Origin of the sequence: Palleronia rufa (assembly GCF_000743715.1) — a bacterium.
Taxonomy (GTDB): Bacteria; Pseudomonadota; Alphaproteobacteria; order Rhodobacterales; family Rhodobacteraceae; genus Palleronia; species Palleronia rufa.
The window spans coordinates 282,345-339,332 of record NZ_JQEY01000003.1 but is presented as its reverse complement, the minus strand read 5'-3'; the positions used below and the strand labels follow the sequence as shown (position 1 = coordinate 339,332).

Sequence of the window (56,988 nt, the reverse complement as noted above, 5' to 3'; positions counted from 1 at the left end):
TTCTTTGGTCGCTTGTTTCGAATCTGCAAGCCTTCCTCGAGATATAGCCGGTAGACGCGCTTGGCATTCACTTCCCAGCCTTCCCGTCTCAACAGGATGTGGATCCGACGATAGCAATAGCGCACACGCGTCTCGGCAATCTCCCGGATCCGTTTTCTCAGTGCCGCCTGCGATGGCCGCCGCGCCTTGTAGACGTAGGTCGACTTCTGCAAGCCCAGCACCGTGCAGCCTCGCCGGATCGAGACCTGGAACACGCCCCGAACATAGTCGACCAATCGCCGGGCCTTCGCAGGCGCTACACCCTTTTTGGCAGCACATCCTGCAGCATGGCTTTGTCGAGCGAGAGGTCCGCGACCATCCGCTTCAGACGTCCGTTCTCCTCCTCGGGCAGCTTCAGTCGCCGCGCTTCCGACGGCATCAGCCCACCGTACTTCTTACGCCACCTGTAATAGGTCTGTTGCGAAATTCCGGCCTTCCGACAGACATCTTCAACGCTGAGCCCGTCATCAGCCTGCTTCAGAATGAACGCAATCTGCTGTTCGCTGAACCTCGATTTCTTCATCGATCTTCCTCGTTCTGCCTGCCGGCGACACTACGAGAATTTTCCCAGGTTTGGCCTGCTGCCGGTTTCGTGGACACCGGGTTAGGTTTGCATAGCGCGGTCCTCGAACGCCATGGGGCTGAGATAGCCCAGCTTGGAATGACGTCGTCTCGGATTGTAGAAGCACTCAATGTAGTCGAACACGTCGGCGCGTGCCGCGTCGCGGGTCCGGTAGACCTTGCGGGCCGTGCGCTCGGTCTTCAGCGACGAGAAGAAGCTCTCCATCGCCGAGGTGTCCCAGACATTGCCCGCCCGGCTCATGGAGCAGATGATGCCGTTGTCGAGCAGCAGGCGTTGGAACTGCTCGCTGGTATATTGCGATCCCTGGTTGGAATGGTGGAGCAGAGCGTCGGCCTTGCCGCGCCGCCAAACCGCCATCATCAGGGCATCCATGACCAGYGWGGCRTCCCRGTCCGCCTTCATSGACCAGCCGACGACGCGCCGGGAGAAGAGGTCSAGCACGACCGAGACRTARAGCCAGCCCTCTGCGGTCCAGATGTAGGTGAAGTCGGCCAGCCATTTCTGGTTCGGCCGGTCGGCTTGGAAGTCGCGGTCGAGGATGTTGCCGGCGATGACCGAGCGTTCGCCATCATCCTTCGGATTCCCGCGCCGCTTTGGTCGCGCTCTCATAGCGTTCTGCCGCATGAGGCGCTCGATCCGGTGCAGCCCGCAGGCCAACCCTTCCTCGAGCACGTCGCGCCAGACCCGACGTGCGCCATAGGTGCGGTCGCTGGCCTTGAAGCTCTTGTCGATCTCCAAGACGAGCTTCGCATCGTAGATCGCCCGGGCGCTGATCGGTCGCTTGAGCCAGGCGTGGAAGCCAGACCGAGAGACGCCCAGCACCGCGCACATCCAGCTGACGGGCCAGATATGCCGGTGCTTCGCAACGAACGCGAACGTCATGTCGCTTCCCGCGCGAAGAAGGCCGCGGCCTTTTTTAGGATGTCACGCTCCGCCCTGAGCTTGGCGACCTCTTTCTTCAGGGCCGCGATCTCGGCCAGCTCGGCGCGCTGCTGGCCATTGCCGGGGAAGGCASTGGCAGACGCCACCGTCGCTTCACGCATCCACCGCCGCAGAACACTCTCCGCCAGGTCCAGATCTCGGCACGCCTGGGCCACCGTCACGCCCCGCTCGGTCACCAGCTTCACCGCCTCGATTTTGAACTCGCGGCTGAACTTCCGTCTCGTCATATCCAATCTCCAGTTCCATGGTCACGATCTTATCTTCGTGTCCACGAAACCGGCAGCAGGCCACGTGATCGATTTTCGCAGATGCATGAAGGACAGGCAAAAATCGGAAACCGACCCGGAAAGACGGTGCTTGGCTCGAAACTGACGACGTATGCCAGGGCTGCCGCCCGGAGCATGGTTCCAATCTCTCCCGACACCGACGTTTCCGTCTGATTTGAGCTGAAACCTCCGATCGCCAACCGGGCCTTTTCTGTTGCCGTGAGTCGGCGACGGGGAAAGCGCCGGTCTGCAATCGCCTGTCAATCCATGAGTGGGGCCGAACACATGAACGATACAAACGAATTGGTGGTTGACGTCGTTGTCATTGGCGGCGGTCAGGCTGGCCTGTCCGCCAGCTACTATCTTCGCAAAAGCGATCTCGATTTTGTTATTCTCGATGCGCAGCGTAATCCCGGTGGCGCCTGGCAGCGAGGCTGGAATTCGTTGCGGCTTTTCTCTCCCGCTGAGTACAGTTCTCTGCCGGGACGGCAAATGCCACCTTCGAAAGGTGATGGGTTTCCAACACGCATCGAAGTGCTCAACTATCTGGAAGATTACGAAAACCGCTATCGACTGCCGATCGAAAGACCGGTTCGCGTGCAAAATATCGAGAAACAGCCCAACGCGCTGCGCGTTCAAACCGACAACGGTACGTGGCTCGCAAAGGCGGTGATCAGCGCGACCGGCACGTGGAGTAAGCCGTACATTCCGCACTATGACGGGGCTGAAACCTTCCGTGGGCAACAGCTGCATTCTGCCGAATACGTTTCGCCAGAAGGACTGACGGGCAAAAGTATCCTGATCATCGGCGGTGGAAACTCCGGTGCCCAGATCTACGCGGAACTTTCGAGGGTTGCCGGTACGATCTGGGCGACGCTCCACCCCCCGAAATTCCTGCCAGACGATGTGGACGGACGGGTTTTGTTCGACCGGGCTTCCGCGCGTTACGGTGAAGGGAGCCCTCAGGGCGGTGCTCCTCTATCCGATCTGGGAGATATCGTAATGGTCCCTTCGGTGCTCGAAGCCAGGGATCGCGGCATCCTTCGGAGCGTGCGCCCTCCTGTCCGCTTTACGGAAGACCGCGTTGTCTGGGAGGACGGAACAACGACCGCCGTCGACGCGGTTATCTGGTGCACGGGCTTTCATCCCGCTCTGGATCATCTCGATGGCCTGGGCATCAAGCAAACCGATGGCAAGATCGCGGTGACTGGAACGCGTTCGATCGATGAACCGCGTCTCTGGCTTCTGGGTTATGGAGACTGGACCGGATTTGCCTCGGCAACTCTTGTCGGTTCGGCACGCACCGCTCGAGATACTGTTCGTGAGATAGAGCGATGCGTTGAGAGCAACGAAACTGCCCACAAATCTGTAACTGGACAGCCAGACCACATATGAAAAGTGGATCAAATCGATGACAGAAAGAGCGAACTGAAACGGATTGAGAGAATTACTGTGCCTCCATTCTTCGGATCGGGCGCCCTTCAGAACCACAGGAAGCTTCATTTCGAGCTGGATAGTGGATTGGCTCGACGCTCATTCCGGAACGCGGACATAGCCCGTCGGACGATCGTGCCGCTCTTTGCTGCGCCAGTGTCGCCATGATGATGTCGAGCCATCCCGTTCCGGTGCCGAAAAAGCCGAACCCGGCCGCCATACAGCGAGATTGGCAATCACATCGTTGCCCGAGCAGATCCAGACAGAGCGCATGTTCGCATTTTCCTTCCCGTTAGGCGTAGAGGAGAGCAAGGCAAGCGGCATTGCAGCGAAGGCGATAAGGCCAACAACGCCCATGGTGCCCCACCCTGGAACAGTTCCGTTGAGAGCATCCCAGGTGACGCTTCCTGGTCCATCATCGTGAATCTCGACGGTATCGAAGCGACCATAGTCGCGGGGCAGGCGCCGCTTCGCCGGACCATCTCTCCGCTGTTGCCCTGGCTGCCGATAAGTCGTTGAACTTCGGATTGCCGTGAGCGCTCCGGTCAAAACAATTTTCCTCGCATCGAACAAAGGAGCGCTGTGTTATTCCCGAACCGCCACTACGTGTGCGACGTTCTCGTTGGAGTTTGATCCCGTCACAATCCGAGACCCCTCTGTCGCCCCAATTGCCACGACACCGATCCGCCCTGCACGACGCCCATAACTTCGCGACCGAGCTGGCGGTCGATGACCGGCCGCCAAGGGACAAGCGTGAACTCGTGCGCCTTCTCGACGATGGCGAACTTGCCGCTGGATAGCTGCACGGTTCCGGTGAATTTGCCGCTGACGTTCTCGCCGTCCGTGGTGGCGCGGAACGGCAGCGCCTTTCTTTCAGCCATCTCCACGCCGACGCGGGAAACCTCCCGCTCGCGCAGAATGGCGAGAAGGTTGCGCCGATAGAGCACGCGGCCGTCGCGTGCGCGGGTAGCATCGCCCTGTTCGACATGATGCTCGCGGCGGCGGTCGATGGCCTCGCGCACCTGCTGGCCGAAACCGGTCGGTGCAAGATCGGCCGTCTCGCCATGGATCAGTCGCCGGTCCAGCCAGGACGCGCCGTCCGATCCGATCTGCCTGTCCAGATTCACGGGAGAAAGGACGCGAACGCTGGCCTGTCTGTCGCGACCGGCGTCATAGGCGGCGGCGCGGTTCTCGAAGTCGGGGGGGATGCGCCATTGGTCAGCGTCGATCCGCTCGACGATCCGGGTGCGGCGTAGCGCCTCAAGTCGGCGCACATGGGCATCGACATAGCCTTCATAGTCTCCGCCCGGAACATGTCCCTCGAACTTCGCCTGCTCCAAATGACGGCTCGGGCGATAGATGCCGCCCTCGGCGATTGTCGCAATGGTGCGGTCGGACGGCCGGGCCGTCGCCTCGGTGCGACCGATCTCGATGACGCTGCCGATCCGGGCATCCTCCAACTGCATGGGGTCGATGTTGGCGATGTGGTGCATCCGTCCGTCGATCCCGTCCACGACGACGGTGAGATTGTCGCCCAGCTCGTTGGCGAGATATTTGTCGAGGACGCGGCCGGTGACGGGTGCAGCGGGTGCGCCCTCATGGATGCGGAAGGTCATGGGATCGCGCTCAAGCCCATCGGCGGCGAGCGATCTTTGCATGGTGCGGATGATGTCCCCGCGTTCGCCCAACTCGCGCAGGGTCGATTCAAGCCGCTCGTTCAATTCCCAGACGCCGGGCGCGTGTTCGGTGGCGAGGCCCATCCGCCCCAGCTTGGACAGCCGGCGCAGGCGAAGCGTGTGCTCGAACTGCCGCTTTGGCTCCCCCGGTTCGTGGCGCAGGTCGAGGAACCGTCGGTCGGCTTCCTCGACCATGGCCCTGTCGATGCGGGTAAAACGATCCTGGTCGATCTCGGCGGTGAGCTTGCGGGTCTGCTCGATCTCCCGAACGGGACCGAGTTCCAGCGTCGCCAACTCGCTGGCCCGTTCGCGGACACCATGAACGATGTAGTCGCCGTTGATGACCAGATCCTGCCCCAGATCGTCCTTGCCCCGGACGATGACATGCACATGGGGATGGCCGGTGTTGTAGTGATTGATCGCCACCCAATCGAGCTGGGTGCCGAGGTCGGCTTCCATCCGGCCCATGAGGTCGCGGGTATAGGCCGTAAGGTCCGACAGCTCCGCGCCGTCCTCGGGCGAGACGATGAACCGGAACTGGTGGCGGTCATCCTGGCCGCGTTCCAGGAAGGCGTCGCCATCCGCGCGGTCCTCGGTGCGCGAATAAAGCTGGCCGCGCTCGCCGTCGCGCGAGGTGCCGTCGCGCTGGATATAGCGCAGATGGGAGTGCGCCTTCCGGCCCTTTCCAGGGTGAAGGATGTAGCGCTGCTGAACCATGACGCGACGCGCGCCCGGCTGCCGATGATGCCAGCCGCCGCCGAGATTGCGGGTGCGGACGAAGACCGCGCCGCGCCCGCGCTTCACGCCCTTGCCGCTCGACAGGACCGTATGCGAACCGGCCGGGGTTGCGGATGTGAACGCCGCCGTTCCGAAACCGCCTCGGGGCGAGGTGCGGCGCTGCTGCCGGGCGATCTTCTTCGCCTGCGTGAGGAAGCTCTTGGTCTTGCCCGCGCGTGGGGTGTCCGAGCGGATGCGGCCGGGCCTTGGCCGGAAGCGGTTTTCGTCATCGGCGCTCATGGATGCGCCTCCGGCCGAAATCGCGGAAAATCGGGCAATCGGCGGCCATGGTGCCGAACAAAAGCCTGCAAGGCCAGGGCGTTGCACGGAATCGCGGCACTCCGCCGCTCAAGATCATGGTGCCGGAAACGGCGGCCTAACCAGTGTGCAGACAACAACAATTTCGGAAACCGGCCCGACATGGTGCCGGTTCCTTCAATCTTGCCCTCCCTTCTTATCGCCCTTTCCGTCCTTCCCACCGGGATTCCAGCCAGGCGCAAACCTGCCTGACTGGACACCGGAACGGGTCGCGCCGTGCGCCGGATCGCCGTCCTCATGGCGTTCCCTCGTCGTCGGCGCGGGCCACGAAAATGCTGCCGGTTTCCGGCTCCGCATCGGCAGGATCGCGCACCGGAATGGTTGCGCGGCCGTCGCCGGATTGCGCCCCGGATGGCGGCGCGGCGGCAGTCCGCGCGTCGGCCGGGCGCGTGACGAAGAGCGGGGCTTCGCGCCAGTCGGGCGGTGGCGGCGCTGCATCGGGAGAAGCCTCGCCGCCGAGGATCGGCGCTAGCGCGGCGACATAGGCGCGGGTCTCCGGTGGCAATGCGCGGCCGGTCGCAAGGTATTCGTCGTAGCGACCGGGACCGGCATTGTAGGCTGCCAGCATCGCCGCGACATTGCCGTAGCGGTCGAACATCTCGCGCAGATAGGCCGTGCCTGCGAGGATGTTATCGCGCGGGTCGTAGGGATCGCGGCCGAGCCGATGACGGATGCGCAGGCCCGCCCAGGTGTCGGGCATGACCTGCATCAACCCCATCGCGCCGGCCGATGACACCGCGCGCACGTCGCCCGCGCTTTCGGCGCGCAGCACGGCGACAATCCAGTGCTCGGGGATGCCGAAGCGCCGCGCCGCTTCGGCAATGTGGGCGGCGTTGGGATCGACGGCGGCGGGCCGGACCATCGGCGTCGATTGCGCAACGGCCATTGCCGATCCCGCGCCGAGTGACAGCATGGCGGTCATTATCAGAACGGCATAGCGCCATACAGCCCTGTCTCCGCTTTGAGCCCAGCCTGCCGGCGTGCTCGCTGCGGTCAAGGGCAAGGCGCAAGCGCCGGCCGATGGCCGCCCCTGACCTGCGCTGCGCGCGCCGGCCGTCTTGCGCCCGAGCGGGACGACGGGATGAGACGGCCTTTCCGCGAACAACGGGATGAGGGTCTTGAGTGCGGGAATGACGCGGGTTTGCATGGCCTTAGTCCCGCTCGTCGCGCGGTTTCGGGCGGCTCCAGTGCAGCGACCACGACGCGCCCGCGTCGTCGTCGCGGAACAGGTTGGCGCGGATCGGATGCGGGAACGTGGGATCGTCCAGCAGCACGGAAAGATATTCGCCGGCCTTCTCGCCGGTGCGTTTCCAGGCCGCGCCGATCTCCGGGCCGGTTTCGTTGCTCATGCCGTCGAACAGGTGAACGCGATAATCCGGTGCGTTCTCCGCGTCGGACGACTCAGCCGCGACGATGATGATGTCCTGATGCAGCAAGAGCGTCCCGAAGTGTCCGATGAAGCCGGCCTCGTCGCGCGCAAATTCACCAATCTGGGGCATGACAGTCTCCTTGGCGGTGAGGTTGGGAAAACCATCGGCGGGCACCGCTCCCGCCGATGGGGAAGCGGTCATTGGGTCGGCGCGCGCCATTCGTAGCGGCCGTCGCCTTCCTCATCGGTCCAGAGCGGGACCGCTCGGCCGATGACAGAACTTGCTGGGATGGGTCCGAAATAGCGGCCGTCCAGGCTGTCGCGGACCTCCCAATTCATGAGGAAGATTTCGCTGGAGGCGATGACGCGGCAGCCCTGCCAGACGGGTAGATCGCGGCCGATCCGGTCGCGGTCGAGCGCTTCGCCCATCTCGATCCCGTCCACCGTGATCGCGGATCGCAAACGGCAGACCCGCTGTCCCGGCAGTCCGAGGACGCGCTTCAGGAGCGGCACGCCGCGCCCGACATAGCCGCGTTCGACCATGAATCGCTCCAGCGGTTCGGGCGGCATGACGGCTACCAGCTCCGGCACGTCGAGCGCGTCGGCCGGCCTGACCGTGTAGAAGCCGATGGGCGCGCTGGCGGTCGCGTTCCAGATCAGTTTCGCAGGCCAATCGGCGACGCTGGCGGCTGCGATGCCCGTGACGGCCAACGCCGTTACCGTGAGGATACGGCGGCGCGTCATGGGTCGATCCTCTGGCGACCGAGCCAGGCGGCGTGTCGCTCCGGCGTATAGGCGTGCGGCTCCAGACCGGCAGTCAGACGATTGTGGACGTGCCGCCAGTGCTCCGGGGATATGTCGGCAGGATCGAGGCCGAGCGCTTCCACGGCGTCGATGGCCTGCAATGCGCGCTGCACCTTCGCCCAGCTATCGAGACGCAACAGGATGTCGCCGCCGGGACGGACGAAGGGCAGCGTCTGGAACGGCTCGCCGCGGCCGATGGCACGCAGGATGTCGATGCGGGAAACGATCGTGCCATGTGCGCCGGACGCCCATCGCACGAAGGCGAAGATGCTGCCGGGCGCGAAGCCGACGATGCTGCGGCGGCGGTCGAGTATCTGTTCGTAGCTCTTGCGGCCGAAGCGTATCCAGTGCTCGATCTTGCGTTTCTGGAAGGTCAGTTCGACCAAGGTGGTGAAAGGCGCGGGTTCGTCCGGCAGCGGACGGCCGTGCAAGCGGTGCGCCGCATTGCCGGTCATGGTTGATCTCCCTCGGAGGATGGAAATTCGCGCGCCAGCAGGTCGCGCAGCATGTCGGTGACGGTGATCCCACGCCGGAAGGCTGCGACCTTGATGCGGCCGCGCAGCTCGGGCGTGATGTCGATGGTCAGGCGGGCGGTGAACGCTTCGCCGGCGGCTTTGCCGTTCGGTGGCGTTTCGCCCGCCCTGATCCAGCTTTCGGGATTGCCCGGCCGGGATGCGAAACCGGGCTTGCGGATGCGCCCGGTCATGGCAAGGTTCTCCCGATGGGCAGCCGATCTATCTCGACGGCCAGCGCCGCGATCTCGCGGGCGGCGGGGCTGTCGACGTCGATCTCGGATGCAAGCCGGCCGGACTGCGCGGCGTCAGCAAAGACCACGCGCTGGCCGATGGTGGCGGTGAGCAAGGGCGGATCGTGATCGGCCAGCGTCTCGGCCGTCTCGCGGGCGATGATCGTGCGCGCGCCGCAACGGTTGAGGACGAAACGGGCGGCTAGTTCGGGCCGGTAGATGCGGGCTTCATTCAGAAGCGTCAGCATCTCGGCCGACGCCCAGCCATCAAAGGGGGATGGCTGCACCGGGATCAGCACGAGGTCGGCGGCGAGCAGCGCGGAGCGCATGAGGCCGGCGACACGCGGCGGCCCGTCGATGACGATCATGTCGGCGTCGCGGGCCAGCTCCGGGGCTTCCCGGTGCAGCGTGTCACGGGCCAGGCCGATGGTGCTAAACGACCTCGGCAGCCCCTCATGGCTGCGCCGCTCAGACCAGTCGAGCGCGGAGCCTTGCGGGTCGGCGTCGATCAGGATGACGCGCCGTCCTTCAGCCGCCCAGGCCCCGGCGAGATGCAGCGCCAGCGTGGTCTTGCCGACGCCGCCCTTCTGATTGAGGAACGCCACGATCATGGCGCACCGCGCCGCGCGGCACCGGCACCATGGGTCGCGTGCGCGCGCGTCAAAGAAGAAGAGTTAGTTTTATTGTTAGATTCTTCTATAGAGTACGGCGTGCGATTTGCGCCTAATGTCCCGATAGTCCGTGCGCCTAATGTCCCGATGGGATTCACATGGTTTCCCACAGGCACTGTGGATAGATTTTCGGGGACAAAGCGCAGCAGTTCACGCCCGTCTTCCCACTCGATCTGGAGGCTGTAACCGGGCAGCGACTGACGAACTGCGAGGCGGCGCAGGTCGAGCGCGAAATCGGACTGCCGCGCCGAACTGCCGGATTTCTGGTGAAGGTGGGCGATCTCGAAAGCCCAGCCCTCGGGCTGGCGCCCTGCGTGTTTGCGGGCGACGCGATAGAGCCAGCGCTCGATGCCGCCGGTCAGCCGGAAATAGGCCGGGTCGATGGTCAGCACCAGCGAACGGTCGATGACGCTGTTGTAGAACCATTCGGGCAGGACGAACTCCATGCCCTCGACGCGGCCGGCGCGCGTCGTCATTTCCTCCCACTCGTTGATCCATGAGAATTGCCGTCGCCGCCAATGCTTCCCGTTACGGATCGTCGTCGCGATGACGGTCGATTGCAGGCGGGCGAGCGCGGCCTTGAGCAACAGGTAATCCCGGTTGCCGGTGGCCCGCCCCACGGCGCGCAGGAGCTGGTAGGGCATGAAACGAAAGAAGCGCGACGTGGTGAAACCGTCATTCTCGGCCGCGACGATCTGGCTTGCGGCCCAGATCAGCACATCGGCATCCCAGATTGTCGCCATGCCGTGCTCGGGCATGGCGAACACCTGCACCTCGACATCGGCGGTTTGATAGAGGATCGGTTTTGTGCGGGGCCGCTTCGCCAGCGAGAAGAACGGCCGTTCCATCAGGTCGCGCTGGTCGCGCGGCGCGGCGTCGCCGGTCGCGACCACAAAGGGGTCGAGGCGGCTGCGCTCGCTGGTGTCGGTCGGCTGCGCGGGGCTGTCATCGTCGTCGCGCAACATTCAGCACTCGTCCCGCTCTTCGGGGGTGAGCGGGCGCGCGGCGAAGACGGTGCCGGCACTTGTGTCGCTGGTGGATTTGCGCGTGCCGATGGCGCTCCAAGCTTCCAGATCGCGCAGGGTATAGAGGACACGGCCGCCGATCTTTCGATAGAGCGGGCCGGTTCCGTAGGTGCGGTGCTTTTCAAGGGTGCGGATCGAAATGCCGAGGAAGCGTGCGGCTTCCTGTGTGCGCAGAAGGCGCGGCGGCAGGTCCGCATTGCGGCGGTTCGCCATGGATGACCTCCGGTTCGTCAGTGGATGGCGCTGCCGATGACGGCGGCGCGCTATGGCGAACCATGGCGAGGGACCGGCGGCCTGTAGCGTGCCGCATTTGCGCACGCGCGCTGGCGGCACCCCCCTCCGGGGCGGGATCAGACTGAAAAGATGGAGAGATTCAGCGTGTCAGTGGGGCGCGCGCCAATTCGCCGAAGACAATCCCGTGCGGGTCGGGTAAGACTGAACGCGGAGCAGACGCGCTGCTTTGGGGCTTAGTAACCCCTGACTAGCGGTAGGTGCCGACCGTGACGGCACCACCATCCTCGAACCTTATGGTCGGGGAGCCTATGGCGTATGTCCAGGGCTGCCCGCCTAAAGGTCATAGGGCCGTCTAGTCACGGTTACTAACTCCCCGATCACCAGGTCAGAGGGGCCAATTGCGGGGGCGCACCGCAAACCACGGCTCCCGGGTAGAAGGGGAACGACGATGCGAACGCCCGTCGAACTCGATCCCGATGTGGACGATGAAGCGCCAACGGGAAACGACATCACGCCTTATGACGAAGCGCATTTCGTGACCTATCTGCGGCTGCTCGACGCGAAGGCGGAAGGCGCGGACTGGAAGGAAGTGGCGCAAATCGTGCTGCACCGCGATCCGGTCGGCGACGAGTTCAGGACACGCCGATGCTGGCAAAGCCATCTCGAACGCGCGCAATGGCTTTCGCGTGAGGGTTACAAGCGGATACTGGAACAGGCTGCTGCCAATAAGACGTGAAAAGGCGAATTCTGACCACTATGTAGGCTAGAATTGCCCAACATGGCTGCTACAGTGGCGGCGTTGCGATTGGTCGGGCGGCTACGGACGTTCGCTGCGGCCTGTACGAACGTCTGCGTGCACCACTAGGCCAGCAAGAGCGGCAGTCGCGCGTGCTACTTCAGCGCAGAGTTCGCCTTTGCAAATAGCTTTTCCCAAGCTGATCGCTCTTCTGCCAGCAAGTCATTTAGGCTGTGGTTCCGGCACCACCGCACAAATGCTTTGGCAAGCTGATATTTGGACAGCTTCTCTGACTTGAGGATCGAGGCCATCGAGCGTGATGTTTGGCCCGTCACCGCCGGCAACTCATGACCGAGTTCATCCTTTGCAACGGAGGCCAAGGTGGTTCGGAGCAAATCCTCGATCTCCGGATTGGTCACTGTTCCATCCAGCACATCGGCCGTGCGTAAGATACCCTTATGCCCGACACTATGAATAAGCGTTTCTTGTTGGGCGGCGGAATCTCCTGCGCTGTCAGAATCTAGAAGTGCGGCCACCCTCAAATTGTGTGCATGGAGGATCGTCGCGAAATAAACGACCTTTCCCGCCGTTCCGGCCGGAATCACGGCTATGTTTTTCCGAAGACCGTCCTGGCCCGCCTCCTCGAATAGTTCCGAGACGGCACCGACATACCAAAAATCGGTCAACCCTTCGACGATGAAGTTGCGCTGCTGGGAGAAGAGACTTTGCGCAAGGTCGTAGCCGAGAGCTTCCTGTAGGGGCAGCAGGGCTGCGGGATCGTTCGATGTGACGCTGGTGTGGACTTTCGTCCCGACCTCCCGATCCGTCATTTCCACCACACGCACGCGATCGAGTTCGTCGGGTCCGACGAGAAACGGCGAATGCGTTGTGTAGAGCGTCTGGTTGCCCTCCGCGAGGCGAGAAAGGGTATCACGGAAGTCACGCTGTTTAAGTCCATGAAGGTGCAAGCCGGGCTCATCCAGTAGCAGGACGGCGTTCTCGTGCTTATCCTCAGCCTCGGCAAAGAAGACCACAAAGAACGAGACCAGCCACTGAAAGCCCTCTGACCGCTGATCGAGTTCAACTTCAACGCCCAGGTCGTCCACCACAACCACTTTGAGGTACTGGCCGTCCGAAGTGATGCGGAGGGTGTCGGCCTCGCCTCGATCGACTTTCGGCTTCCATGCCGAACGGATCTCTTTCGTTAGCCGGATGCTAGCCGCGTTGAGTTGATATTGCCGCGCGTCGAGTTCGTCCCGGATCGTATCGAGCTGTGCATTCTGCTGTCCATGCGCATCGACGCCGGACTTGCCCATCGCGGACAGCTTAGCTGCGTCGAGACCAAGCAACTTTAAAAGGCAAACATTCCCGTAGTCGTATTGATCGTCATCGAATGCCTGGCTTGCGATCCGCTGCGCGAGATGTCCGAGGTGGATGAGTGGGCGGACACGGAAGTAATTGCTGAACAACACGAAAACCGGAAGTCGCTTACGCAGGGTGGCGACAGCGGCGTCCCGGTCGATGGAGATAGACACGCGCTCCCGTATCTTTGCTAACCGGGTATTCTCGCGCTCGTCATCTTCATTCACAACGGCGAGCATGTCGCTGAGCCACTTCGACATAGTCTGCGCCTTGTCTCCCGTAACAACGGTATGCTTCTGCCAGCCCTCCGTGATCTGGGATAGCGACACACTTGGTTTTGGCTCTTCATCACCGGCTTGAGCGTCGAGGTGGCGTACGAGACGGACGAGATCGGCTTCCAAATCACCGTAGGATGGCCTGTCGGGCGCGCCCTCCAATTGGTTTGTAAACGTATCATCAAGGTAGCGAGTGAACCGATAAGTAATTTCGCTCGACTGAAGCGACGCTGGCAACTCAGCCACGTCGTCCTCATCAAGTGCGAACCAACCCGTCGCGACAGGAACATTCGTCGGCTTCACTTTACCTGTCGTGATGTCGTTGAGCAGCGCGCGCGGGTAATCACGAAGCTGATCGAATGGCTTCACCTCGTCGGGCCGAGATATCTGTTGTAGCGCCTGAAGAACGGCGGACTTACCGGCCTCGTTCGGCCCGACGAGAATCGTCTTGCCGTCCTCTACGTCGAATTCACCGGTATCCCGAACACTACGGTAGTTTTGAACGCGCGCTTTAACTAACTTCACTTTATTACCCCCCTGCCATTAGCACCCATCCGAGCCTATCACCGAACGAACGCGCTTCAATGTTTATACTCGCGAAGTACGCGATGCTTCATCCGCAGCACATCGCGCAAAGGTCGACAATTGATACGGCTACCGTCGAGACCACGCCGATAGCAAGATACCTTACCTTGGTTGAATCCTGATCGGATAGTGTAGCAGCAGACGATAGCCGCCGCGCATCATCCTGATGCCGTGGGCAACGAGGCGACGCGCCTTGTTCTTGCTCGGATCGCTCTCGAAGTCCTCCTTAGCGCCCCGAAAGCCAAGCAGGACTTCGGCAATGGTGCGATAGCTCTCGCCGCGCAGCCGGGCGTCGAGGGCGCGCAGGGACAGGATATGCCATTGCCGGAGCTGGGCGGGCATGTTGCGGAAGTCGGGGCCAGGCGTTCGGCCCTTGAGGGATCGCCAGAAGCGCCGCGCCGCATGGGCGCGAAGCTCCATGAAGTCGTCCAGAGGCAGTTCGACGGCGTAGAACGCCGCCGCATCCGGCACGGATTGGGACAGCCAGAATTGGTGCTCGACGCCATCCGCCTGCCAGATGCCGTGCCAGCCATCGGCGGCGCGGCGCAGGTCGAGGCCGTCGAGATGGGCGAGAACGACGGTCGGCTGGCTGGCCGTCTCATCCGGTTCGGCCGGCACCAGTTTGACGGCTTGCGGCTGAAACCGGGGCGACCAGAACAGCGGGTCGCGGTCAGGCGCGGCGTCGGGATCGTGCGGGAAATCGCAAGCCCCAGCGTCGGGCGAAGGCTTCCAGCTCGGTCGCATCCGGGCGCTTCGCGCGGACGAGAAGCCGGAAGTCCTCTCGGTAATCGTCGTTGCGACGCAGATACTCCCAGGCGAATCCGGCGGCGGGAATCTTGCGCGTGTGCCTGTAGGCCGCCGGCGCCCGCCAATTGATCTTCAGCATGGCGCACCCTCCCTTTACTCACGGGTGCTTGGGGAGACACCCGGACCAAGGAGTTTCGGGCACGACCTATGCGGGAGATAGTCTGTATGATCTGAAACGTTGTTCGTATATCCAGAACACTTATAGTTATTTTATTCTTAACAGTGTTTGCGTGATTTTGCGAGCCGGGCGCAGCCCGGCGAGCGCGGCCATGTGATCGGGCATGGCCGCAACGCCGATCCGCGTCGCCGGATCGGCGGAAAATTTTGGAACCCTGAAAGCCTGAAAAGCAGAAAGCCGCGCAACCGGGTTTCCGGCTGCGCGGCTCTGCTGATTAGGCGGCCTTCTCCAGCAAGGTCTTAGCCTTCGCCTCCAGTTCAAGGCGACTGTCCTGATGGACCTTGCTGCGGGCATGGGCCGTCATGCCCTGCACGAAATCGAAGATGCTCTCGGGCGGGCGGCCTTCCTCCTGCAACACGGTCTCGATGATCTTGCCGGTCTCGGCCTTGCTGAACCCGCGCTTGCGCAGGAAGCTCTCGCGGTCCTCATCGGTACGGGCGACGATCCGCTCGCGCGCCGCCCTGATCCCGGCCACGAATGGCGCGGGCGAGGAATTGGCGAAGCTGGTCAAAGCCGGAGCCGCTTCATGGGCGAAACGCTGCGCGGCAAACTTGCTGTGCCGGATGCTGATTTCCTCGAACCCTTCCACGCCCCAAAGGTTGCGGTTCATGCAAACCGCCCGGAGATAGAAAGAGGCGATGCCGAGGGTCTTCGATCCGACTTCGCTGTTCCAGCAATAAAATCCCCGGAAATAAAGATCGGGGTCGCCGTTCGGCAGGCGTCCGGCTTCGATGGGGTGCGTATCGTCCACCAGAAACAGGAACACGTCACGGTCGCTGGCATAAAGCGTGGTCGTGTCCTTGGTCACGTCCACGAACGGATTGTGCGTCATGGTCGCCCAATCCAGAACGCCCGGCACCTTCCACATGGTATCGCCGACGCCATCGCCCGCGATCTTCATGACGGCGGCGACAAGTTCATGGTCCCAGATGCGCCCGTAGTCCGGGCCGGTCACGGCGCGAAGCTCAACGCGCCCATCCTCGGTTTCCAGTGTCTTCACCAATTCGCCGCGATGACTGACAAGGCCATGTTGCAGATTGATGCCCGCCAGCGGTGCGGGAAGATCACGCAGGTAGCGGGCCGGTGCGCCGACAAGGCTGCAAAGCTGGCCGAAACTCCAATGCGTCGGGGCGACGGGCTGCTCCTGTCCGGGCACGATCAGCGAAAGCCACTCGGCATCGTCGCGGCTGGCTTCCACACGCACGGTGCGACTCTCCACGGTGCGGGCCTTGGCGCGATCCGCGCGGGACTTCACGGCTTCATAAAGCTCGGTCAGCGACAGATAGCGTTCGTCATCCGGGCGCGAGAACCATTCCGACGAAACGCGGCCGATATTTTCGCCGCGCGAAATGTCCACGCGGAAGCCCTTGGAAACGGGCTGCTGGTGATGGTTCAGGGTCATGGTGTTCATGGTCTTTCCTTTCATGGGCTTGGGTTGGAGCGCAGCGCTGCGCTCCAACCCTGCCCGTCGGCGAGACCGGGGGGTGCAAGGTGCAAGGGCGGCCGGGCGGTGGGGCATCACCCGGCCTGCACAAGCGGATCGACGTGATGACGAAAATGCGCAGCATGTATCCGCGCGGAAGGCTGGGGATACCGCCCGGCCGCCCTTGTGCCGCGCCAGGGGGCAGCGCCCCCAAGCAACCGGCCCGGCCAAAGCGAAGCGGCGGACTGGGGATAAGATTTGATCGGGATACGCAAAGCCTGAAAACCGGAAAGCCGTGTGTCCCGATCTCCTTATTCCTTGAGAGGCGGCGGCCATGAGCAAAAAGAAGCCCCGCTCGGATGAGCGGGGCGATCTCGGGTTTCGGCCTCAGTCGCCGTTGCGGCGGGACCAGATGAGATTGTGGGATTTTCCGTCCTCGGCTTCGACCAGGCTGGCGTAGATCGGTGCCGGGAAGCTCGGATCATCCAGCTTGACGGAGAGGTATTCGCGCTGTGTCTCGCGGGCGATCTTCTTCCAGGCCGCACCGAACTCGGTGGCTCCGGCGAAGATGCGGAAGTCGGGGCCGCGCTCGCTGTCGCTCTCGGTGGCGGTGAACTTGGCCTTGACGTTGAGCGTCAGGGTCTTGACCGCGCCGGTGAAGCCCGCGCCGTTCTCGTTCTGGGTGAAGGTGCCGATGGTTGCCATTGTCGTATTCCTTTTCCTGTCGGGCCGCACCATTGCGACCTCGATGGCGGTCGTGAGACCGGGGACGATCAGCCCCGCACCCCTTGGGGCTGGAACATCGTGGAAGGCGATCGGCGACGGCTTTTTTGTTTCGCGCTGCAAAGCCGAAGGCGGCGGAAAAAAGCTGGCGGCGGACGTTGTGGGAAGACGAGCGAGGCGAAGCCGGTCTTCGGTCAGACCTTGCCAGATCGAGGACGCGAATGGAGCGCTCATAACAGGAAATCGCGTGGAATAGGGCAATGGCGGCCGTCCTGTGCCTCGCCGGAATCGGGGACTCTACGCGGGTTTGTTGGCTGCGGTTTTCCCTGATCCGACCGGCAAGGCCAATTCGCGCTGTCGCCAGCGTGGGCCTGCGGGTGTGGTTTCGTCTGACCTTCGCCGATGCTGCCGTGTCCGGTTTGGCCGGAAGATCGCTTGCGGGGCGTTGCGCCATGCTCGGCCAAGCGGATGATTTGGCCTTTCCCGGTGCTGATCCGCCTGCCAATTGAAGTGAATGGAAAACCCAATCTCATGGGCCTGCCGCGGCGACCGGGATCGAGGCCCCGGAATTGCTCCCGTCTATCCGCGTGTAGCCTACCGCGAAATGGACGCCGCCGCCCCCTTGCGTTAGGGATTGAAGCCGAATGGCGGAAACGCGCCATGGGCGTGGTTCCGGCGCAGCCGAAAGCCCGGCCCGCAGGGCAACGCCCGAGTCTTCCCTTCCTCCCGTCGTATTGACATTGTGGATACGCGCACTCATATTGCGATCATGACCAAAGCTCGTATCGTCCCTTCGGAATCTGCCCGTTCTGCGACCACCGCGGTTGCAGGTCGTGCCTCTACGGCTGACACCAAGGGCAGCATCAATCTGCGGATCGAGACCGGCACGCGCCAGCTCATCGACGATGCGGCGGCTGTGCTCGGCAAGACACGCACCGAGTTCATGGTGGAAAGCGCCCGGCGGCAAGCGGTCGACGTGCTGCTCGACCAGCGCCTGTTCACGCTCGACCCCGAGCGCTACGACGCCTTCATGCAGGCGCTCGACAATCCGCCCGCGCCGGGGCCGAAGCTCAAGGCCCTGCTGCGCCGGACCCCGGCATGGCAGAAATAGACGACACGCCCGACCATCCCGAATTGCCACTGTCTGCTCCAGTTCCTCTGACGGCAGAGCATGACCTTTCGGCATTCGACTGCGGTGAGCCCGCGTTGAACGACTGGTTGCGCCATCGCGCCTTGAAGAACGAAAGCCGGTTTTCGCGCACCTATGTCGTGTGCGTGGGCAATCAGGTCGTCGGTTACTTTTGCATTTCGGCCGGGTCAGTCGAGCGCGGTGCGGCTCCCGGAAAGGTGCGGCGCAACGCGCCCGACCAGATTCCGGTCTCGGTCGTCGGCCGGCTGGCCGTTGACCTCGACCACGCCGGAAAGGGTCTCGGCGCGGACCTTTTGGCGGACGCGCTGCGCCGGATTGCGCTGGCTTCGCAAAGCATTGGTATCGGGGCCGTGATGGTCCAGGCGAAGGATGAAGCGGCCAAACACTTCTATCTGCGCTGTGCCGAGTTCGTCGAATACCCCGAAGACAGCCGGACGCTGTTCCTGCCTATCGAAACCGTGGTCGCGGCGTTTAGCTAGAGTTTGGGAGAAATACGATGGGTGAAGCCAAGCGAAAGAGGCAAGAACGGGCTTGGCTGGATTCTGATCGCTACAACGGCACGATAGATCTTCACGTTTTGCCCCCGGCGGCGGAGATTGACGGAGCACGCATTCGCGAACTGACAGGTGACGATACAATACCGGACACGACGCAGGTCATCTTGCGCGCGTTCAGAGCAGTCGTTGGTGAGCGGACCTTCCATGTCGGATTCTGCCTCGGTGACGGCGAATCCTTCAGCGCTGTTGGTATCGCCGTCATAGAAAGACTGTCGATGGAAGCGCCGGGAGCCGCGCTTCACATTGTGCCTATCGTTCACGACGACATCGCATGGGACATCGTGATGCGGCATCTGCGCAGCTTCACGGGGCAGGTATTGTTGTTCGCATTCCCGAATTCAGATGTTTACGATGCGGGCACCGCTGAAGTTTCGTACTCGAAACATATCCGTCAGTTCGATCCAAGCGGCGCCTTGCTTGGCCGATTGACCGAAGCGCAGCGGCGCAAGATACGCGAACAAAAAGCTTCGATGCTCAATCGACCGCCGCCGCCCAGATTCTATCCAGCATCCGGTGTCACGCAGGAAGACTCGCCATGGATATTCCGGGTTGGAACTCCTGCCGGAAAAGTCATCAGAACCGCCGTTTGGGATGGCCGTCGTAACTATGCGCATGAACTCCCTGAAGACATCGTGCGATGGGTAGGCGGCGACAGGATCGCCATCGTGCAGGTGGACAGTCCTGTTGGGGTCAATCGGCGGTCTTCACTCGACTTGACGCACAAGCTCGCCAAAGATTTCGATGGCGTCATTCACTGGGCGCGGGATACGGACACGTTTCAGTCGATTCTCAAGTCGTTTATCCGCCTCGATCTGGGCTTTGTTGCACGGACCCGTACTAGGATTCACATTGGCTGGTCAACGGGATAGCCGGTCCGCATGACCCGACCTTCCCCGACCCGATACCGCACCCTGAACTGGCATGCCTACAACGCCGCACTGCGTGAGCGTGGCTCGCTGACGCTCTGGTTCGACCCGGAGATGACGTGGGAGGCGGCACCGACCGGCAGGCGGGGCGGCCAGCAGGCCTACAGCGATGAGGCGATCCAAGCCTGCCTGACGATCAAGGTCCTGTTCGGCCTACCGCTCCGTCAGACGGCGGGATTCGTCGCGAGCCTGTTGCGGTTGGCCGGGCTGGACTGGACAGTGCCGGATTACAGTACGTTGTGCCGGCGTCAGCGGACCTTGGCGGTCAGGCTGCCCTACCGAGGCTCGAAAGGGCCGCTGCACCTGCTGGTAGATAGCACCGGGATCAAGGTCCGCGGGGAGGGCGAGTGGCATGCCCGCAAGCATGGCGGTGCCCGCCGGCGCGTTTGGCGCAAGGTTCATCTGGGTATCGACGAAGCGACGATGGAGGTCCGGGCCGTCGAGATCACCGGCAGCCATGTTGGCGATGCGCCCGTGTTGCCGGACTTGATCGGTCAGATCCCTGCGGACGAGCAGATCGGCTCGGTCACGGCCGACGGCGCCTACGATACCCGCCGTTGTCACGATGCGATTGCCGATCGCGGTGCCCATGCCGTCATTCCGCCCCGTCGGAACGCGCGGCCATGGAAGCCGGACACCGCAGGCGCCATGGCCAGAAACGAGGCCGTGCGGGCGTCGAAGTACCTGGGCCGATCCCTCTGGCGACGCCTGACCGGATACCACCGCCGCAGCCGCGTCGAGACGAAGATGCATTGCATGAAACTACTGGGGCAGCGCCTCATGGCGCGGGATTTCGAGCGACAGGTCGCCGAGCTCCAGGTCCGCATCGCCGTGCTCAACCGTTATACCGCACTCGGAATCCCCGTCACGAAACCCGTAGGATAAGTCCGTCAGGGGAAAGGGGCAGTCCGCCCGGCAGCCGGGCCGTGCAACAAAGCCTTCAACATGCGGAACTTCTTCCTGTCGTGCGTCCGGATCTCGACGAAGTCATAGGACCAGACGTGGTTCGGATGTTCGGACCGAAGCCGGATGCATGATCCGTCGTTCAGCCAGAGACGCCCTTCCTTCGGATGCTTCTATGGCACCTTCATCCCCTCCTGCCGTCATATCCTCTCGACGCGCTTCACTTTTATGGCCCACCCGGCATCCCGCAGCGATCCGGCGATAGCCGTAGTGGCCGTACTGGCTGGCGATGGCGACGATGTCCGCGGTCAGTGCATACTCGTCGGGGCGTCCGCCTGGCGCCTTCCGCTGCGTCGAGCGACGCTGGCCCATAACGCGACAGGCAAGGCGTTCGGAGATCCGAAATTTTCGTCTGACGTGATCAACGCGTGCTCGGCGGCGGGCGGGGCTCAGAAGTTTCCCGAGGCAGCCTCCCGGAGGATGAGTTTCTCGAGCGTCAGATCGGAGACGGCCTTCCGCAGCCTCTTGCTCTCTTTCTCGAGCTCCTTCAAGCGCTTCGCCCGGTCGGTCTTCAACCCGCACTCGCCGTTGTCCTTGGTCGCAGCGTTTGGAGTGCCAACCGACGCGGGTCTAAACCTGATTAGAACGCCATTCGGCAGTCGCAGCACGATCCGTCGAAGCCGCCATTCGTGCTGCCCGCAGCATTGTTCATATCGGGCTCGAACCGGAATTTTGCTGCGATGCGCGTGAAGGTCCGGTCTGACGCGGTGGTGCCCCGCGGTACGGGTCCGGCAGAAGACGGCGCTCACGCGCCGCCCTCGTGCTTCAGTACCGGAATGCCCAGCTTGCGGGCCTTGTCGGCAAGGTTCTCCTGGATCCCGGTGCCGGGGAAGATCAGCAAACCGATCGGCAGGACGTCCAGCATCGCGTCGTTGCGCTTGAACGGGGCCGAGCGGCCGTGTTTGGTCCAGTCGGGCCGGAAGGCGACTTGCGGCACCTTGCGGTGATCGGCCCAGCGGGACGCGATGAGTTCCGCGCCTTTAGGTGAGCCGCCGTGGAGCAGCACCATGTCCGGGTGCTTGGCATGGACCCGGTCGAGCCGCGCCCAGATCAGGCGGTGATCGTTGAAGTCCGCCCCACCGGTCACGGCCACCTTGGGGCCTTCGGGCAGAAGCAGCTGCGCCTCGGCCCGGCGGCGGGCGGCGAGAAAATCCCGGCTGTCGATCATCGCGAAGGTCAGGTTGCGATGGCTGACGCGCGAGCCGGTCCGGGGATGCCAGGGCTTGCCGAGGTGATGCTCGAAGCCCTCGGCGGCGAGGTCGCGAAAGAGTTCCAGCGCGGTGCGTCGTTCGACCATGCTCTGCCCCTCGGCCATGAGGCGTTCGAGTTCGAGAGATTTCACCTCGGAGCCATCCTGTTCCCGCTGAAGACGACGCTGCGCCTGTTCGTTGTCGTCGAGTTGGCGTTCGGCCCGCACCAGTGCGCGATGGAAGAGGTTGACCGCGCCCCAGAGCAGTTCGTCGAGATCGGGTTCGAGACGTGTATCGCCGAGCGTCGCGACAAGGGCGTCGAGGATATCGGCGACGGCACCGGCGATCTGGCCGCCCTCGGGCAAGGGGCGCGGATCGGGTTCATCCTCGTAGGGGCGCCAGCCGTAGAGCTGGAGTTCGGTCAGGACATGGGCGGTCGAGGACGTGCTGTGATGCGGCTCGTGGGCATCGGTTTCGGGATCGAGGGTCATCTGCGGGTTCCTTCCTCGGGGGAGCCGCGCGCCACACGAGGCCTTCGTGGCAGGAACGCGCCCACGGGCGGGGCGGCCGGGCAGCCCGAGCCTTTCGCGAGGGCCTTGATGGCCAAGCCCGGCTATTTTGCCTCGCGATGCAAAGCGCCCCAACGGGGCGCGGCGGAAAATAGCCGGAGCGCGGCCATTGCCGGGCCGTCCCGATTGTGGGCCTCCTGCCCTCTAAGAAGGCCGTGCGCGCCGGCCTTTCCCGTGGATGGGAACCGCGCGCGGGATGCCCCTGCGAAAACGATGCTGTGAGCCGTACAGCGCCAGCCCGATTGCCGCCCTGTCACACCGGCACGGAACGAGCGGCATCCTCGACGTGGAGATGAAGCCGAAACCGCGCTTGCAAGGCCGCCAGCCCATAGCGCCGGAGATCGTCGTTGAAGTCGCCCAGTCGCGGCGTGAGGGTCTGCGCCTCGATCCCGGCCTCGGCTGCGCGCGCCTCCAGTCGATCCCTTGCCGCCGCGCCTGCGGGATCACGGTCGCGCAACACGTAGAGCCGCCGCAGGCCAGCGGGAAACCGGATGGCGGCCAGGTGTCCCGATGACAGCGCCGCGACGGCGGGCAACTCAGGCAGGGCCGAGCGCACGGAAAGAACCGTCTCGATCCCCTCGCCCGCGATGAGCGCGTCCCCGGGTGCGCCGAACCGCACCCCGTTCCCGAGCAAAGCGCCCATCGCGCGCCGCGGTGTGTCGATATCGGCCTTGGCGCTCCCGTCCGGCCGCAGCCAAGTGCGGTGGGTCCCGGTCTGGCGGCCCTCGAGATCGGTGATGGCAGCCAGCATGGCCGGAAGCCGCGCGACCGTCCCGCCGCCTTCGGGCCGATAGAAGCAGGCGGGATGGAACCGCAGGCTTGGCATTTGGTCAAACGCTCCGATGCCACGCCTGCGCAGATAGGCTTCTACCGGAGTGCCGCGGATCGGTACACCCATTGCAAACAGGCGTCGTGCCGCCTCCTGAGATCCGGTGGCAGCTGGTCGCTGTGAATGTGGAGAATGCTGTCGGGTTGGATCAGGTAAGGGCAGGCTCAAGAAGCGTCGGGCCTCATCGGCAACGTCCTTGAAGTCGATTAAGCCGCAGCTTTCACGGATGACATCGAGCAGGTCGCCATGCTGTCCCGTGGCTGCGTCGGTCCATTTTCCAGCGGCACGGTTGCCGGACAGTGGCCCGGACAGCCGAACGAACATGGATCGGCCCGGTGTGTTATGAACGTCTCCCACCAGCCAGTAATGACCCTGCTTCCGGCCGTTCGACAGATAGTGCCGGCACACCGTTTCGGCGTTCTGGGAAAGCTGGCGCGAAAGCTTGGTGGCGGGGCTCGTCATGGCGGTCTCCAAGAGGGTTGGACGCAATCAGGGGCCCGCCATTAGAGCATGATGAGATTAGCTTGAAGCGTATCCAGTATTGGCGAGGTAGTTCGCGCACTCCTGTGGGCTGAAGCGGTCGAGCAGTGTCCCGATCCTGCGCCACGTTGCCTCCATTGTGCGCTCGGCTGCGTTGCGGAGCATGTGTTTGAGCTTCGAGAAGACCTGTTCAATCGGGTTCAGGTCGGGGCTGTAGGGCGGCAGAAAAAGTAGATGCGCTTTCGCGTTACGGATCGCCTGCCGCACGGCTTGCCCTTTGTGGCTGCCCAGATTGTCCATAACCACCACATCGCCCGGGCGCAGGGTTGGGACGAGCACGTGCGCGACATAAGCCCGGAACGCTTCGCCGTTGACGGGACCGTCCAAAACAAAGGGCGCGTCGATCCGATCATGACGCAGCGCTGCGATAAAGGTCATGGTGCGCCAGTGACCATGCGGGGCCCGCCCGATCAGGCGTTCACCTCTGGGAGCCCAGCCGCGCAGCGGGGCCATGTTGGTCTTGGCCCAGGTTTCATCAATGAACACGAGACGACGGGGGTCGATCCGGCCCTGGTGCCGCTTCCAGCGCACACGGCGGCGGCTCACGTCGGGGCGGTTCTGCTCCTCGGCGAGTTGGGTCTTTTTTTGAACGAGTAGCCCGTGCGGCGCACGAAGGCCCAGACGGTGCGGTAGTCGACCTTGAGCCCGCGCTCGGCCAGTTCCACCACCAGTCCGCGCAGTGTGAACGGCTCCGTTATCCGCTCCAGAAGCCACGCCTCATGCCCGCCTGCAATCTTGCGTGGCGGGTGGCCGCCTGTCCCTGCCGGAGCGCAACTCCCGGTCGCACGCAAACGCTGCGACCACTTCACAACACTGGACGGAGCCACATCCAGGGCCGCTGCGACCTGACGCACGCTCTCGCCCCCCAACAGCCGCGCCATTGCCCTCTCTCGAAGGTCCATTGAAAGTGCTCTACCCACTACTCGCCCTCCATCTTGTGGTCGGCAACAGTGAATCACCAAAATGCAGGCCTGTGAATCCTCTATCGATTCAGGCTGATTTCATCCCGCTCTAGGCGGCATTCTTTTGGGCCAATCGGACAATGCGCTCATACTCGGACTCTACGGCCTCGAGCGCTGCCAATTGTCGTTCAAGATGGAGCGCTATGGGCACGAATGTCTCTCCATCCGGACGATCTGACACAACCCGGATCATGAGATTGAGAGCCTGTTTAATGCGGGAAGCTGACGGTTTTATGCTGCCTCTGGCGTTGGTGTTGCCGGGAGGAGTTCGGTTCACCCGCCGATTGTCAGAAATCGAGCCATATCACCGTCCGCTCGGTCTCTGACCAAGGCTTAAAATCGACCCACCGCGGATGGTGGTCCAGCATCTCCCGTGAGCGGGATGGGCAGGCGTGCTGAACGGCGTTGTGTGGCAGTTTGTGTGGCAGTTTCCAGCAGCGACAACAAAAAACCCTCGAAAACTGAGGTTTTCGAGGGTTTTTGGGCTTGACATTGGTGCCCAGGAGAGGACTCGAACCTCCACGGCCTTGCGGCCACTGGCACCTGAAGCCAGCGCGTCTACCATTCCGCCACCTGGGCCGGTGTCGTGAGGCCGCGATCTAAGGTGCGGTGCTGGGAGTGTCAACGGAATTTGCGCGCCGGGCGGGCGGCGCGCAAGACCGCCTGCGTGGCGGGTCGCTGGACCAGGTCCGGCGCCGCCCCGCGACCCATTGCGCCTTGCCTCGTTTTCCGGCCCGACCTACACCCGACCGTATCCGACGTCATTCCAGGGGAACGCCATGCAACTCGTCACCATCTTCGGCGGCACGGGCTTCGTCGGCCGCTACGTCGCCCGGCGCATGGCGCAGGAGGGCTGGCGCGTCCGCTGCGCGAGCCGGCGGCCCAACGACGCGCCTTTCGTGCGCACCTACGGTGTCGTCGGGCAGGTCGAACCGGTGTTCTGCAACATCCGCGACGACGACAGCGTCCGCGATGTGACCCGCGGCGCGGATGCGGTCGTGAACTGCGTCGGCATCCTTGCCGAATCGGGCCGCCAGACCTTCGAGTCGGTCCAGTCCGAAGGCGCGGCCCGCATCGCACGGATCGCGGCCGAGGAGGGGGCCCTGCGCCTGGTGCAGATCTCTGCGATCGGCGCGGATTCCGATGCGCCCTCGACCTATGCCAGGACCAAGGGCCTGGGCGAGGAGGCCGTTCTGGAGGCCTTTCCGACCGCCATGATCGTCCGGCCATCCATCATTTTCGGCCACGAGGACGAATTCTTCAACCGTTTCGCGGGGATGGCGCGGATGGCGCCGCTGCTGCCGCTGGTCGGAGCCTCGACGCGGTTCCAGCCGGTCTATGTGGACGACGTGGCCGCGGCGATCCAGATGGGCGTCACCGGTCGGGCGGAGCCGGGGATCTACGAACTCGGCGGGCCGGACGTCTCCACCTTCCGCGAGCTGATGCGCGAGATGCTGGTGGTGATCCGGCGCCGGGGGCTGGTCCTGAACACGCCGATGCCGGTGGCCAAGCTGATGGGACGGGCGTTCGATCTGGTGCGCAACGGAACCGGGGGCTTTATCCGCCCGCCGCTCACCTACGATCAGGTGGTCAACCTGGGGCGGGACAGCGTGGTGGGCGACGGTGTCGGGACCTTTGCGGATCTGGGCATCCGCCCGACCGCGACCGAGGCGATCCTGCCCGACTACCTGTGGCGATTCCGTCCCTCGGGCCAGTATGCGGAGGCCAATGCCTCGGCGGCCGAGCTTCATTCCGAAGACACGAAGCCCCTGGACGGCAACCGGGCGGGGTTCTCCTGAGGCCGCGTGTCAGAGATAGGCATAGGCCAGAAGCGCCGCGCCCAGAAACACGCGGTAAATGACGTAGGGCGTGAAGCTGACGCTGTCGAGCAGGCGGAACATGAGCTTGAGCGCCAGCAGGGCCGCGGCCAGGGAAAACAGCGCGGCGATGCCGGCGTCCCGGGCCAGTTGCATGTCCGCCTGGCCGATCACGTCGAGGGACAGGAGCGCGGCGGAGGCCAGGATCGTCGGAATGGACATCAGCATCGACAGCCGCGCCGCGTCCTTGCGCCCGTAGCCCAGCAGGCGCCCGCCGGAAATCGTGATGCCGGAGCGGGACACGCCGGGGATCAGGGCGATGACCTGCCAGACCCCCATGACGATGGCGTGGCGGAGCGTCCAGTCAGAAGCCTCGCGGGTTTCCGCGCCCGTCTGGTCGGTCCAGTAGAGGACCAGCCCGAAGATGATCGTGGTCCAGCCGATGAGGGCGGCCGAGCGCATGGCTTCCTCCAGGCCCAGCACCTTGAGCACCAGCCCGACCAGGATCACCGGGACCGTGGCGACCGCAAGGCAGAGGGCCAGCCAGGCGCCCTGGCTGTCCACGCGGCCGCGCAAGAGGGACGGGATGCCGCCGAGGGCGATGCGCACGTCGCTCCAGAAGAACAGCACCACCGCGCCGAGCGTGCCGGCGTGGGCGGCGACATCGACGGCGAGTCCCTGATCGTCCAGCCCGGTCAGCGCGGGCAGCAGGATCAGGTGGCCGGAGGAGGAGACGGGCAGGAATTCCGTGATCCCCTGCACGATGGCGACGAGGAGGAGGTGCAGAATGGGCATGGATGGGGTCCGGGTTGGCGACGCGGCGATCATAGAAATCAACGCGCGGATGAACAGGGCTATTAATAGGTCCGATTGGGACGCAAATCCGACCCGCCGAGGCCTCTGTCCGACCAGAGGGTGCCCGCTCCGGTGTATCGGCGCGCGATAAGGTCATAATAGCTGACCCAACCGCGAGAAAACCACTTCACACGGCGGCGGCGTTTTTATATGAGCGGAGCAGATCGAGGAGGGTTCCGATTTGGCCGCCCAGAAAATGCTGACGTTCACGACCGTCGCCCGCGCGATGCCCGGCAAGCGCGATCCAGAAAGCCGCGTTTCCGATTTCCACGAGATTTACGGTGAGTTCGCGCGGGAGAAGGCGGCCGAGCAATCGGGGCGCTGCAGCCAGTGCGGCGTGCCCTATTGCCAGTCCCATTGCCCGCTGCACAACAACATCCCCGACTGGCTGCGCCTGACCGCCGAGGGGCGCCTGCGCGAGGCCTATGAGGTCAGCCAGCAGACCAACACCTTCCCGGAGATCTGCGGCCGGATCTGCCCCCAGGACCGCCTGTGCGAGGGCAACTGCGTCATCGAACAGGCCGGCCACGGCACCGTCACCATCGGCGCGGTGGAGAAATACATCACCGACACGGCCTTCGACGAGGGCTGGGTCGCGCCGATCCGCCCGGCGCGCGAACGCCCCGAGAGCGTGGCGGTGATCGGCGCCGGCCCGGGCGGGCTGGCCTGCGCGGACATGCTGCGGCGCGAGGGCGTGCAGGTCACCGTGTACGACCGCTACGACCGCGCGGGCGGGCTGATGACCTACGGCATCCCCGGCTTCAAGCTGGAGAAGGACATCGTGATGAAGCGCATCGCCCAGCTGGAGGACGGCGGGGTGACGTTCCGGCTGAACTGCGACGTCGGCCGGGATGTGTCTTTCGACGAGATCCGCGCGGAACATGACGCGGTGCTGATCGCCACCGGGGTCTACAAGAGCCGCGAATTGCAGGGGCCGGGGGCGGGGGCCGCCGGAATCGTCCGGGCGATCGACTTCCTGACGGCGTCCAACCGCAAGTCCTTCGGGGATGCTGTGCCGGAGTTCGACTCCGGCGAGCTGAACGCGGACGGCAAGCGCGTCGTCGTCATCGGCGGCGGCGACACGGCCATGGATTGCGTGCGCACCGCCGTGCGGCAGGGCGCGAAAAGCGTGAAATGCCTCTACCGGCGCGACCGCGACAACATGCCCGGCTCCCAGCGGGAGGTGAAGAACGCCGAGGAAGAAGGCGTGGAGTTCGTCTGGCTGTCGGCGCCCAAGGGGTTCTCCGGCGATACCGTGTCGGGCGTGATGGTGGACCGGATGCGCCTGGGCCAGCCCGACGCCACGGGGCGCCAGGTGCCCGAGATCGTCGCCGGTGCGGATTACATCGAAGAGGCCGACCTGGTGATCAAGGCGCTGGGGTTCGAGCCAGAGGATCTGCCGGCGCTCTGGGGCGTGGAGGGGCTGGAGGTGACCCGCTGGGGCACCGTTCTGGCCGACTTCCAGACCCATGCCACCAGCCTGCCGGGCGTCTATGCCTGCGGCGACATCCAGCGCGGCGCGAGCCTGGTGGTCTGGGCGATCCGCGACGGGCGGGAGGCCGCCCAGGCGATCATGGCGCAGCTGTCGGGGACCGCGGCGGTGGCCGCGGAATAGGCTCCGACGGGCATCGTAATCCTGTCGGAGATTCGTGAGAACTCCGTAGGAGGGTGCGCGCGCTACCTTTCGGTCATCCGGTCAGCACGGGTGACATAACGCTGCGGCAGGCTTTCGGGGCGCGGCTCCGGTCCGCCGCCGATCCGAACGAGGAGACAGTGCCATGACGAGCTATGACAGCGACTGGGTTGCCCGCGAAGAGGCCAAGCGCGCCGCCATGGCCGCGCGGGGCATGTACGATCCGGCGGAGGAACATTCCTCCTGCGGGGTCGGTCTGGTGGTGTCGGTCAACGGGACGCGGTCGCGCAAGGTTGTCGAGCACGGGATTTCCGCGCTGAAGTCGATCTGGCACCGGGGTGCCGTGGACGCGGACGGGCGCACGGGCGACGGCGCCGGCATCCATGTGCAGATCCCCGACGCGTTCTTCCGCGACCAGATCGCGCGCACCGGGCACACCCCCAACGAGGGCCAGCAGCTGGCCGTGGGGCAGGTGTTCCTGCCGCGCACCAACTTCGGCGCCCAGGAGACCTGCCGCACCATCGTCGAGACCGAGATCCTGCGGATGGGATATTTCATCTACGGCTGGCGGCACGTGCCGGTGGATATCTCCTGCCTCGGCGCGAAGGCCAACGCGACGCGGCCCGAGATCGAGCAGATCCTGATCTCGAACCCCAAGGGCGTGGACGAGGAGACCTTCGAGCGCGAGCTCTACGTCATCCGCCGCCGGATCGAGAAGGCGGCCGCCGCGGCCGGCGTGGGGCAGCTCTACCTTGCGTCGCTGTCCTGCCGGTCGATCATCTACAAGGGGATGATGCTGGCCCAGGACGTGGCCAATTTCTACACCGACCTCCAGGACGCGCGGTTCGAGAGCGCCTTCGCCATCTATCACCAGCGCTACTCCACCAACACCTTCCCGCAGTGGTGGCTGGCGCAGCCGTTCCGGATGCTGGCCCACAACGGCGAGATCAACACCCTGAAGGGCAACCTGAACTGGATGAAGAGCCATGAGATCCGCATGGCCTCTGCCGAGTTCGGCGACCTGGCCGAGGACATCAAGCCGATCGTGCCCCAGGCGGCGAGCGATTCGGCGGCGCTCGATTCGGTGTTCGAGGTGCTGGTGCGCTCCGGCCGGTCGGCGCCCATGGCCAAGACGCTGCTGATCCCGGAATCGTGGTCCAAGCAGGCCGAGGAGCTGCCGAAGCCCTGGCGCGACATGTATTCCTACTGCAATTCCGTGATGGAGCCGTGGGACGGGCCGGCGGCGCTGGCGATGACCGACGGGCGCTGGGTCTGCGCGGGGCTGGACCGCAACGGGCTGCGCCCGATGCGCTACGTGGTGACCGGCGACGGGCTGGTGATCGCCGGGTCGGAGGCCGGGATGGTGCCGGTAGACGAGGGGTCGGTGGTCGAGAAGGGCGCGCTGGGCCCCGGCCAGATGCTGGCCGTGGACCTCAAGAAGGCCAAGCTGTTCCACGACGCCGAGATCAAGGACAAGCTGGCCGCGGCGCTGCCCTTCGGCGAATGGGTGGGGCGGATCACCGAGCTGGACGAGGCGCTGGCCCGGGTGACCGAGGCGCCGTTCTTCGAGGGGGCGGAGCTGCGCCGCCGCCAGATCGCCGCCGGCTACACCATGGAGGAGCTGGAGCAGATCCTGGCGCCCATGGCCGAGGACGGCAAGGAGACGCTGGCCTCCATGGGCGACGACACGCCCTCTGCGGTGCTGTCCGAGACCTACCGGCCGCTCAGCCATTTCTTCCGGCAAAACTTCAGCCAGGTGACCAATCCGCCCATCGACTCCTTGCGCGAATTCCGGGTGATGAGCCTGAAGACCCGGTTCGGAAACCTCAAGAACGTGCTGGACGAAAGCAGCAGCCAGACCGAGATCATCGTGCTGGACAGCCCGTTCGTGGGCAACGCGCAGTTCGACCGGATGGTCGAGGCGTTCAACGCCCCGATGGCCCAGATCGACTGCACCTTCGCGGCGGGCGGCGGCTACGGCACGCTGCGCGCCGGGCTGACGCGGATCCGCGACGCCGCCGAGGAGGCCGTGCGCTCCGGCGCGGGGCATATCGTGCTGACCGACCAGGGCGCCGCCGAGGACCGGGTCGCGATGCCGATGATCCTGGCCACCAGCGCGGTCCATTCGTGGCTGACGCGCAAGGGGCTGCGGACCTTCACCTCGCTCAACGTGCGGTCGGCGGAGTGTATCGACCCGCATTACTTCGCGGTGCTGATCGGCTGCGGCGCGACCACGGTGAACGCCTATCTGGCCGAGGATTCCATCGCCGACCGGATCTCTCGCGGGTTGCTCGACGGGACGCTCACCGAGGCGGTGGCGCGCTATCGGCGGGCCATCGACGCGGGCCTGCTGAAGATCATGTCGAAGATGGGGATCTCCGTCATCTCGTCCTATCGGGGCGGCATCAACTTCGAGGCGGTGGGGCTGAGCCGCGCCATGTGCGCGGAGTATTTCCCGGGGATGCAGAGCCGGATCAGCGGCATCGGCATCAACGGCATCCAGATGAAGGCCGAGGGGATCCACGCCCGCGGCTTTCGCGGCGGCCAGGATGTGCTGCCCATCGGCGGGTTCTACAAGGCGCGCCGCTCTGGCGAGACCCACGCCTGGGAAGCGGCGTCGATGCACATGCTGCAGGTGGCCTGCAACAAGGCCAGCTATCAGATGTGGAAGCAGTATTCGGCCAAGATGGCCCAGGCCAAGCCGATCCACCTGCGCGACCTGATGGACTTCAAGGCGCTGGGCAAGCCGGTTCCGATCGAGGAGGTCGAGAGCATCACCCAGATCCGCAAGCGGTTCGTCACGCCGGGGATGAGCCTGGGCGCGCTGTCGCCCGAGGCGCACAGGACGCTTTCCATCGCCATGAACCGGATCGGCGCCAAGTCGGATTCCGGCGAGGGCGGAGAGGATCCCAAGGACTTCCAGCCCGACAGCAACGGCGACAACCGGTCCGCCAAGATCAAGCAGGTGGCCTCCGGGCGGTTCGGGGTGACGGCGGAATACCTGCTGGCCTGCGAGGAGCTGGAAATCAAGATCGCCCAGGGCGCCAAGCCCGGCGAGGGCGGGCAGCTGCCGGGGATGAAGGTCACCAGCCTGATCGCCAAGCTGCGCCATTCGACCCCGGGCGTGACGCTGATCAGCCCGCCGCCGCATCACGACATCTATTCGATCGAGGATCTGGCGCAGCTGATCTACGACCTCAAGCAGATCAACCCGCGCGCCAAGGTGACGGTGAAGCTGGTCGCCTCCTCCGGCGTCGGCACCATCGCCGCCGGCGTGGCCAAGGCCAAGGCGGACATCATCCTGATCTCGGGCCACAACGGCGGCACCGGGGCGAGCCCCGCGACCTCGATCAAATACGCCGGCCTGCCGTGGGAGATGGGCCTGACCGAGGCGCATCAGGTGCTGGCGATGAACGACCTGCGCAGCCGGGTGACGCTGCGCACCGACGGCGGTCTGCGCACCGGGCGCGACATCGTCATGGCGGCGATGCTGGGGGCCGAGGAATTCGGCATCGGCACCGCGGCGCTGATCGCCATGGGCTGCATCATGGTGCGGCAGTGCCAGTCCAACACCTGCCCCGTGGGCGTCTGCACCCAGGACACCGACCTGCGCGAGAAGTTCACCGGCACCGCGGACAAGGTGGTGAACCTGATCACCTTCTACGCCACCGAGGTGCGCGAGATCCTGGCCGGAATCGGCGCCCGCAGTCTGGACGAGGTGATCGGGCGGGCGGATCTGCTGTCCCAGGTCAGCCGCGGCTCGGCCCATCTGGACGATCTGGACCTGAACCCGCTGCTGATCACCGTCGATGACGCCGGCGAGATCGTCTACGACCGCGACCAGCCCCGCAACGCGGTGGACGACACGCTGGACGCGGAGATCGTGCGCGACGCGCGGCGGTTTCTGGAGGATGGCGAGAAGATGCAGCTCAGCTATGCCGTGCGCAACACCCATCGCACCGTGGGCACCCGCACCTCCAGCCATATCGTGACCCAGTTCGGGATGCGCAACGCGCTCCAGCCGGACCACCTGCATGTGAAGCTGACCGGCTCCGCCGGGCAGTCCCTGGGCGCGTTCGCCGCGCCGGGGCTGAAGCTGGAGGTCTCGGGCGACGCCAACGACTACGTGGGCAAGGGCCTGTCGGGGGGCACCGTCGTGGTGCGCCCGCCCATGGTCAGCCCGCTCGACGCCGCGTCCAACACGATCATCGGCAACACCGTGCTTTACGGCGCGACGGACGGGCATCTCTTTGCCGCCGGCCGCGCCGGAGAGCGGTTCGCGGTGCGCAATTCGGGCGCGAAGGCGGTGATCGAGGGCTGCGGATCGAACGGCTGCGAATACATGACCGGCGGGGTCGCGGTGATCCTGGGGCGGATCGGCGCAAATTTCGGCGCCGGGATGACCGGTGGCATGGCGTTCCTCTACGACCCCGAAGGCCGCGCCGAGACGATGATGAACATGGAGACGCTGGTGACCTGCAAGGTGACGGAGCCGCACTGGATCCGCATCCTGGAAGAGCTGGTCGAGCGCCACCACGCCGAGACCGGCTCTCGGCGGGCGGGCGACATCCTGCAGCACTGGGACACGGAACTGGCGCATTTCGTGCAGGTCTGCCCGCTGGAGATGCTGGACAAGCTGGAGCATCCGGTGGGCATCGAGGACCGGCGCGTGCCGGCGGAATAGGGGCGCGGGATGCGGCAGAGCTTGATCGCGGCGCTGGACAGGCTGGAGCAGGGCGACTGGGAGGTCGCGCATCGCATCGCGGCCGGCGACACATCGGCCCAGGGCGCCTGGCTTCATGCGCATCTGCACCGGGTCGAGGGCGATCCCGGCAACGCGGCCTACTGGTATCGCCGCGCCGGGCGCGCCGCGTTCGGCGGCCCGCCCGAGGCCGAGCGCGCGGAATTGCGCGCCGCCCTGGCGGGCTGAGGGGGCCGAAAGGCTAGGACCCCTGCCATGAGCGCGAGCACATCGAGCGGTACCCCCGGACGGTCCGGCGGACTGGCGGTCGTCACCATGGTACGCGGCGATGCGTTGTTCCTGGACATCTGGGCGCGGTACTGGCGGCGGTTCGTTCCGGCAGCGTCCATGGTCGTGGTGCTCGACGGCCCGCAGGACGCGCTGCCCCCTGCCTGCGACGGCTGCCAGGTTCTGACCCTGCCGCCGGTCGCCGCCTTCGACGGGTTCGACCGGGCGCGCTGGGCGTTCCTGTCGCATCTGGCCTCTGCGCTGAGCGCGCGGTTCGAGGCGGTGCTGCTGACCGACGTGGATGAGATCGTCGTGCTGGACCCCCGGGCGGGCGACGATCCGGCGGCCTATATCCTTGGCCGGGCGGAAGAGGTCATCAATCCCTTCGCCATGGAGATCGTCCACCGCATCGACCTGGAGCCCGCCTTCGATCCGGCGCGGCCGGTCCTGGCGCAGCGGCGCTACGGGCGGATCAACGCCTCATACTGCAAGCCCTGCATCACCCGCGGTCCCATCCGCTGGTCCATGGGCGGGCACCAGTCGGACCACGGGGCGCTGCACCTCAGCCCGGATCTCTACCTTCTGCACCTGCGCTATCTGGACCTGGGGATCCTGCGCGCGCGGCAGGCGCTGCGCCGCGGGCGGATCGCGGAGGGGTCCGGCGACGTGGCGGGCCACGGCTGGTCCAAGTCCGCCGATGCGATGGAGGGGTTCCTGCAGAGCTTCGTGGACAAGGGTGCGCCGGAGGAGAATGGCTTGGATTTCGGCTGGCAGCGCGGGCGCATCGCCAGAAGCTTTCACTACGATGCGGCGCAGGCTATGTGGCGGCGCGGGACGCTGACCAACCGGCGGACCTATACCCTGCCGGAGCGGTTCGCGGGGCTTTTCTGAGCGGGTCCGGGGCGGCGAAGGGGCATCATGGCGCGTAAGAAGGTGGCGAAACGGCGCGGCGGGCGCCGCGGGCGCTGGCTGCGGGTGCTGCGCCGGGGGGCGCTGGGCGTCGCGGTCCTGCTGGTGCTGGCGGTGGCGGCGCCGGCGGTGATCGACCCGCCGGCGACGCCATACATGATGGCCGAATCGCGCCGGCTGGGCGGGGTGGCCCAGGACTGGGTGCCGATGGAGCGGATCGCGCCGGTCATGGCCCGCGCGGCCGTGGCGGCGGAGGATGCCGATTTCTGCCTGCACTGGGGGTTCGACCTGGACGCCATCCGCGCCGCGATCGCGGCGGGGGCGGATCGCGGCGGCTCGACCATCAGCCAGCAGGTCGTCAAGAACGTCTATCTCTGGCAGGGGCGCAGCTGGCCGCGAAAGGCGCTGGAGGCGGTGCTGACCCCGGCGGTGGAAGCCGTGTGGTCCAAGCGGCGGATCCTGGAGGTGTATCTGAACGTGGCCGAATTCGGCGAGGGCGTGTTCGGGGTGGCCGCCGCCGCGCAGGCGGCTTTCGGCGTGCCGCCGGACCGGCTGTCGGCGGATCAGGCCGCGCGGCTGGCGTCGGTCCTGCCCAGCCCCAAGACTCGGTCGGCCGCCCGGCTGGACGCGGCCGGCGGCCGGCGGGTGGCGCGGATCGCCGACGGGGCGGCGGTGATCGCGGCGGACGGCCGCGCGGCGTGCTTCCAGCGCGACGGCGCGGGTTGAACGCCGGCGCGCGACGCGGCAGGAGGGACGGGCCATTCGGAGGTGCCCGCTGATGTATCGACTGTTCCACATGCCGCTGTCGCCGTTCTGCCGCAAGGTCCGCCTTGCCCTGGCCGAGAAGCGGATCGAGGTCGAGCTGGTCGAGGAACGCTACTGGGAGCGCGATCCCGACTTTCTGCGCCGCAATCCCGCCGGCAAGGTGCCGGTGCTGCGGGTCGATGGCCGCAGCTATCCAGACAGCATGGCGATCTGCGAATACCTGGAGGAGCGCCACCCGGTGCCGGCCCTGTTTCCGGAGGACACCGAGGGCCGGTTCGAGATGCGGCGGCTGGTGGCCTGGTTCGACGACAAGTTCTTTCACGAGGTCACCAGACGGCTGCTCTACGAGAAGGTGAACAAGAAGGTGCAGGGCACCGGCTATCCCGACAGCCGGACGGTGAAGGAGGGCACCAAGGCAGTGAAGTTCCACCTCGATTACATGGCGTGGCTTCTGGACCAGCGGCGGTGGCTGGCCGGCGACACGCTGACCCTGGCCGATTTCGCCGCCGCATCGCACCTGTCCGCGCTGGACTACACCAGCGATGTCGACTGGGCGCGCAACGAGAACGTCCGGGACTGGTACGCCAAGATCAAGTCCCGCCCCGCGTTCCGGGGCATCCTGGCCGATGTGGTGCCGGGCTTTCCGCCGCCGCCGCATTATGCCGACCTGGATTTCTGAGGTGACCGGGGAGGGGGCGCTGCCCCCGCGCGCTGCGCCCCCCGGGATATTTGCGGAAAGATGAAGGACGCGCTGAAGGCGGCGCTGCGGCGCGAGGCGCTGGCGGCGGGATTCGTCAAGATGGGCGTGTGCCGCCCGGACGCGATCCCCGAAGCGGCGGGGCGGCTGGGCGCGTTCCTCGGGGCCGGCCGTCACGGGCAGATGGGCTGGATGGAGGCGCGGGCGGACTGGCGGGGGGATCCCGCAGCGCTCTGGCCCGCGGCGCGGTCCGTGGTGATGCTGGCCGAGGCCTATTCCCCCGGCCACGACCCGCTCGACGATCTGGCGCTGCGGGACCGGGGCGCGGTCAGCGTCTATGCACAGGGGCGCGACTACCACGACGTGGTGAAGAAGCGGCTGAAGCGGGTCGCGCGGTGGCTGCTGGAGGCCGCGGAGGGCGGCCGATACCGGGGGGACGGCGGGGATGGTTCGACGGGAGCGCGCGGCGCGCGCATCGCGGATCCGTCGCGCCCGCAGGTCAAGGTTTTCGTCGATACGGCGCCGGTGATGGAAAAGCCCCTGGCGCAGGCCGCGGGGCTGGGCTGGCAGGGCAAGCACACCAATCTGCTGGGGCGGGATCTGGGGAATTGGGTCTTTCTGGGCGCGATCTTCACCACCGTGGATCTGCCCCCCGATCCGCCCGAGACCGAGCATTGCGGGTCGTGCCGGAAGTGCCTCGACATCTGTCCGACGGATGCGTTTCCGGCGCCCTTCCAGCTCGATGCGCGGCGCTGCGTGTCCTATCTGACGATCGAGCATCGCGGCCCCGTGGACGAAAGCCTGCGCGAAGGCCTCGGCAACCGGATCTACGGCTGCGACGACTGCCTTGCGGTCTGCCCGTGGAACAAGTTCGCGGCGGCCGCCCGCGACATGCGGCTGGCCCCCGCGCCCGGCCGCCGCGCGCCGCTGCTGGCCGACCTTGCGGCCTTGGACGACGCGGGGTTCCGGGCACGGTTCGCCGGATCGCCGATCAAGCGGATCGGCCGCGACCGGATGGTGCGCAACGTCTGCTATGCCATCGGCAATTCGGGCGATGCATCGCTGTCACAGGTCGTGGCCGGGCTGACCGGGGACGCCGACGCGGCGGTTGCGGACGCGGCGCGCTGGGCTACGCTGCGCCTGCGTGACGCGTAAGGGGGGACGGCCGTTGCGGCTCAAGACGCTGCTGCATCGCGCGGCGATCCGGGGCGAGGCCGCGCTTGACCGGATCCGGCCGCGCACCGCGCCCCGAGCGCCGGTGCTCGACACCTACCGGGGCTACGGCGTGCCCGGCGGGCTGGTGCTGCGCGCGCGAGTGCTGGCGTCGCTCAGGCGCACCACGCCGGATCCGGGGCAGAGCCGGTGGCAGAACCTCAAGGAGATGGCGGCGCTGTTCCTGACCCGCGAGGTGGCGGGCGTGCGGGTCGTCGCCCGCGAGAGCGGCGCCTCGGGGACCAGCGACGAGGAGGGCTATGTCACGATCCGCGTGGACGGCACCTTCGCGCCCGGCTGGCACCAGGTGGCGCTGGAGATCGAGGGCGTGGCCGACAGCCGCGCCGCGGCGCGGGCCATGGTGCCCTCGGGTCAGGCGCGGCTGGGCATCGTGTCCGATATCGACGACACGATGATGCAGACCGGCGCCTATTCCCTGGCGCGCAACCTCTGGACGACGTTCACCGGATCGGCCCGCACAAGGCGGATCTTTCCCGATGCCATCGTGCTGATGGACCATCTGGCGAACCATGGCCGCAACCCGGTCTATTACGTAAGTTCCAGCCCGTGGAACCTGCACAGCTTCCTGGAGCAGGTGTTCGACCGCGCCGGGCTGGTGGCCGGGCCGATGTTCCTGCGCGATCTGGGGATCGCGGAGGACCAGTTCGTGACCCGCGGCCACGGCAACCACAAGGGCCGGGCGATCGACACCATCCTGGCGGCCAATCCGGGGCTGGACTTCGTGCTGATCGGGGACACCGGACAGAAGGACGCGCAGATCTATCTGGAGGCCGCGCATCGCCACGCGGGCCGGATCCGCGCGGTGATCCTGCGCGAGCCCGGACCGGGGCCGGACGATGCGTCGCGGGCCGCGATCTCGTCGCTGCGGAGGCTGGGCATCGTGGTGGCCGACGGCGCCGACTTCACGGAGGTGGCCGGGGTGCTGGAGCGGGGCGGCCTGCGCCTCTGACCCGGCTTGTCGGGGCGGCGCGCATCTGGCAAGACGGGTGCTGCATGGCCCTCAGCGTCGTCATATTCCGAATTACCGGCCCGGCGCTCTGAACGAGCCGCCGGGACCGGGGCGCGGCCCCTTGCCGCCACTTCCATACAATCCGCCAGAACGGGACGCCTTCCATGTGCGCCGACACGCCCGACACCCCCGACTACAAAGACACGCTGAACCTGCCGCAGACCGATTTTCCCATGCGCGCGGGCCTGCCGAAACGCGAGCCTGAGTGGCTGGAGCGCTGGGAGCGGATCGGCATCTACGACCGGCTGCGCGAGCGGGAGGGGCGCGCGCCCTTCACGCTCCATGACGGGCCGCCCTATGCCAACGGGCATCTGCACATCGGTCACGCGCTGAACAAGACGATCAAGGACATGATCGTGCGCAGCCATCAGATGATGGGCAGGGACGCGCGCTACATCCCCGGCTGGGATTGCCACGGCCTGCCGATCGAGTGGAAGATCGAAGAGCAGTACCGCCAGAAGGGCCGCGACAAGGATCAGGTCGACGTGGTGGAGTTCCGCCGCGAGTGCCGCGAATTCGCCGCCCGCTGGGTGGAGATCCAGCGCGCGGAGTTCCAGCGGCTGGGCGTGACCGGCGCCTGGGACCGGCCCTACCTGACCATGGACCATCACGCCGAGGCGGTGATCGCGGCGGAATTCCAGAAGTTCCTGATGAGCGGCGTGCTCTACCGCGGCTCGAAGCCGGTGATGTGGTCGCCGGTGGAAAAGACCGCGCTGGCCGAGGCGGAGGTCGAGTATCACGATCGCCAGGCGGACGCGATCTGGGTGAAGTTCCCGGTGGTCAAGCTGCCCGCGACCTTCGAGGACGCGCTGGTGTCGATCGGCGACGACGAGGCCGGGCTGGACCTGACCGGCGTCGATGCGGCGTTGCGCGACGCGGCGGTGCTGATCTGGACCACGACGCCCTGGACGATCCCGTCGAACCGCGCGATCGCGTTCAATTCCGGCATCTCCTACGGGGTCTATCGCGTGACCGAGGCGGCGGCGGAGAACTGGGTCGGCGTCGGCGAGACGGTGATCGTGGCCGATGCGCTGGCCGATGTCGTCCGCGACGCGGCCCGCGTGGACGCCTGGGAGCGGGTGGTCGGCGTCAACCCCGACGGCATGGTCTGCGCGCATCCGTTCCGCGGGGCCGCGGGCGCGGCGGGCGAATGGGACTACGACGTGCCGCTGCTGTCCGGGGACCATGTGACGGAGGACGCGGGCACGGGGTTCGTGCATACCGCGCCGTCCCACGGCGACGACGATTTCGCGCTGGGCGTGAAGCACGGGCTGGAGATGACCTACAACCTGGACGACGACAGCGCCTTTCGCGCCGATCTGCCGTTCTTCGCGGGCGCCCAGGTGATCCGGCCCAACGGCAAGCCGGGCGATGCCAACAAGTCGGTGATCGCCAAGCTGCGCGAGACGGGCGCGCTGGCGGCGACGCAGCGGATGACGATCTCGGACGCGCATTCGTGGCGCTCCAAGGCGCCGGTGATCCGGCTGAACCGGCCGCAGTGGTTCGCAGCCATCGACCGCGAGGTGGGCGACGGGCTGGACGACTACGGGCGGACCATCCGCGCGCGGGCCCTGACCTCCATCGACGAGCTGGTGACCTGGACGCCAAGGGGCGGGCGCAACCGGCTTCACGCGATGATCGAGGGCCGGCCCGACTGGGTGCTGTCGCGCCAGCGCGCCTGGGGCGTGCCGCTGACCTGTTTCGTCAGGCGCGGGGCCATGCCCGGCGACGACGGCTTCCTGCTGCGCGACGCGCAGGTGAACGCCCGCATCCTGAAGGCGTTCGAGGCCGAGGGCGCGGATGCCTGGTACGCCGACGGCGCCAAGGCGCGATTCCTGGGCGACGGCTACGATCCGGAGGACTGGGACCAGGTGTTCGACATCCTGGACGTGTGGTTCGACAGCGGATCGACCCATGCCTTCGTGCTGCGCGACCGGGCGGACGGCTCAGAGGACGGCATCGCGGATGTGTACATGGAGGGCACCGACCAGCACCGGGGATGGTTCCATTCGTCGCTGCTGCAGGCCTGCGGCACCATCGGGCGCGCGCCCTACCGGAACGTGGTGACCCACGGCTTCACCCTGGACGAGAAGGGCGTGAAGATGTCGAAATCCATCGGCAACGTTATCGTCCCCGACCAGGTGGTCAAGCAGTACGGCGCCGACATCCTGCGGCTGTGGGTGGCGCAAACCGACTACACCGCCGACCAGCGCATCGGACCGGAGATCCTCAAGGGCGTGGCGGATTCGTACCGGCGGCTGCGGAACACGCTGCGTTTCATCCTGGGCAACCTGCCGGTGGAGGTGCCGCAGGTGGATCTGGCGGAGATGCCGGAACTGGAGCGCTGGGTGCTGCACCGGCTGGCCGAGCTCGACGCCCATGTGCGCGCCCGCTACCGGGCGTTCGACTTCCAGGAGGTGTTCCAGGCGGTGTTCACATTCGCGACGGTGGATCTGAGCGCGGTCTATTTCGACATTCGCAAGGACGCGCTTTACTGCGATGCGCCCGACAGCCCGCGCCGCCGCGCGGCGGAGGCGGTGCTGGGCCTGCTCTACGCGCGGCTGGTGACCTGGCTGGCGCCGATCCTGGTCTTTACCATGGAAGAGGTATGGCTGGAGCGGCACGACGCCGCCGATGCCTCAATCCATCTGGAGGATTTTCCGGACACGCCGGCGGACTGGCAGGACGACACCCTGGCGGCCGCCTGGGCAGGGATCCGGCGCGTGCGCCGGCTGGTGACGGCCGCGCTGGAGGTGGAGCGGCGGGACAAGACCATCGGCGCGTCGCTGGAGGCCGCGCCGATCGTGCATGTGGCCGATGAGGGGCTGGCCGAGGCGCTGCGCGGCGTCGATTTCGCCGATATCTGCATCACCAGCGGCGTCACCGTCACCACCGACCCCGCCCCCCGGACCGCGTTCCGCCTGCCGGAGGTGGACGGCGTCGCGGTGGTCTTCGCCAAGGCGCAGGGGACGAAGTGCCAGCGCTGCTGGAAGGTGCTGCCCGATGTCGGCACCCACGACCATCCGGGAACCTGCGCGCGCTGCGACGAGGCGCTGGGATAGGCGCGACGCCGCCCGGTGCCGCGACATGCCGCGGCGCCGGTAGTGCCGGCGGGAATGGCTTCCGCTCCGGCGTGCACGTGCTAGGGTCCTGACGATCACGCTTTGGGAGGAGCCGTATGACGATCTTCAAGAGCCCGCATGACGATATCGAGATCCCGGCGATCTCGATCACCGAGCGGCTGTTCCAGGGGCTGGATCTTGCACCCGACCGGGTGGCGGTGACGGACGGTCCCAGCGGCCGCCAGATCACCGCCGCCGCGCTGAAAGAGCAGATCCAGCGGCTTGCCGGCGGGCTGACCAAGCGGGGCTTCGGCCGGGGCGCCGTGGTCGCGCTGATGGCCCCCAATATCCCCGAATACGTCACCGTGTTCCATGGCGTCGCCTGGGCCGGGGGGACCGTCACCACGATCAACCCGACCTACACCGCCCATGAGGTCCGCAAGCAGCTGCTGGATTCCGGGGCGCGGCTGCTGGTGGTGGCGGAGGCGTTCGTCGATACCGCCAGGAAGGCCGCCGAGGGCAGTTCCGTCGAGAGCATCGCCGTGATCGGCACGGCCGCAGACGAGATCCCTCTGACCGATCTGATGGGCGAGCGGCTCACGGATCAGGCGCCGGTCGATCTGGAGCGCGACGTGGTCGTGCTGCCCTATTCCTCCGGCACCACGGGAATGCCCAAGGGTGTCATGCTGAGCCACCGCAACCTCGTGGCCAACGTGGAGCAGTGCCAGACCGTCTTCGCGCCGGCGCCGGGAGAGACCACGATCGCGTTCCTGCCGTTCTTCCACATCTACGGGATGACGGTGCTGATGAACCAGTACCTGTGCGGCGGCGCGTCTCTGGTGACCATGCCGCGATTCGACCTGGAGCAGTTCCTGACCCTGACCGAGACGCACAAGGTCGAATGCCTCTATATCGTGCCGCCCGTGGCGCTGGCGCTGGCCAAGCATCCGGCGGTGGAGGCGCATGACCTGGGATCGGTCACGCGGATCATGTGCGGCGCGGCGCCGCTGGGCGGCGAGCTGGGCGACCAGTGCGCGACGCGCATCGGCGCGGTGATGACGCAGGGCTACGGCATGACCGAACTGTCGCCGGTCAGCCATGTGACGCCGCTGGAGGCCCCCCGGGCGGGGGCGTCGGGTCTGACCGTGGCCAATTGCGAATCGCGCGTGGTCGATCCCGAGACGCTTGAGGACCGCCCCCCGGGAGAGGAGGGCGAGTTGTGGGTGCGCGGGCCGAACGTGATGCTTGGCTATCTGGGCAATGACGCGGCCACCGCCGAGACGATCACCGACGACGGCTGGCTGAAGACCGGCGATCTGTGCGTGATCGACGAGGACGGCTACATGTTCGTCCGCGAGCGGGTGAAGGAGCTGATCAAGTTCAAGGGTTTCCAGGTCGCGCCGGCGGAGCTGGAGGCAGAGCTCTGCGGCCATGACGGCATCGCCGACGCGGCCGTGCTGGGCCGCCCCGACGAAGAGGCCGGAGAGGTCCCGGTGGGCTTCGTGGTGCTGGCCAAGGGGGCGGACCTGTCGGCAGAGGACGTGCGCGCGCATCTGGACGGGCGGCTGTCGTCCTACAAGCAGCTCCATGAGGTCCATTTCGTCGAGGAGATCCCCAAATCGGCCAGCGGCAAGATCCTGCGGCGGGTGCTGAAGGACCGGCTTGGCTGAGGATGCCGAGATCGCGCGCGTCCTGCGGGCGCTGGCCGACGCGCGCAGGCCGGGGACGTTCTGCCCGTCCGAGGCGGCGCGCGCGCTGTCCGACGACTGGCGGCCGCTGATGGGCGACGTGCGGCGCGTGGCGGCGGAGATCGGGCTGGCGGCCACCAAAGGCGGGCGTGCGGTGGACCCGGCGACGGCGCGGGGACCGATCCGGCTGGGCGCGGGCTAGAGCGGGATGAAATCAGCCTGAATCGATAGAGGATTCACAGGCCTGCATTTTGGTGATTCACTGTTGCCGACCACAAGATGGAGGGCGAGTAGTGGGTAGAGCACTTTCAATGGACCTTCGAGAGAGGGCAATGGCGCGGCTGTTGGGGGGCGAGAGCGTGCGTCAGGTCGCAGCGGCCCTGGATGTGGCTCCGTCCAGTGTTGTGAAGTGGTCGCAGCGTTTGCGTGCGACCGGGAGTTGCGCTCCGGCAGGGACAGGCGGCCACCCGCCACGCAAGATTGCAGGCGGGCATGAGGCGTGGCTTCTGGAGCGGATAACGGAGCCGTTCACACTGCGCGGACTGGTGGTGGAACTGGCCGAGCGCGGGCTCAAGGTCGACTACCGCACCGTCTGGGCCTTCGTGCGCCGCACGGGCTACTCGTTCAAAAAAAGACCCAACTCGCCGAGGAGCAGAACCGCCCCGACGTGAGCCGCCGCCGTGTGCGCTGGAAGCGGCACCAGGGCCGGATCGACCCCCGTCGTCTCGTGTTCATTGATGAAACCTGGGCCAAGACCAACATGGCCCCGCTGCGCGGCTGGGCTCCCAGAGGTGAACGCCTGATCGGGCGGGCCCCGCATGGTCACTGGCGCACCATGACCTTTATCGCAGCGCTGCGTCATGATCGGATCGACGCGCCCTTTGTTTTGGACGGTCCCGTCAACGGCGAAGCGTTCCGGGCTTATGTCGCGCACGTGCTCGTCCCAACCCTGCGCCCGGGCGATGTGGTGGTTATGGACAATCTGGGCAGCCACAAAGGGCAAGCCGTGCGGCAGGCGATCCGTAACGCGAAAGCGCATCTACTTTTTCTGCCGCCCTACAGCCCCGACCTGAACCCGATTGAACAGGTCTTCTCGAAGCTCAAACACATGCTCCGCAACGCAGCCGAGCGCACAATGGAGGCAACGTGGCGCAGGATCGGGACACTGCTCGACCGCTTCAGCCCACAGGAGTGCGCGAACTACCTCGCCAATACTGGATACGCTTCAAGCTAATCTCATCATGCTCTAAGGTGTATCCCGAACCTTTGGAGGGATATGGCCTGCTGCCGGTTTCGTGGACACGAAGATAAGATCGTGACCATGGAACTGGAGATTGGATATGACGAGACGGAAGTTCAGCCGCGAATTCAAAATCGAGGCGGTGAAGCTGGTGACCGAGCGGGGCGTGACGGTGGCCCAGGCGTGCCGAGATCTGGACCTGGCGGAGAGTGTTCTGCGGCGGTGGATGCGTGAAGCGACGGTGGCGTCTGCCAGTGCCTTCCCCGGCAATGGCCAGCAGCGCGCCGAGCTGGCCGAGATCGCGGCCCTGAAGAAAGAGGTCGCCAAGCTCAGGGCGGAGCGTGACATCCTAAAAAAGGCCGCGGCCTTCTTCGCGCGGGAAGCGACATGACGTTCGCGTTCGTTGCGAAGCACCGGCATATCTGGCCCGTCAGCTGGATGTGCGCGGTGCTGGGCGTCTCTCGGTCTGGCTTCCACGCCTGGCTCAAGCGACCGATCAGCGCCCGGGCGATCTACGATGCGAAGCTCGTCTTGGAGATCGACAAGAGCTTCAAGGCCAGCGACCGCACCTATGGCGCACGTCGGGTCTGGCGCGACGTGCTCGAGGAAGGGTTGGCCTGCGGGCTGCACCGGATCGAGCGCCTCATGCGGCAGAACGCTATGAGAGCGCGACCAAAGCGGCGCGGGAATCCGAAGGATGATGGCGAACGCTCGGTCATCGCCGGCAACATCCTCGACCGCGACTTCCAAGCCGACCGGCCGAACCAGAAATGGCTGGCCGACTTCACCTACATCTGGACCGCAGAGGGCTGGCTTTACGTCTCGGTCGTGCTCGACCTCTTCTCCCGGCGCGTCGTCGGCTGGTCGATGAAGGCGGACTGGGACGCCACGCTGGTCATGGATGCCCTGATGATGGCGGTTTGGCGGCGCGGCAAGGCCGACGCTCTGCTCCACCATTCCAACCAGGGATCGCAATATACCAGCGAGCAGTTCCAACGCCTGCTGCTCGACAACGGCATCATCTGCTCCATGAGCCGGGCGGGCAATGTCTGGGACACCTCGGCGATGGAGAGCTTCTTCTCGTCGCTGAAGACCGAGCGCACGGCCCGCAAGGTCTACCGGACCCGCGACGCGGCACGCGCCGACGTGTTCGACTACATTGAGTGCTTCTACAATCCGAGACGACGTCATTCCAAGCTGGGCTATCTCAGCCCCATGGCGTTCGAGGACCGCGCTATGCAAACCTAACCCGGTGTCCACGAAACCGGCAGCAGGCCACAGACGCGACTGCAGGCCCACCCGGGCGCCGGCCGCGCGGACGGTCGCCCGGCACGCAGTGTCGCGTCGGCTCAGATCCGTCTTTCCCGCAACCAGCCGACCAGGCCGGATGCCACGACGATGACCGCGCCCACCAGGGTCAGCGGATCGGGCCGCTCGCCCAGAAACACGATTGCCAGAAGCAGGGCGAAGAAGAGGCGCGTGTACCGGAACGGGATCACGGCCGATACTTCACCGATCCGTGTCGCGCGCATGAGGCACAGGTAAGCCAGCACGAAGGCGCAGACCGTTGCCGCAAGGCCAAGGAGTGCGCGCCGGTCGAGCGGCATCCAGCGGTCCTGGATCCAGGCCATGACAAGGGCGAAGACGAAGAGCCCCGAAAACGCCCAGAAGGCCAGTTGCAGATTGGAAATGTGGTCCGGGACGCGGCGAGAGGCAAGGTCCCGCGCCGCAAGACCCGAGGCGGCCAGCACGACCAGAAGTGCCGGCCAGCGGAACCCGTCCGCTCCGGGTTGCAGCATCAGCAGCACGCCCAGAAGGCCCGTGAGCACCAGTCCCCAGCGCACCGGGCCGACACGTTCCCCCAGCCAGATCGCCGCGCCGGCCGTCACGAAGAGCGGCTGGACCTGAACGATGGCCGAGGTCAGCGACAGCGGCACCAGCGCCAGGGCAGAGACGTAGGACAGCGTCGCGACAACCTCGCCGCCCGACCGCAGAACGACCAGCGGATGGACCATGCCCGCCGAGCGGAGCGGCAGCCCCGCCCGAAGACAGAGCGCGGCAAAGACCGTGGCACATCCGCCCGAAACCAGGACGATCAGCTGGCCCGGCGGCAAGGCACCGGTCACCTGCTTGATGAAAAAATCGTTCACGGCGAAGGCCGCCATGGACAGCACCATCCAGCCAATCGCGCGCAGCGTGTCCGTGGTCATGCGCGGCGATGCCCGCGAGGCTCCGGGCCGGAGCGGTCCGGCGCGTTCCCGGTCAGCCGGGCCACGGGGACCTGCGGGGGCCCGACCTTGGCTGCCGTGATTTCGGCTGCGGGACCGGTGTCTCGGTCCACCGGGTGGTGGCGGACCCGTCTCGTTTCCCTGTCCCGAGCACTGCCGCCGTCGACGGCCCGGCGCTCGGGGATGCCGTTTTGCCTGGATACCCGGCGCGGGCGGCGGATGATGGGCGGGGACCGCCTGTTGCCCCGCGCGACCGCACCGGCTTTTATCGCCCGGGCGGCCGGGCGGGCCGCCCTGTCCCCAAGGATCGCTGCGATCGCCTTGCACGGCCCGGTCGTCCGCGGACCCGCGCAGGCGCATGCGTGAAGAATTCTGTCGCCCATGACCGGCCTCTAGCCGCTGCGCGGCGCCGGCGCCAGTCCCGGTGCGTGCCGGCTGCCGGGCCAACCAGGCACCATCGACCGTCGAGCCGTGAGGGACGCGGCGGACCGCGCATTGGGGTCGGAAGGGGCCGGACGGGGCGGGGCGCGCAGGCGCTCCGATCCGTTCCGGGTCGCCCGACGAAGAACGCCGTTCCAGCGTTTCCAGCCCTGAGGTCCCGGCGGCAAGGGCCTCGGCCCATCGTGGACAGCGCGGGAGTGGCTGCCGTTCGGTCCGGTCGCGGTTCGCACAGGCCTAAAGCGTTTCGGTTTGAACTTGGATCGTGAGGGATTCCCTTGAGAGCTGGTCTGTGATTCATCCTGTTTGGGAGGATGGATCATGTCAGCACCATTGCCATCCGCACTTCGGGCGCGGTTTCAGAAGTACATTGAAGAAGGGTCAAGCGGGCGCGCGGCGGCGTTGCGTCTGAAATTGTCGCCAGCGACGGGCGCGCGGTGGGCGCGCCAGGTGAGAACCAAGGGCCATGCGGAACCGSCCCCCCAGGGACCGCCGCACGGCAAGGGGAAGCTGGCACCGCATCAGGCTTTCCTTGAGGAGTTGATCGCACAGGACCCCGACATCCCGCTGTTCGAGTTGCGCGATGCGCTGGCTGAGGCAGAAGGCGTGCGGGTGCACCACTCTTCCATCGCCAACCTGCTGTCCCGGCTCGGGTTCACGTACAAAAAAAGTCACTGGTCGCGACCGAGCGCCGCCGTGCCAAGGTAAGGCAGCAACGGGCCGAGTGGTTCAAACACCGTCTGCCTGCCATTGCGGCCTTGCCGGATCGCGTTGTCTTCATTGATGAAACAGCAGTGAAGACGAACCTCACGCGCCTGCGCGGCAGGGCCAAACGCGGTCAACGACTGACGATGGAGGCGCCTTTCGGAAGTTGGGGCACGCAGACATTGATTGCAGGGCTGACACAAGATGCGTTGATCGCGCCGTGGGTCATCAAGGGCGCGATGGACGGCCCCGCCTTTGCCGCCTACATCCGCGAGGTGCTCGTTCCAGAGATCGTACGCGGCACCGTCGTCATCCTCGACAACTTGGCCACGCATCGGAATAAGGAGGCCGCGCAGGCCTTGCGAGACCACGGCTGCTGGTTCCTCTACCTGCCGCCATACTCACCCGACCTGAACCCCATAGAGCAGGCTTGCTCAAAGCTGAAAGCCCACCTTCGAAAAATCGGGGCCAGAACCTTCACCGAGGTCTTTCAAGCCATCGGCGCAATCTGCGATCTCTACGACCCAGCAGAGTGCTGGAATTACTTCAAGGCTGCCGGATATGTTGCAGGTTAAAACCGAAAGGCTTTAGCCGGATTGATCCTTGCACCGGCACGCGAACGCTCACAAGAGCGTGAACACTTACCGTAGCCTTGCCAACGCCGTGAAGGCTTCGGCTAACGTGTTCGCCTTTCGTCCTCTATCGTCGCCGCGACAGTAACCCTTTGATCTTGCCCCCGTTTTACCGGACACTCAGGCGGTTGCGGTTTGGGCTGCGATGAACTCGCGTGGTGAGCGCATCTTCAGCCCCGAGTGCGGGTGATTTTCATTGTAGTCCTCGAACCACCCGGCGATCAATCCGAGGACGGTGGTGGCGTTTGGCAGCGGCGTAACGTTCACGTAGTCCCGCTTCAGCGTGTTGACTAAGGCCTCTGATATTCCGTTGCTTTGCGGACTCTTCACCGGGGTGAAGCAGGGTTTCAGGCCGAGCTGCCGGGCAAAGATGCGGGTGTCTTTGGCGATATAGGGCGATCCATTATCGCTGAGCATCTCGCCTGCATAATGCGGTAAACGCGCTTGTGGTTGACGGGTTCTGCGCCTGTAGCGCGCAACTGCCGGTTCAAAATGGCCGTGATGCGGCGATATCCGTAGGTCGGCCTTGCCGCCACCAGCGCGGTGATCAGCGGCACCACCGCCGCATCTTGCGCTTTGTGATAGCGCCGACGCGGCTTTGCGCTTGCCGAGGCATCCGTGACGACGCCAAAGCGCGATCACGCCCGCATCACGTCGCTGCCCGACGAAGCGACCGTCCCCGGATCGATCGCAGGGTAGTGCGACGACGACAACGACAACCACCCGCACCCGCTACCGAGAATGCGCTCACCCCGCGCGTTCATCGCAGCTCAAATCGCAACCGCCCGAGTATCCGGTGAAACGGAGCAAGACTACTCGGGGACCTTCGGTCAGACCTGCGCCCGTGGCGCTGAGAGGCCTGTCAAACCTGGTTCTAGCTGTTCAGTCCCGGCATCTGGTGGATCGGATCCAGGATGGATCGATCCGGTTCTGATGTCCAGATGTTGCAGATGTAGTCGTATGGCGTGAGGCCGCCGAGTGTCCTGAGCCGTCGGGCGGAGTTGTAGGCCGCCATGAAGTCCGCAAGATGGCTGCGAAGCTGATCGTGGCTGTCACGGTGGACGCGCTTCACGTCATCGCTTCTCAGGTCATCGAGATCAAAGTGCGACAGGGCACGGGCCGGTCGCCTGGCTGGCGGGGCCGCCGGGCGACCCCGTTTCACCTTGCGCAGAATGGGCTCCGTCCCTAGAAGGGCGCAAATTTTCGGGCGGTGGCGCACCGTCGGACCGACCATGGCACGAGGACGCAGACATGCAGGTTAACGAGACGCTGAACGACGGCTTGAAGCGCGGCTATACCATTACCGTGACCGCCGACGAGCTCGACGCGAAGGTCATGGAAAAGCTGGCCGAGGCGCAGCCGACGGTCGAGATGAAGGGCTTTCGCAAGGGCAAGGTGCCCATGGCGCTGCTGAAAAAGCAGTTCGGAGAGCGGCTTCTGGGCGAGGCCATGCAGGAGACCGTGGACGGCGCGATGTCCAGGCATTTCGAGGAGACCGGCGACCGGCCCGCCATGCAGCCCGAGGTCAAGATGGCCAACGAGCAATGGAAGCAGGGCGACGATATCGAAGTGCGGATGTCCTATGAGAAACTGCCAGAGATCCCGGATCTGGATTCGTCCTCCATCGAGGTCGAGAAACTGGTCGTGACCCCTGACGAGACCGCCGTGGACGAGGCGCTGAAGTCGCTGGCCGAGAACGCCAAGTCGTTCGAGGCCAAGGAGGGCGCGGCCGAGGATGGCGACCAGGTGGTGATCGACTTCAAGGGATCTGTCGACGGCGAGGAATTCGAGGGCGGAGCGGCGGAGGACTATCCGCTGGTCCTGGGGTCCGGATCGTTCATCCCTGGGTTCGAGGAGCAGTTGGCCGGCGCGACCGCGGGCGACGAGAAGGAGATCAAGGTCTCCTTCCCCGAGGACTACCAGGCACCGCACCTGGCCGGAAAGGACGCTTCCTTCGCCTGCACCGTCAAGGAGGTGAAGGCGCCGAAGGCGGCAGAGGTCGATGACGAGATGGCCAAGGGATACGGTGCGGACGATCTGGAGGCGCTCAAGGCGCAGATCCGCGAGCGGCTGGCCGCGGAGTATAACCAGGCCGCGCGGCAGGTGATGAAGCGCAAGCTTCTGGACGCGCTGGACGACAAGGTGAGCTTCGATCTGCCGCCGAGCCTGGTGAAGGCGGAGGCCGACCAGATCGCCCATCAACTATGGCATGAGGAAAACCCCGACGTCCAGGGCCACGATCACCCCGAGATCGAGCCGACGGACGAGCACATGTCCCTGGCCGAGCGGCGCGTGCGCCTGGGCCTGTTGCTGGCCGAGCTGGGCCGCAAGAACGAGATCAGCGTCACCGACGCCGAGATGACCCAGGCGGTGATGAACCAGGCGCGGCAGTATCCCGGGCAGGAGCGGCAGTTCTTCGAGTTCGTGCAGCAGAACCCGCAGATGCGCCAGCAGATCCAGGCACCGCTGTTCGAGGACAAGGTGATCGACTTCATCGTCGAACAGGCCAAGGTGTCCGAAAAGGACGTGTCCAAGGAAGAGTTGGAACAGGCCGTCGCGGCGCTGGAAGAGGATGACGTTGCGGCGTGACGTCGGCCGGCTGATGCGACGGGGCGGCGTCCGGCGGGCGCCGCACCGATTTCTTTCCCGTCAGTTCGGGCCCGACACCACACAATAGGCGTTGGCCTGCTGCAGCCTGCGGCAGAGCCGGCGCGCCTCGTCCCGCGTGGGGGTGACCACCCGCGCGACGAGCCGGCTGGCGTTGCGCAGGCCCGGGATACGGCCGTCCGAAATTTCTATGGGCCGGTCGCCGATGATGCCGCCATGGCTGCGGCGGACGCGGTCGGCGAACATTTCCACCGTGGGTCGGCGGCGTCCGGCAGCGACGATTACGCCCCACGGCGGGATCTCGGGCCTGAAGCTCCTGACAGTGCGGGTCGCGGCCTGGCGCCGGCAGGCCTCTGCGAAACTGCCGTTCGGCGCCAGCCGGTAATCCACGTCCCCGGGCGTTCCGTCGCGCCAGGCGCGGGCGGAGTGGCCGGTGATGACCTGGACATAGGCGCGGGTCTCTGCCGGCAGGTCGCGGCCGCGCCGGACGAAATCGGCGGTCCGCGCCTCGCCGCTGTTGTAGGCGGCGGCGGCCAGCCCCTCGTTGCCGAACATCCGCGTCAGGTCGCCCAGATAGGCGGCGGAGGCCCGGATCGCGCTGGCCGGGTTGAACGGATCGTCCAGGCCGCGAAGCTCTGCCGTTCCGGGCATGAACTGGGCGATGCCCTGCGCGCCCGCCGGGCTGATCGCTGCGGCGTCGAACAGGCTTTCTTGCCAGAGCAGGCGGGCGAAGTAACCCGGATCCAGGTCGTAGGCGCGTGCGGCTCCCTCGATCGCGGTACAGACATCGTCCGTATAGCTGGCCAGGCGGATGCATGAGGCGCCGTTTTCGGTGCAGCGCTCCTGCGCGGGGCGGGGGCGCGGGCGCTCCGCAGAGAAGACGGGCGCCGCCAGTCCGATCAAAAGCGACAAGGTCAGAAGAAGGGCGCGGCGCATGGCGGGCAAGATAGGCCAGCCCCGGGACACCGGCCACTCGGCCAGTTGGGCTATGCCGCCCCGGCGGCCACCGTACGGCGCGGTTGCCGCGCGTTTACCCGATGCGACCACGGTGCGCCCTGCTGCAACCCGCTTTTCAGGAGACCACCATGCCGATCATCGATCCTTTCGCCGGTCATGTCGCCGGATTCGATTCGCCCGTTCGCGGCGGCTACGCCATCACCCCCGACGACGATGCCGATCTGCCGAAAGTCACCCGCGCCGTGATGGTCGCGGAGGGCGGCGATCTGTCGGTCGCCATGCTCGACGGCACGGCCCTGGTCCTGCCGGCACTGGTGCCCGGCGCGATCTATCCGGTCCGCCTGACCCGCGTGAACTCCAGCGGAACCACCGCGGCGGGTGTCGTGGGGCTCTACTGATGCTGGGGCTCGACATCGGGCTGGGCGCGGGCTCCGGCCCCCTGGGCGACCGGGGGACGACCGCGCTGACGCCGCCGCCGGGGCTGGGCTGGAACGCGGACCTGGCGCCCCTGGCGGTGATGGGACGCGGGCGCGACGCGCGCTCGGGACTTGCGCCGCGGTCGCTGGTCGATCCGGCGATCTGGACCGGCGCGGCGATCCATGTGGACGGTCAGGCGGGCGACGATCTCTATAGCGGGCTGGGCGCTGCGGATGGCGATTTCTCTGCCGCCAAGCGCACCATCCATGCCGCGTTCACCGCCGGCAACGCGACGGGCGCGGCCTACCGCGTGATCGTGAAATCGGGTCGCTACCAGGAGTCGTCCTTCACCAAGAACGGCAACGTGGAACCCGACCAGCCGGTGGCGATCCTGGGCTGGGGCGGTCCGGTGAAGTACCGCACCGGGCCCTGGGCGCAGGCCTGGACGGTGTTCGAGGGCACGTACCGGGCAAGCGTGTCCGCCGTCCGGCGGGTGTTCCGCACCGACGTTCCGACGCCGGCGGGGCTCTACCGGGAACTGGCCGAGGTCGCGACCGTGGCCGATTGCGCAGCGACCCCGGACAGCTGGACCGTCGAGGGCGGGCGCGTCCATGTGAACATCGGCCGCGCACCGGGACTGAACGACATCGCCCTGATACGGTCGTTCCACGGGGCGCGGTTCATGACCCACAACAGCGATCTCTACCTGGAGAACATCCATACCGAAGGCGGCATCACCGGCGCGCTGCACTGCGATCCGCAGTCCGCGCGCAACATCGTCGGGGTGAACTGCTCTTTCCGCTATTCGGCGCCGTCGGTGCCGAGCGCGCCGCAGGACGCGGTGCGGATCCGGCAGGTGACCGGGCTCTGCGCCTTCTTCGACAGCGACGCCTCCGGCGGGGCCAAGGACGGCTGGTCGTTCCACGACGACGGTACGCCGGGGATGCACGCGCTTCTGGAGCGTTGCACCGGCTTCGGCAACGGCTGGGGGGAGGCCACGTCCTGCAACGGGTTCACCACCCACGATTCCGTGCGCGGCGTGGCGTTGTCGGGCAGTTTCGGTCAGTCGCGCAACGGGGCAGAGGTCCACTGTATCCAGGATACGCGCACCTGGATGGTCGGGTGCGACGCGGTGGCCCGCGACATCGACGGTTCGTCCGTCGCCTACAAATGCTCCCATTCCGGGCGCATGTGGCTGGACCGGTGCCGCGGCGACGCGGCGGGACCCGGCGACGCCTTCGTGATCGAGGCCAACGGCGGGCATGTCTCGCTCAGGGCGTTCACGTCGGTGGCGGGTGCGGTGTCGATCACCAGCGGCGGGATCGTCGATACCTACTGACGGGCGGCCACGGCCGACACGGACGGGCGGGGCTTCGGCTTCGCCCGTTCGCATGTGGCGGGGGCGGTAAGGCGGCGGGCGAGATCGCTCCAGTCGGGCAGGGGTTCGGGCCGCTTTTCCCACGTCTCGCAGCGGCGGAGCGCCGCGGGGTCGGACCAGTCCAGAATGGTGGGGCGGGACGGATGGCAGAGGCCGGCCGGCCCAAGGATCGGCAGACCGGTATGGCGATAGAGCAGGATGCGGTTGGAATTGTCGGCCTGGTAGGCGACGCCGGGACGATCACGGTACGCCGCCAGCCCGACGTCGGCGTGCTGGATGTGCGCCAGCGTGACCTCAAAGCTTTGCTCGCCGTGCAGGATCAGGTTCGCCGGCAAGTCGGCGGGCCGAGGCAGGCGGCCGAGGACGTGGAGCCGCCAGCGTGGCCGCGCCCTGGCGAGCCGGCAAAGGGCGGAAAGATCGATCTGCGTGGTGCCGGCGCAGACGGCCTCGACCCGCGCGCGGGGGGTGAAGGGATCGGGACGGGCGCGCGTCAGATCGGCGGCGGGCAGGCCCATGGGGTCGATCGTTACGTTCGGATGGGCGAACCGCTCTGCCAGGCGGGGGCTGGCTGTGCTGAGCCGGTCGCACAGACGGGCGAGCCGCGGCTCCGCGCGGACCATCCAGCGGGGCGCGCCAAGAAGGGCGATATCGTCGTTGACCCGGTAGATCAGGCGCGCCTCCGGCGCAGCGCTGCGAGCGGCACGGGCCAGCAGAAGCGGCGCGCCGGATTCCACGATGACCACCTCGCTTCCCGCAAGCGCGCGGACCAGCCGCTGACGCCAGTAGGCCGCGAAGCCTGCATGAAGGGGCCTCAGGCCCTCGTCGAGCCAGTCGCGCCCGGTCGAGAACGGATGGATCGGCGCGTATCCGAACACCGCCTCCAGACCCGGCGCGACCGGCCCGGAACGGGGCGGGGCGGGCAGGGCGGCCAGCCGTGCGTCGCCGCAAAGCTTTGAGATCCAGCTGTAGCCCACGGTCACCAGGGTCACATGCCAGCCGGTGGTGCGCAGCGCGTCCGCGACCCACAGAAGGCTGGGCCGGCGCAGTTGATGCGCCATGTGGCCGGTGAGGATCGCGACGCGCCTCATGCCGTTGCGGTCGCGGGTCTGAGGACCGCCGCCGTCGCCGCGTAGATGGCGCTCACACCAAGACCCAGAAGTGCCGCGGCGAGCGGATCGGGCAGACCCAGCGCCGCGAGGGGCCGGGTCGCCAGCACCGCGAGGGCGGCCGAGGCGACGGGACCGGCCAGCGCAGAGGGCAGGGCGCCGGCGGCGATGTCGCGGGCCGGTCCGCGACGCATCCAGATCGCCGCGGCCCCGGCACCCGCCACGGGAAGCGCGGCGGCGATCGCGGTGGGCGACAGCGCCAGGGCCGCGGCCAGCGCCGAGACGCTCGCCGCCAGTGTGAGCAGCGAAAGGGCCAGCGCCGCGCGGGTGTCGCCCCGCGCGGCGAGGGCCTGGCGCACCGGCATGGTCGCGGCGGCGATGAGCGGCATGGGCGTCAGTGCCAGGAACAGCGGCGTGGCGGCGGCGGCTTTCGGTCCCACCAGCAGCGCCAGCCCCTCCGGCCCCGCGCCGGCGATCAGTGCCGCGATCCAGCCGCCCACGAGGCAAGCGCGCTCAAGCTCACCGCCCAGCCTGGCCGGGTCGCGTGCAAGGCGCGGCAGCGCCAGATAGCGCAACGGGGCGAGCGCCAGCGAATCGGCCAGCTGCAGCGCCCGCGCGGCGATCTGGAACGCGCCCGCCGCGGTCAGTCCGAAGACCGCACCGACGGCCATCTGCGCCAGCGGGACGGGCAGGCCGGAGACCCCTTCCCGCAGGGCCAGATCGCGCAGCGTGCGGGCGGCGGTCCGCCCCTGCGCCGGCCGCCTAGGCCGCCAGCCCGACAGCAGCAGCGCCAGACCGCTGGCAAGGCCCGCGTTGGCCACCGCGAAGACCACCAGCGCCCAGATCCCGGCGCCGGCCATCAGCAGCCACAGGGCCGCGCCGCCGGCGATACCCTGCGCGGCGATGCTGCGCAGGGCCAGCGCCTTCAGCGCCATGTCGCGTCGCAGCACGCCCTCCGGCACCGCGCCGACCGCCCAGATCGGTGGAACCAGCGCGAGCCAGCGGAGCGGGCCGGACACCGCGGCGGGCAGGAGCGGTGCGGCCAGCCACAGCCCCGCGGCAAGAATCAGCGACGCCGCCAGCGCCAAACCCGCCAGGGCCGAGAGCGCCGGCGCCCGCGTTCCCAGCACCACGGCAGCGTCGGCCACGGCGGCGCGGACCGGCCCCTGGGACAGGCGCACGGGGGCGAAGGCCGTGGCGAAGGCGCCGAGTTCGGCCAGCGGAAGGATCCGCGCGGCGACCAGAAAGAGGGCCGTGCCGATGCCGACCCGCGACCATTGCAGCAGGGCCGACCAGAGGGTTGCCGTCATGCGGTGCGGCCCTCCGCGCGGCGGGCGGCCAGCCGTGCCAGAAGCGGCGCCTCGATCCCCGCGTGGACGGCGAAGGCCACGGCGAGGGCCGATCCCATCGCCACCGCGCAAAAGAGCGCGATGGCCAGCGGCGTCGCCGGCAGAAGCGGCACCAGAAGCAGGGTCAGCGGCCTGAGCGCGAAACGGTGCGACAGATAGAGCGCGTAGCTGGCGTCCCCGAGCCTCTGGCCGGGGGCGATTCCCTGCGGCCAGTAGAGCGTCGCCGCCGCGACGATCACCGCCGCCGGCACGCCGGCCGCCACGGCGCGCGGCAGGTCGAGCCCGTCCAGCGTCACCAGAAGCGCCAGCCCGGCCAGCAGCAGACCGATGCCCAGCCGCGCGTCGTCCCGCCTGCCGTGGGTCTCGTAGATCCGCGCCAGGACCGCGCCCATCAGGAATTCCAGGACCAGCGGGTTGGTCCAGGTCACGCCGACCGCGCCGGTCGGGCGTAGCGCCACGCCCACCGCCACCAGCGTCACCAGGACCGCCGCCACTGCCGTGATGGGACGCTTGAGGCAAAGCGCCATGGCCAGCAGCGCGTAGAACCACATCTCGTAGTTCAGCGTCCAGCCCAGCGACAGGACCGGGGCGATGCGGCCGTCGTGGCGTTCGAACGGGACGAAGAGATAGGAGGCG

Annotated in this window: 52 protein-coding genes, 1 tRNA gene and 3 pseudogenes (2 of these 56 running past the window's edge); 25 read left to right on the top strand and 31 right to left on the bottom strand. The window is 66.3% G+C overall.

Going from position 1 to position 56,988, the window contains the following annotated elements; all coding sequences use genetic code 11:
* From KW83_RS07425 to KW83_RS07415, 3 genes are all read right to left on the bottom strand, one after another.
* A protein-coding gene (locus tag KW83_RS07425; protein ID WP_051928343.1) for an IS3 family transposase crosses the window boundary here: on the bottom strand, positions 1–275 show its 5' portion. Its footprint begins 73 nt before the window's first position; the window shows 275 of its 348 coding nt (coding positions 1–275); its start codon is at positions 273–275; its stop codon lies beyond the left edge, outside the window.
* 20 nt (positions 276–295) lie between these two features.
* A complete protein-coding gene (locus KW83_RS07420; RefSeq protein ID WP_036176845.1) occupies positions 296–562 on the bottom strand; it encodes a transposase in 267 nt (88 codons plus the stop codon).
* Between the two features lie 81 nt (positions 563–643).
* Positions 644–1,791, bottom strand: a protein-coding gene (locus tag KW83_RS07415; protein ID WP_152563509.1) for an IS3 family transposase whose coding sequence is annotated in 2 segments (ribosomal slippage) — positions 644–1,542 and positions 1,542–1,791 — 1,149 coding nt in all. Because the reading frame shifts where the segments join, the coding sequence is not laid out codon by codon here.
* 324 nt (positions 1,792–2,115) lie between these two features.
* On the opposite strand from KW83_RS07415, the gene KW83_RS19750 reads away from it, so the two are divergent.
* Complete coding sequence (locus KW83_RS19750) at positions 2,116–3,225, top strand: ArsO family NAD(P)H-dependent flavin-containing monooxygenase (RefSeq protein ID WP_034827223.1); 1,110 nt, start codon at positions 2,116–2,118, stop codon at positions 3,223–3,225.
* A 138-nt stretch (positions 3,226–3,363) separates the two neighbouring features.
* On the opposite strand, the gene KW83_RS20500 is transcribed toward KW83_RS19750, so the two are convergent.
* From KW83_RS20500 to KW83_RS07365, 10 genes are all read right to left on the bottom strand, one after another.
* Entirely contained in the window at positions 3,364–3,813 is a 450-nt protein-coding gene (locus KW83_RS20500) for a hypothetical protein (protein WP_146617194.1), read from the bottom strand.
* A gap of 89 nt (positions 3,814–3,902) precedes the next feature.
* Complete coding sequence (locus KW83_RS19745; RefSeq protein ID WP_081815013.1) at positions 3,903–5,135, bottom strand: DUF3363 domain-containing protein; 1,233 nt, start codon at positions 5,133–5,135, stop codon at positions 3,903–3,905.
* Positions 5,136–6,270: 1,135 nt separating this feature from the next.
* Positions 6,271–7,182, bottom strand: coding sequence for a lytic transglycosylase domain-containing protein (locus tag KW83_RS07400; protein ID WP_036176836.1), 912 nt, complete (start codon positions 7,180–7,182; stop codon positions 6,271–6,273).
* Positions 7,183–7,186: 4 nt separating this feature from the next.
* A complete protein-coding gene (locus KW83_RS07395) occupies positions 7,187–7,624 on the bottom strand; it encodes a DUF736 domain-containing protein (protein WP_425466425.1) in 438 nt (145 codons plus the stop codon).
* Complete coding sequence (locus tag KW83_RS07390; RefSeq protein WP_036176830.1) at positions 7,603–8,148, bottom strand: S26 family signal peptidase; 546 nt, start codon at positions 8,146–8,148, stop codon at positions 7,603–7,605. The genes KW83_RS07395 and KW83_RS07390 overlap by 22 nt, the downstream gene beginning before the upstream one ends.
* On the bottom strand, positions 8,145–8,663 hold the full coding sequence (locus KW83_RS07385) for a DUF2840 domain-containing protein (RefSeq protein WP_036176827.1): 519 nt from the start codon (positions 8,661–8,663) through the stop codon (positions 8,145–8,147). The genes KW83_RS07390 and KW83_RS07385 overlap by 4 nt, the downstream gene beginning before the upstream one ends.
* Positions 8,660–8,914, bottom strand: a complete 255-nt coding sequence (locus tag KW83_RS07380; RefSeq protein ID WP_036176824.1) for a hypothetical protein — start codon at positions 8,912–8,914, stop codon at positions 8,660–8,662. The genes KW83_RS07385 and KW83_RS07380 overlap by 4 nt, the downstream gene beginning before the upstream one ends.
* Positions 8,911–9,564 carry a ParA family partition ATPase gene (gene parA / locus KW83_RS07375; RefSeq protein WP_036176821.1) on the bottom strand — a complete coding sequence of 218 codons (654 nt, stop codon included), beginning with the start codon at positions 9,562–9,564 and terminating at the stop codon, positions 8,911–8,913. Before parA ends, KW83_RS07380 begins: the two co-directional genes overlap by 4 nt.
* Positions 9,561–10,589: a replication initiator protein A gene (locus KW83_RS07370; RefSeq protein WP_036176818.1), complete on the bottom strand. Its 1,029-nt coding sequence runs from the start codon at positions 10,587–10,589 to the stop codon at positions 9,561–9,563. The genes parA and KW83_RS07370 overlap by 4 nt, the downstream gene beginning before the upstream one ends.
* Complete coding sequence (locus tag KW83_RS07365) at positions 10,590–10,862, bottom strand: helix-turn-helix transcriptional regulator (protein WP_036176815.1); 273 nt, start codon at positions 10,860–10,862, stop codon at positions 10,590–10,592.
* 469 nt (positions 10,863–11,331) lie between these two features.
* On the opposite strand from KW83_RS07365, the gene KW83_RS07360 reads away from it, so the two are divergent.
* Positions 11,332–11,619 carry a DNA -binding domain-containing protein gene (locus KW83_RS07360; RefSeq protein ID WP_036176810.1) on the top strand — a complete coding sequence of 96 codons (288 nt, stop codon included), beginning with the start codon at positions 11,332–11,334 and terminating at the stop codon, positions 11,617–11,619.
* Between the two features lie 155 nt (positions 11,620–11,774).
* On the opposite strand, the gene KW83_RS07355 is transcribed toward KW83_RS07360, so the two are convergent.
* From KW83_RS07355 to KW83_RS22115, 5 genes are all read right to left on the bottom strand, one after another.
* Positions 11,775–13,781, bottom strand: coding sequence for an AAA family ATPase (locus KW83_RS07355; protein ID WP_036176798.1), 2,007 nt, complete (start codon positions 13,779–13,781; stop codon positions 11,775–11,777).
* Between the two features lie 162 nt (positions 13,782–13,943).
* Positions 13,944–14,459, bottom strand: coding sequence for a DUF2285 domain-containing protein (locus KW83_RS07350; protein WP_235191377.1), 516 nt, complete (start codon positions 14,457–14,459; stop codon positions 13,944–13,946).
* Between the two features lie 52 nt (positions 14,460–14,511).
* Positions 14,512–14,727 carry a transcriptional regulator domain-containing protein gene (locus KW83_RS07345; RefSeq protein WP_036176795.1) on the bottom strand — a complete coding sequence of 72 codons (216 nt, stop codon included), beginning with the start codon at positions 14,725–14,727 and terminating at the stop codon, positions 14,512–14,514.
* Between the two features lie 313 nt (positions 14,728–15,040).
* Positions 15,041–16,237 (bottom strand): hypothetical protein, encoded by a 1,197-nt coding sequence (locus KW83_RS07340; RefSeq protein ID WP_036176793.1) that lies wholly within the window; start codon positions 16,235–16,237, stop codon positions 15,041–15,043.
* Between the two features lie 399 nt (positions 16,238–16,636).
* Positions 16,637–17,233: a DUF736 domain-containing protein gene (locus tag KW83_RS22115; RefSeq protein ID WP_456088815.1), complete on the bottom strand. Its 597-nt coding sequence runs from the start codon at positions 17,231–17,233 to the stop codon at positions 16,637–16,639.
* Positions 17,234–17,741: 508 nt separating this feature from the next.
* Here KW83_RS22115 and KW83_RS07330 point away from each other — a divergent pair.
* From KW83_RS07330 to KW83_RS07320, 4 genes are read left to right on the top strand one after another with little or no spacing between them, the layout of a single operon-like run.
* Entirely contained in the window at positions 17,742–18,083 is a 342-nt protein-coding gene (locus KW83_RS07330; protein ID WP_036176790.1) for a type II toxin-antitoxin system TacA family antitoxin, read from the top strand.
* Entirely contained in the window at positions 18,071–18,601 is a 531-nt protein-coding gene (locus KW83_RS07325; RefSeq protein ID WP_036176787.1) for a GNAT family N-acetyltransferase, read from the top strand. Before KW83_RS07330 ends, KW83_RS07325 begins: the two co-directional genes overlap by 13 nt.
* Positions 18,602–18,618: 17 nt before the next feature.
* Positions 18,619–19,548, top strand: coding sequence for a hypothetical protein (locus KW83_RS20495; protein ID WP_152563507.1), 930 nt, complete (start codon positions 18,619–18,621; stop codon positions 19,546–19,548).
* 9 nt (positions 19,549–19,557) lie between these two features.
* Complete coding sequence (locus KW83_RS07320; protein ID WP_036176784.1) at positions 19,558–20,490, top strand: IS5 family transposase; 933 nt, start codon at positions 19,558–19,560, stop codon at positions 20,488–20,490.
* Positions 20,491–20,537: 47 nt separating this feature from the next.
* Here the strand turns inward: KW83_RS07320 and KW83_RS19740 are convergent.
* The 5 genes and pseudogenes from KW83_RS19740 to KW83_RS07290 form a co-directional block, all read right to left on the bottom strand.
* Positions 20,538–21,086: pseudogene (locus tag KW83_RS19740) on the bottom strand (IS3 family transposase); the annotation flags it as partial.
* Positions 21,087–21,313: 227 nt separating this feature from the next.
* Positions 21,314–22,249 (bottom strand): DUF2493 domain-containing protein, encoded by a 936-nt coding sequence (locus KW83_RS07310; RefSeq protein WP_036176779.1) that lies wholly within the window; start codon positions 22,247–22,249, stop codon positions 21,314–21,316.
* A 331-nt stretch (positions 22,250–22,580) separates the two neighbouring features.
* Complete coding sequence (locus KW83_RS07305) at positions 22,581–23,618, bottom strand: DUF7146 domain-containing protein (protein ID WP_036176776.1); 1,038 nt, start codon at positions 23,616–23,618, stop codon at positions 22,581–22,583.
* 57 nt (positions 23,619–23,675) lie between these two features.
* A protein-coding gene (locus KW83_RS19735; protein WP_161785428.1) for an IS630 family transposase occupies positions 23,676–24,616 on the bottom strand; the annotation gives its coding sequence in 2 pieces (ribosomal slippage) (positions 23,676–24,281 and positions 24,284–24,616; 939 coding nt in all).
* A gap of 535 nt (positions 24,617–25,151) precedes the next feature.
* A tRNA-Leu gene (locus KW83_RS07290) sits at positions 25,152–25,237 on the bottom strand.
* 200 nt (positions 25,238–25,437) lie between these two features.
* Between KW83_RS07290 and KW83_RS07285 the strand changes: the two genes are divergently transcribed.
* Positions 25,438–26,457: a complex I NDUFA9 subunit family protein gene (locus KW83_RS07285; protein ID WP_051928342.1), complete on the top strand. Its 1,020-nt coding sequence runs from the start codon at positions 25,438–25,440 to the stop codon at positions 26,455–26,457.
* Positions 26,458–26,466: 9 nt separating this feature from the next.
* On the opposite strand, the gene KW83_RS07280 is transcribed toward KW83_RS07285, so the two are convergent.
* Positions 26,467–27,270 (bottom strand): undecaprenyl-diphosphate phosphatase, encoded by an 804-nt coding sequence (locus KW83_RS07280; RefSeq protein WP_036176774.1) that lies wholly within the window; start codon positions 27,268–27,270, stop codon positions 26,467–26,469.
* A 241-nt stretch (positions 27,271–27,511) separates the two neighbouring features.
* Between KW83_RS07280 and KW83_RS07275 the strand changes: the two genes are divergently transcribed.
* From KW83_RS07275 to KW83_RS07205, 13 genes are all read left to right on the top strand, one after another.
* Complete coding sequence (locus KW83_RS07275; protein WP_036176772.1) at positions 27,512–28,945, top strand: NAD(P)-dependent oxidoreductase; 1,434 nt, start codon at positions 27,512–27,514, stop codon at positions 28,943–28,945.
* Between the two features lie 163 nt (positions 28,946–29,108).
* On the top strand, positions 29,109–33,647 hold the full coding sequence (gltB, locus tag KW83_RS07270; RefSeq protein ID WP_036176769.1) for a glutamate synthase large subunit: 4,539 nt from the start codon (positions 29,109–29,111) through the stop codon (positions 33,645–33,647).
* Between the two features lie 9 nt (positions 33,648–33,656).
* Positions 33,657–33,893 (top strand): hypothetical protein, encoded by a 237-nt coding sequence (locus KW83_RS07265; protein WP_036176766.1) that lies wholly within the window; start codon positions 33,657–33,659, stop codon positions 33,891–33,893.
* A gap of 27 nt (positions 33,894–33,920) precedes the next feature.
* A complete protein-coding gene (locus KW83_RS07260; protein WP_036176763.1) occupies positions 33,921–34,823 on the top strand; it encodes a hypothetical protein in 903 nt (300 codons plus the stop codon).
* Between the two features lie 27 nt (positions 34,824–34,850).
* The gene (gene mtgA, locus KW83_RS07255; RefSeq protein ID WP_036176760.1) at positions 34,851–35,567 is read left to right on the top strand and encodes a monofunctional biosynthetic peptidoglycan transglycosylase; all 717 of its coding nucleotides are present in this window, start codon (positions 34,851–34,853) and stop codon (positions 35,565–35,567) included.
* Positions 35,568–35,619: 52 nt separating this feature from the next.
* Positions 35,620–36,285 (top strand): FtsZ-binding protein FzlA, encoded by a 666-nt coding sequence (gene fzlA / locus KW83_RS07250; RefSeq protein WP_036176757.1) that lies wholly within the window; start codon positions 35,620–35,622, stop codon positions 36,283–36,285.
* Positions 36,286–36,345: 60 nt separating this feature from the next.
* Entirely contained in the window at positions 36,346–37,458 is a 1,113-nt protein-coding gene (queG, locus tag KW83_RS07245; RefSeq protein ID WP_036176755.1) for a tRNA epoxyqueuosine(34) reductase QueG, read from the top strand.
* A 13-nt stretch (positions 37,459–37,471) separates the two neighbouring features.
* Entirely contained in the window at positions 37,472–38,485 is a 1,014-nt protein-coding gene (locus tag KW83_RS07240) for a phosphatase domain-containing protein (protein ID WP_051928341.1), read from the top strand.
* Between the two features lie 164 nt (positions 38,486–38,649).
* Positions 38,650–41,607, top strand: coding sequence for an isoleucine--tRNA ligase (ileS, locus tag KW83_RS07235; RefSeq protein ID WP_036176753.1), 2,958 nt, complete (start codon positions 38,650–38,652; stop codon positions 41,605–41,607).
* 116 nt (positions 41,608–41,723) lie between these two features.
* Positions 41,724–43,277 (top strand): AMP-binding protein, encoded by a 1,554-nt coding sequence (locus tag KW83_RS07230; protein WP_036176751.1) that lies wholly within the window; start codon positions 41,724–41,726, stop codon positions 43,275–43,277.
* Positions 43,270–43,497, top strand: a complete 228-nt coding sequence (locus KW83_RS07225) for a DUF3253 domain-containing protein (RefSeq protein WP_081904499.1) — start codon at positions 43,270–43,272, stop codon at positions 43,495–43,497. Before KW83_RS07230 ends, KW83_RS07225 begins: the two co-directional genes overlap by 8 nt.
* A 91-nt stretch (positions 43,498–43,588) precedes the next feature.
* Positions 43,589–44,529, top strand: a protein-coding gene (locus tag KW83_RS19730) for an IS630 family transposase (RefSeq protein WP_161785428.1) whose coding sequence is annotated in 2 segments (ribosomal slippage) — positions 43,589–43,921 and positions 43,924–44,529 — 939 coding nt in all. Because the reading frame shifts where the segments join, the coding sequence is not laid out codon by codon here.
* Positions 44,530–44,635: 106 nt separating this feature from the next.
* Positions 44,636–45,783 (top strand): IS3 family transposase gene (locus tag KW83_RS07205; protein ID WP_152563505.1). Its coding sequence is split into 2 segments (ribosomal slippage): positions 44,636–44,885 and positions 44,885–45,783, totalling 1,149 coding nucleotides; the frame shifts between segments, so codons are not numbered across the junction.
* 101 nt (positions 45,784–45,884) lie between these two features.
* Here KW83_RS07205 and KW83_RS07200 read toward each other — a convergent pair.
* A complete protein-coding gene (locus KW83_RS07200) occupies positions 45,885–46,745 on the bottom strand; it encodes a DMT family transporter (RefSeq protein WP_051928340.1) in 861 nt (286 codons plus the stop codon).
* A gap of 906 nt (positions 46,746–47,651) precedes the next feature.
* Between KW83_RS07200 and KW83_RS21855 the strand changes: the two genes are divergently transcribed.
* Together KW83_RS21855 and KW83_RS21850 are read left to right on the top strand one after the other, a co-directional pair.
* Entirely contained in the window at positions 47,652–47,909 is a 258-nt protein-coding gene (locus tag KW83_RS21855; protein ID WP_407667848.1) for a hypothetical protein, read from the top strand.
* Positions 47,876–48,481, top strand: a complete 606-nt coding sequence (locus tag KW83_RS21850) for an IS630 family transposase (RefSeq protein WP_407667841.1) — start codon at positions 47,876–47,878, stop codon at positions 48,479–48,481. Before KW83_RS21855 ends, KW83_RS21850 begins: the two co-directional genes overlap by 34 nt.
* A gap of 177 nt (positions 48,482–48,658) precedes the next feature.
* On the opposite strand, the pseudogene KW83_RS19720 reads toward KW83_RS21850, so the two are convergent.
* Together KW83_RS19720 and KW83_RS07180 are read right to left on the bottom strand one after the other, a co-directional pair.
* Positions 48,659–49,176, bottom strand: a pseudogene (locus tag KW83_RS19720) (integrase core domain-containing protein); the annotation flags it as partial.
* Between the two features lie 236 nt (positions 49,177–49,412).
* Positions 49,413–49,613 (bottom strand): annotated as a pseudogene (locus tag KW83_RS07180) (IS481 family transposase); the annotation flags it as partial.
* A 176-nt stretch (positions 49,614–49,789) separates the two neighbouring features.
* On the opposite strand from KW83_RS07180, the gene tig reads away from it, so the two are divergent.
* Positions 49,790–51,127 carry a trigger factor gene (gene tig / locus KW83_RS07175; protein ID WP_036176744.1) on the top strand — a complete coding sequence of 446 codons (1,338 nt, stop codon included), beginning with the start codon at positions 49,790–49,792 and terminating at the stop codon, positions 51,125–51,127.
* A gap of 60 nt (positions 51,128–51,187) precedes the next feature.
* Here the strand turns inward: tig and KW83_RS07170 are convergent, their stop codons facing one another.
* Positions 51,188–52,081 (bottom strand): lytic transglycosylase domain-containing protein, encoded by an 894-nt coding sequence (locus KW83_RS07170; RefSeq protein ID WP_036176741.1) that lies wholly within the window; start codon positions 52,079–52,081, stop codon positions 51,188–51,190.
* 149 nt (positions 52,082–52,230) lie between these two features.
* On the opposite strand from KW83_RS07170, the gene KW83_RS07165 reads away from it, so the two are divergent.
* Both KW83_RS07165 and KW83_RS07160 read left to right on the top strand, forming a co-directional pair.
* A complete protein-coding gene (locus KW83_RS07165) occupies positions 52,231–52,500 on the top strand; it encodes a spike base protein, RCAP_Rcc01079 family (RefSeq protein ID WP_036176738.1) in 270 nt (89 codons plus the stop codon).
* On the top strand, positions 52,500–53,858 hold the full coding sequence (locus KW83_RS07160) for a hypothetical protein (RefSeq protein WP_036176716.1): 1,359 nt from the start codon (positions 52,500–52,502) through the stop codon (positions 53,856–53,858). Before KW83_RS07165 ends, KW83_RS07160 begins: the two co-directional genes overlap by 1 nt.
* Here KW83_RS07160 and KW83_RS07155 read toward each other — a convergent pair.
* The 3 genes in view from KW83_RS07155 to KW83_RS07145 are tightly spaced (each overlapping or abutting the next) and all read right to left on the bottom strand, a layout consistent with a single transcriptional unit that may run on beyond the window.
* Positions 53,852–54,985: a GumK N-terminal domain-containing glycosyltransferase gene (locus KW83_RS07155; RefSeq protein WP_036176692.1), complete on the bottom strand. Its 1,134-nt coding sequence runs from the start codon at positions 54,983–54,985 to the stop codon at positions 53,852–53,854. The genes KW83_RS07160 and KW83_RS07155 overlap by 7 nt on opposite strands.
* On the bottom strand, positions 54,982–56,313 hold the full coding sequence (locus KW83_RS07150) for an oligosaccharide flippase family protein (RefSeq protein ID WP_036176689.1): 1,332 nt from the start codon (positions 56,311–56,313) through the stop codon (positions 54,982–54,984). The genes KW83_RS07155 and KW83_RS07150 overlap by 4 nt, the downstream gene beginning before the upstream one ends.
* Positions 56,310–56,988: the 3' portion of an acyltransferase family protein gene (locus KW83_RS07145; RefSeq protein WP_051928338.1), read on the bottom strand. Its footprint extends 383 nt past the window's final position; only the last 679 of its 1,062 coding nucleotides appear in the window; its start codon lies off the right edge, out of view; its stop codon occupies positions 56,310–56,312. The genes KW83_RS07150 and KW83_RS07145 overlap by 4 nt, the downstream gene beginning before the upstream one ends.

Excerpts from the sequence above, each read along its gene's own strand:
- KW83_RS07420 (WP_036176845.1), bottom strand. The coding sequence starts at position 562 with ATGAAGAAATCGAGGTTCAGCGAACAGCAGATTGCGTTCATTCTGAAG.
- KW83_RS19750 (WP_034827223.1), top strand. The coding sequence starts at position 2,116 with ATGAACGATACAAACGAATTGGTGGTTGACGTCGTTGTCATTGGCGGC.
- KW83_RS19745 (WP_081815013.1), bottom strand. The coding sequence starts at position 5,135 with ATGGTCGAGGAAGCCGACCGACGGTTCCTCGACCTGCGCCACGAACCG.
- KW83_RS07400 (WP_036176836.1), bottom strand. The coding sequence starts at position 7,182 with ATGCAAACCCGCGTCATTCCCGCACTCAAGACCCTCATCCCGTTGTTC.
- KW83_RS07395 (WP_425466425.1), bottom strand. The coding sequence starts at position 7,624 with ATGGCGCGCGCCGACCCAATGACCGCTTCCCCATCGGCGGGAGCGGTG.
- KW83_RS07390 (WP_036176830.1), bottom strand. The coding sequence starts at position 8,148 with ATGACGCGCCGCCGTATCCTCACGGTAACGGCGTTGGCCGTCACGGGC.
- KW83_RS07385 (WP_036176827.1), bottom strand. The coding sequence starts at position 8,663 with ATGACCGGCAATGCGGCGCACCGCTTGCACGGCCGTCCGCTGCCGGAC.
- KW83_RS07380 (WP_036176824.1), bottom strand. The coding sequence starts at position 8,914 with ATGACCGGGCGCATCCGCAAGCCCGGTTTCGCATCCCGGCCGGGCAAT.
- parA (WP_036176821.1), bottom strand. The coding sequence starts at position 9,564 with ATGATCGTGGCGTTCCTCAATCAGAAGGGCGGCGTCGGCAAGACCACG.
- KW83_RS07370 (WP_036176818.1), bottom strand. The coding sequence starts at position 10,589 with ATGTTGCGCGACGACGATGACAGCCCCGCGCAGCCGACCGACACCAGC.
- KW83_RS07365 (WP_036176815.1), bottom strand. The coding sequence starts at position 10,862 with ATGGCGAACCGCCGCAATGCGGACCTGCCGCCGCGCCTTCTGCGCACA.
- KW83_RS07360 (WP_036176810.1), top strand. The coding sequence starts at position 11,332 with ATGCGAACGCCCGTCGAACTCGATCCCGATGTGGACGATGAAGCGCCA.
- KW83_RS07345 (WP_036176795.1), bottom strand. The coding sequence starts at position 14,727 with ATGCTGAAGATCAATTGGCGGGCGCCGGCGGCCTACAGGCACACGCGC.
- KW83_RS07340 (WP_036176793.1), bottom strand. The coding sequence starts at position 16,237 with ATGAACACCATGACCCTGAACCATCACCAGCAGCCCGTTTCCAAGGGC.
- KW83_RS07330 (WP_036176790.1), top strand. The coding sequence starts at position 17,742 with ATGACCAAAGCTCGTATCGTCCCTTCGGAATCTGCCCGTTCTGCGACC.
- KW83_RS07325 (WP_036176787.1), top strand. The coding sequence starts at position 18,071 with ATGGCAGAAATAGACGACACGCCCGACCATCCCGAATTGCCACTGTCT.
- KW83_RS20495 (WP_152563507.1), top strand. The coding sequence starts at position 18,619 with ATGGGTGAAGCCAAGCGAAAGAGGCAAGAACGGGCTTGGCTGGATTCT.
- KW83_RS07320 (WP_036176784.1), top strand. The coding sequence starts at position 19,558 with ATGACCCGACCTTCCCCGACCCGATACCGCACCCTGAACTGGCATGCC.
- KW83_RS07310 (WP_036176779.1), bottom strand. The coding sequence starts at position 22,249 with ATGACCCTCGATCCCGAAACCGATGCCCACGAGCCGCATCACAGCACG.
- KW83_RS07305 (WP_036176776.1), bottom strand. The coding sequence starts at position 23,618 with ATGACGAGCCCCGCCACCAAGCTTTCGCGCCAGCTTTCCCAGAACGCC.
- KW83_RS07285 (WP_051928342.1), top strand. The coding sequence starts at position 25,438 with ATGCAACTCGTCACCATCTTCGGCGGCACGGGCTTCGTCGGCCGCTAC.
- KW83_RS07280 (WP_036176774.1), bottom strand. The coding sequence starts at position 27,270 with ATGCCCATTCTGCACCTCCTCCTCGTCGCCATCGTGCAGGGGATCACG.
- gltB (WP_036176769.1), top strand. The coding sequence starts at position 29,109 with ATGACGAGCTATGACAGCGACTGGGTTGCCCGCGAAGAGGCCAAGCGC.
- KW83_RS07265 (WP_036176766.1), top strand. The coding sequence starts at position 33,657 with ATGCGGCAGAGCTTGATCGCGGCGCTGGACAGGCTGGAGCAGGGCGAC.
- KW83_RS07260 (WP_036176763.1), top strand. The coding sequence starts at position 33,921 with ATGAGCGCGAGCACATCGAGCGGTACCCCCGGACGGTCCGGCGGACTG.
- mtgA (WP_036176760.1), top strand. The coding sequence starts at position 34,851 with ATGGCGCGTAAGAAGGTGGCGAAACGGCGCGGCGGGCGCCGCGGGCGC.
- fzlA (WP_036176757.1), top strand. The coding sequence starts at position 35,620 with ATGTATCGACTGTTCCACATGCCGCTGTCGCCGTTCTGCCGCAAGGTC.
- queG (WP_036176755.1), top strand. The coding sequence starts at position 36,346 with ATGAAGGACGCGCTGAAGGCGGCGCTGCGGCGCGAGGCGCTGGCGGCG.
- ileS (WP_036176753.1), top strand. The coding sequence starts at position 38,650 with ATGTGCGCCGACACGCCCGACACCCCCGACTACAAAGACACGCTGAAC.
- KW83_RS07230 (WP_036176751.1), top strand. The coding sequence starts at position 41,724 with ATGACGATCTTCAAGAGCCCGCATGACGATATCGAGATCCCGGCGATC.
- KW83_RS07200 (WP_051928340.1), bottom strand. The coding sequence starts at position 46,745 with ATGACCACGGACACGCTGCGCGCGATTGGCTGGATGGTGCTGTCCATG.
- tig (WP_036176744.1), top strand. The coding sequence starts at position 49,790 with ATGCAGGTTAACGAGACGCTGAACGACGGCTTGAAGCGCGGCTATACC.
- KW83_RS07170 (WP_036176741.1), bottom strand. The coding sequence starts at position 52,081 with ATGCGCCGCGCCCTTCTTCTGACCTTGTCGCTTTTGATCGGACTGGCG.
- KW83_RS07165 (WP_036176738.1), top strand. The coding sequence starts at position 52,231 with ATGCCGATCATCGATCCTTTCGCCGGTCATGTCGCCGGATTCGATTCG.
- KW83_RS07160 (WP_036176716.1), top strand. The coding sequence starts at position 52,500 with ATGCTGGGGCTCGACATCGGGCTGGGCGCGGGCTCCGGCCCCCTGGGC.
- KW83_RS07155 (WP_036176692.1), bottom strand. The coding sequence starts at position 54,985 with ATGAGGCGCGTCGCGATCCTCACCGGCCACATGGCGCATCAACTGCGC.
- KW83_RS07150 (WP_036176689.1), bottom strand. The coding sequence starts at position 56,313 with ATGACGGCAACCCTCTGGTCGGCCCTGCTGCAATGGTCGCGGGTCGGC.